General features: G+C 45.0%; 53 protein-coding genes (1 of these 53 running past the window's edge). 38 read left to right on the top strand and 15 right to left on the bottom strand.

Going from position 1 to position 57671, the window contains the following annotated elements:
• Window positions 1-122: 122 nt before the first annotated feature.
• Window positions 123-587 carry a hypothetical protein gene (locus tag QQL66_RS12575; protein WP_284381837.1) on the bottom strand — a complete coding sequence of 155 codons (465 nt, stop codon included), beginning with the start codon at window positions 585-587 and terminating at the stop codon, window positions 123-125.
• Window positions 588-987: 400 nt separating this feature from the next.
• Window positions 988-2163: a BaiN/RdsA family NAD(P)/FAD-dependent oxidoreductase gene (locus QQL66_RS12580; RefSeq protein WP_284381838.1), complete on the bottom strand. Its 1176-nt coding sequence runs from the start codon at window positions 2161-2163 to the stop codon at window positions 988-990.
• A 222-nt stretch (window positions 2164-2385) separates the two neighbouring features.
• On the opposite strand from QQL66_RS12580, the gene QQL66_RS12585 reads away from it, so the two are divergent.
• A complete protein-coding gene (locus QQL66_RS12585; protein WP_284381840.1) occupies window positions 2386-2661 on the top strand; it encodes a hypothetical protein in 276 nt (91 codons plus the stop codon).
• Window positions 2662-2680: 19 nt separating this feature from the next.
• On the opposite strand, the gene QQL66_RS12590 is transcribed toward QQL66_RS12585, so the two are convergent.
• The 4 genes from QQL66_RS12590 to QQL66_RS12605 all read right to left on the bottom strand — a co-directional run bounded on the left by QQL66_RS12590 (window position 2681) and on the right by QQL66_RS12605 (window position 7167).
• Window positions 2681-3571 (bottom strand): Dyp-type peroxidase, encoded by an 891-nt coding sequence (locus tag QQL66_RS12590; protein ID WP_284381841.1) that lies wholly within the window; start codon window positions 3569-3571, stop codon window positions 2681-2683.
• A 9-nt stretch (window positions 3572-3580) separates the two neighbouring features.
• The gene (locus QQL66_RS12595) at window positions 3581-5170 is read right to left on the bottom strand and encodes a sensor histidine kinase (protein WP_284381842.1); all 1590 of its coding nucleotides are present in this window, start codon (window positions 5168-5170) and stop codon (window positions 3581-3583) included.
• Between the two features lie 51 nt (window positions 5171-5221).
• Window positions 5222-6064: an ABC transporter substrate-binding protein gene (locus QQL66_RS12600; RefSeq protein ID WP_284381843.1), complete on the bottom strand. Its 843-nt coding sequence runs from the start codon at window positions 6062-6064 to the stop codon at window positions 5222-5224.
• A gap of 203 nt (window positions 6065-6267) precedes the next feature.
• Window positions 6268-7167 carry an alpha/beta hydrolase gene (locus tag QQL66_RS12605; protein WP_284381844.1) on the bottom strand — a complete coding sequence of 300 codons (900 nt, stop codon included), beginning with the start codon at window positions 7165-7167 and terminating at the stop codon, window positions 6268-6270.
• A 478-nt stretch (window positions 7168-7645) separates the two neighbouring features.
• Here QQL66_RS12605 and QQL66_RS12610 point away from each other — a divergent pair, with 478 nt between their 5' ends.
• The 4 genes from QQL66_RS12610 (at window position 7646) to QQL66_RS12625 (ending at window position 12920) form a co-directional block, all read left to right on the top strand.
• Window positions 7646-8995: a diguanylate cyclase gene (locus QQL66_RS12610; protein WP_284381845.1), complete on the top strand. Its 1350-nt coding sequence runs from the start codon at window positions 7646-7648 to the stop codon at window positions 8993-8995.
• A 116-nt stretch (window positions 8996-9111) separates the two neighbouring features.
• On the top strand, window positions 9112-11115 hold the full coding sequence (locus tag QQL66_RS12615; RefSeq protein WP_284381846.1) for a vWA domain-containing protein: 2004 nt from the start codon (window positions 9112-9114) through the stop codon (window positions 11113-11115).
• Between the two features lie 157 nt (window positions 11116-11272).
• Window positions 11273-11935 carry a sigma-70 family RNA polymerase sigma factor gene (locus tag QQL66_RS12620; protein ID WP_284381847.1) on the top strand — a complete coding sequence of 221 codons (663 nt, stop codon included), beginning with the start codon at window positions 11273-11275 and terminating at the stop codon, window positions 11933-11935.
• Window positions 11928-12920, top strand: a complete 993-nt coding sequence (locus QQL66_RS12625) for a hypothetical protein (protein ID WP_284381848.1) — start codon at window positions 11928-11930, stop codon at window positions 12918-12920. The genes QQL66_RS12620 and QQL66_RS12625 overlap by 8 nt, the downstream gene beginning before the upstream one ends.
• A gap of 107 nt (window positions 12921-13027) precedes the next feature.
• On the opposite strand, the gene can is transcribed toward QQL66_RS12625, so the two are convergent.
• Window positions 13028-13684 (bottom strand): carbonate dehydratase, encoded by a 657-nt coding sequence (gene can, locus QQL66_RS12630; RefSeq protein WP_284381849.1) that lies wholly within the window; start codon window positions 13682-13684, stop codon window positions 13028-13030.
• 202 nt (window positions 13685-13886) lie between these two features.
• Entirely contained in the window at window positions 13887-14312 is a 426-nt protein-coding gene (locus tag QQL66_RS12635; protein WP_284381850.1) for a YkvA family protein, read from the bottom strand.
• 74 nt (window positions 14313-14386) lie between these two features.
• On the opposite strand from QQL66_RS12635, the gene QQL66_RS12640 reads away from it, so the two are divergent.
• On the top strand, window positions 14387-15061 hold the full coding sequence (locus tag QQL66_RS12640) for a response regulator (RefSeq protein ID WP_284381851.1): 675 nt from the start codon (window positions 14387-14389) through the stop codon (window positions 15059-15061).
• Window positions 15062-15209: 148 nt separating this feature from the next.
• Here the strand turns inward: QQL66_RS12640 and QQL66_RS12645 are convergent, their stop codons facing one another.
• The 4 genes from QQL66_RS12645 to QQL66_RS12660 form a co-directional block, all read right to left on the bottom strand.
• Complete coding sequence (locus QQL66_RS12645) at window positions 15210-16601, bottom strand: sensor histidine kinase (RefSeq protein ID WP_284381852.1); 1392 nt, start codon at window positions 16599-16601, stop codon at window positions 15210-15212.
• Window positions 16602-16821: 220 nt separating this feature from the next.
• Window positions 16822-17913, bottom strand: coding sequence for a lipase secretion chaperone (locus QQL66_RS12650; protein WP_284381853.1), 1092 nt, complete (start codon window positions 17911-17913; stop codon window positions 16822-16824).
• Between the two features lie 162 nt (window positions 17914-18075).
• Complete coding sequence (locus QQL66_RS12655; protein WP_284381854.1) at window positions 18076-19023, bottom strand: esterase/lipase family protein; 948 nt, start codon at window positions 19021-19023, stop codon at window positions 18076-18078.
• Window positions 19024-19269: 246 nt separating this feature from the next.
• A complete protein-coding gene (locus QQL66_RS12660; protein ID WP_284381855.1) occupies window positions 19270-20274 on the bottom strand; it encodes an AraC family transcriptional regulator in 1005 nt (334 codons plus the stop codon).
• Between the two features lie 161 nt (window positions 20275-20435).
• Here QQL66_RS12660 and QQL66_RS12665 point away from each other — a divergent pair, with 161 nt between their 5' ends.
• The 6 genes from QQL66_RS12665 (at window position 20436) to QQL66_RS12690 (ending at window position 26864) form a co-directional block, all read left to right on the top strand.
• Complete coding sequence (locus QQL66_RS12665) at window positions 20436-22013, top strand: flavin-containing monooxygenase (RefSeq protein WP_284381856.1); 1578 nt, start codon at window positions 20436-20438, stop codon at window positions 22011-22013.
• A gap of 21 nt (window positions 22014-22034) precedes the next feature.
• Window positions 22035-22976 carry an alpha/beta fold hydrolase gene (locus QQL66_RS12670; protein WP_284381858.1) on the top strand — a complete coding sequence of 314 codons (942 nt, stop codon included), beginning with the start codon at window positions 22035-22037 and terminating at the stop codon, window positions 22974-22976.
• A gap of 106 nt (window positions 22977-23082) precedes the next feature.
• Window positions 23083-23910, top strand: a complete 828-nt coding sequence (locus QQL66_RS12675; protein WP_284381861.1) for an SDR family NAD(P)-dependent oxidoreductase — start codon at window positions 23083-23085, stop codon at window positions 23908-23910.
• Window positions 23911-24201: 291 nt separating this feature from the next.
• Entirely contained in the window at window positions 24202-24780 is a 579-nt protein-coding gene (locus QQL66_RS12680; RefSeq protein ID WP_284381862.1) for a PepSY domain-containing protein, read from the top strand.
• A gap of 55 nt (window positions 24781-24835) precedes the next feature.
• Window positions 24836-25519 carry a response regulator transcription factor gene (locus QQL66_RS12685; RefSeq protein ID WP_284381864.1) on the top strand — a complete coding sequence of 228 codons (684 nt, stop codon included), beginning with the start codon at window positions 24836-24838 and terminating at the stop codon, window positions 25517-25519.
• A gap of 46 nt (window positions 25520-25565) precedes the next feature.
• Entirely contained in the window at window positions 25566-26864 is a 1299-nt protein-coding gene (locus QQL66_RS12690; protein ID WP_284381865.1) for a sensor histidine kinase, read from the top strand.
• Window positions 26865-26943: 79 nt separating this feature from the next.
• On the opposite strand, the gene QQL66_RS12695 is transcribed toward QQL66_RS12690, so the two are convergent.
• Window positions 26944-27693 carry an inositol monophosphatase family protein gene (locus QQL66_RS12695; RefSeq protein WP_284381866.1) on the bottom strand — a complete coding sequence of 250 codons (750 nt, stop codon included), beginning with the start codon at window positions 27691-27693 and terminating at the stop codon, window positions 26944-26946.
• Between the two features lie 308 nt (window positions 27694-28001).
• On the opposite strand from QQL66_RS12695, the gene trmJ reads away from it, so the two are divergent.
• From trmJ to QQL66_RS12765, 14 genes are all read left to right on the top strand, one after another.
• The gene (gene trmJ / locus QQL66_RS12700) at window positions 28002-28778 is read left to right on the top strand and encodes a tRNA (cytosine(32)/uridine(32)-2'-O)-methyltransferase TrmJ (protein ID WP_284381868.1); all 777 of its coding nucleotides are present in this window, start codon (window positions 28002-28004) and stop codon (window positions 28776-28778) included.
• Window positions 28779-28998: 220 nt separating this feature from the next.
• Window positions 28999-29826, top strand: a complete 828-nt coding sequence (cysE, locus tag QQL66_RS12705) for a serine O-acetyltransferase (RefSeq protein ID WP_284381869.1) — start codon at window positions 28999-29001, stop codon at window positions 29824-29826.
• Window positions 29827-30096: 270 nt separating this feature from the next.
• Complete coding sequence (gene iscR / locus QQL66_RS12710; RefSeq protein ID WP_284381870.1) at window positions 30097-30573, top strand: Fe-S cluster assembly transcriptional regulator IscR; 477 nt, start codon at window positions 30097-30099, stop codon at window positions 30571-30573.
• A gap of 91 nt (window positions 30574-30664) precedes the next feature.
• Window positions 30665-31828: an IscS subfamily cysteine desulfurase gene (locus tag QQL66_RS12715; protein ID WP_284381871.1), complete on the top strand. Its 1164-nt coding sequence runs from the start codon at window positions 30665-30667 to the stop codon at window positions 31826-31828.
• A gap of 122 nt (window positions 31829-31950) precedes the next feature.
• Window positions 31951-33387, top strand: coding sequence for a Fe-S cluster assembly protein SufB (sufB, locus tag QQL66_RS12720; protein ID WP_284381872.1), 1437 nt, complete (start codon window positions 31951-31953; stop codon window positions 33385-33387).
• Window positions 33388-33428: 41 nt separating this feature from the next.
• Window positions 33429-34169 (top strand): Fe-S cluster assembly ATPase SufC, encoded by a 741-nt coding sequence (gene sufC, locus QQL66_RS12725; RefSeq protein ID WP_431356916.1) that lies wholly within the window; start codon window positions 33429-33431, stop codon window positions 34167-34169.
• Between the two features lie 3 nt (window positions 34170-34172).
• A complete protein-coding gene (sufD, locus tag QQL66_RS12730; RefSeq protein ID WP_284381874.1) occupies window positions 34173-35546 on the top strand; it encodes a Fe-S cluster assembly protein SufD in 1374 nt (457 codons plus the stop codon).
• The gene (locus tag QQL66_RS12735; RefSeq protein WP_284381875.1) at window positions 35543-36805 is read left to right on the top strand and encodes an aminotransferase class V-fold PLP-dependent enzyme; all 1263 of its coding nucleotides are present in this window, start codon (window positions 35543-35545) and stop codon (window positions 36803-36805) included. The genes sufD and QQL66_RS12735 overlap by 4 nt, the downstream gene beginning before the upstream one ends.
• A 64-nt stretch (window positions 36806-36869) precedes the next feature.
• Complete coding sequence (locus QQL66_RS12740) at window positions 36870-37223, top strand: HesB/IscA family protein (RefSeq protein ID WP_284381876.1); 354 nt, start codon at window positions 36870-36872, stop codon at window positions 37221-37223.
• 71 nt (window positions 37224-37294) lie between these two features.
• Window positions 37295-37828 carry a putative Fe-S cluster assembly protein SufT gene (gene sufT / locus QQL66_RS12745; protein WP_284381877.1) on the top strand — a complete coding sequence of 178 codons (534 nt, stop codon included), beginning with the start codon at window positions 37295-37297 and terminating at the stop codon, window positions 37826-37828.
• Window positions 37829-37996: 168 nt separating this feature from the next.
• Window positions 37997-38422: a SufE family protein gene (locus QQL66_RS12750; protein WP_284381878.1), complete on the top strand. Its 426-nt coding sequence runs from the start codon at window positions 37997-37999 to the stop codon at window positions 38420-38422.
• Between the two features lie 158 nt (window positions 38423-38580).
• Window positions 38581-39120 carry an Hsp20/alpha crystallin family protein gene (locus QQL66_RS12755; RefSeq protein ID WP_284381879.1) on the top strand — a complete coding sequence of 180 codons (540 nt, stop codon included), beginning with the start codon at window positions 38581-38583 and terminating at the stop codon, window positions 39118-39120.
• A 146-nt stretch (window positions 39121-39266) separates the two neighbouring features.
• A complete protein-coding gene (locus QQL66_RS12760; protein ID WP_284381880.1) occupies window positions 39267-40073 on the top strand; it encodes a mechanosensitive ion channel family protein in 807 nt (268 codons plus the stop codon).
• Window positions 40074-40382: 309 nt separating this feature from the next.
• Window positions 40383-40826, top strand: coding sequence for a chemotaxis protein CheW (locus tag QQL66_RS12765; protein ID WP_284381881.1), 444 nt, complete (start codon window positions 40383-40385; stop codon window positions 40824-40826).
• A 72-nt stretch (window positions 40827-40898) separates the two neighbouring features.
• On the opposite strand, the gene QQL66_RS12770 is transcribed toward QQL66_RS12765, so the two are convergent.
• On the bottom strand, window positions 40899-42704 hold the full coding sequence (locus QQL66_RS12770) for a flagellinolysin (protein ID WP_284381883.1): 1806 nt from the start codon (window positions 42702-42704) through the stop codon (window positions 40899-40901).
• 181 nt (window positions 42705-42885) lie between these two features.
• Between QQL66_RS12770 and ndk the strand changes: the two genes are divergently transcribed.
• From ndk to QQL66_RS12820, 10 genes are all read left to right on the top strand, one after another.
• A complete protein-coding gene (gene ndk / locus QQL66_RS12775) occupies window positions 42886-43311 on the top strand; it encodes a nucleoside-diphosphate kinase (protein ID WP_284381886.1) in 426 nt (141 codons plus the stop codon).
• 147 nt (window positions 43312-43458) lie between these two features.
• Window positions 43459-44616 (top strand): dual-specificity RNA methyltransferase RlmN, encoded by a 1158-nt coding sequence (rlmN, locus tag QQL66_RS12780; RefSeq protein ID WP_284381888.1) that lies wholly within the window; start codon window positions 43459-43461, stop codon window positions 44614-44616.
• A 116-nt stretch (window positions 44617-44732) separates the two neighbouring features.
• Window positions 44733-45548, top strand: coding sequence for a type IV pilus biogenesis/stability protein PilW (pilW, locus tag QQL66_RS12785; RefSeq protein ID WP_284381890.1), 816 nt, complete (start codon window positions 44733-44735; stop codon window positions 45546-45548).
• Between the two features lie 18 nt (window positions 45549-45566).
• Complete coding sequence (locus tag QQL66_RS12790) at window positions 45567-46484, top strand: RodZ domain-containing protein (RefSeq protein WP_284381891.1); 918 nt, start codon at window positions 45567-45569, stop codon at window positions 46482-46484.
• A 46-nt stretch (window positions 46485-46530) separates the two neighbouring features.
• Window positions 46531-47649, top strand: coding sequence for a flavodoxin-dependent (E)-4-hydroxy-3-methylbut-2-enyl-diphosphate synthase (gene ispG, locus QQL66_RS12795; RefSeq protein ID WP_284381893.1), 1119 nt, complete (start codon window positions 46531-46533; stop codon window positions 47647-47649).
• A gap of 119 nt (window positions 47650-47768) precedes the next feature.
• Window positions 47769-49013 carry a histidine--tRNA ligase gene (gene hisS / locus QQL66_RS12800; protein WP_431356917.1) on the top strand — a complete coding sequence of 415 codons (1245 nt, stop codon included), beginning with the start codon at window positions 47769-47771 and terminating at the stop codon, window positions 49011-49013.
• An 84-nt stretch (window positions 49014-49097) separates the two neighbouring features.
• The gene (locus tag QQL66_RS12805; protein ID WP_284381896.1) at window positions 49098-49772 is read left to right on the top strand and encodes a YfgM family protein; all 675 of its coding nucleotides are present in this window, start codon (window positions 49098-49100) and stop codon (window positions 49770-49772) included.
• Entirely contained in the window at window positions 49772-50935 is a 1164-nt protein-coding gene (bamB, locus tag QQL66_RS12810; protein ID WP_284381897.1) for an outer membrane protein assembly factor BamB, read from the top strand. Before QQL66_RS12805 ends, bamB begins: the two co-directional genes overlap by 1 nt.
• 12 nt (window positions 50936-50947) lie before the next feature.
• Window positions 50948-52399 carry a ribosome biogenesis GTPase Der gene (gene der, locus QQL66_RS12815; RefSeq protein WP_284381898.1) on the top strand — a complete coding sequence of 484 codons (1452 nt, stop codon included), beginning with the start codon at window positions 50948-50950 and terminating at the stop codon, window positions 52397-52399.
• Between the two features lie 150 nt (window positions 52400-52549).
• The gene (locus QQL66_RS12820) at window positions 52550-53575 is read left to right on the top strand and encodes an AraC family transcriptional regulator (protein ID WP_284381899.1); all 1026 of its coding nucleotides are present in this window, start codon (window positions 52550-52552) and stop codon (window positions 53573-53575) included.
• 57 nt (window positions 53576-53632) lie between these two features.
• Here the strand turns inward: QQL66_RS12820 and xseA are convergent, their stop codons facing one another.
• Window positions 53633-54955 carry an exodeoxyribonuclease VII large subunit gene (gene xseA / locus QQL66_RS12825; RefSeq protein WP_284381900.1) on the bottom strand — a complete coding sequence of 441 codons (1323 nt, stop codon included), beginning with the start codon at window positions 54953-54955 and terminating at the stop codon, window positions 53633-53635.
• A 156-nt stretch (window positions 54956-55111) separates the two neighbouring features.
• Between xseA and guaB the strand changes: the two genes are divergently transcribed.
• Both guaB and guaA read left to right on the top strand, forming a co-directional pair.
• Window positions 55112-56584 (top strand): IMP dehydrogenase, encoded by a 1473-nt coding sequence (gene guaB / locus QQL66_RS12830; protein ID WP_284381901.1) that lies wholly within the window; start codon window positions 55112-55114, stop codon window positions 56582-56584.
• A 140-nt stretch (window positions 56585-56724) separates the two neighbouring features.
• Window positions 56725-57671: the 5' portion of a glutamine-hydrolyzing GMP synthase gene (gene guaA / locus QQL66_RS12835; protein WP_284381903.1), read on the top strand. It continues 631 nt past the right edge of the window; 947 of the gene's 1578 nt are visible here — the first part of the coding sequence; its start codon is at window positions 56725-56727; the stop codon falls past the right edge of the window.

A 57671-nucleotide genomic window follows, 5' to 3' on the forward strand; every position in this document is an offset into this window, starting at 1 on the left:
GTAATGAAAGAATCGGCAGTGGTGCCAATAAGAGGAAACAGAACAGATTATTAAGAATCGAGCTCTGACCTTGGAGGGGCCTTCAGGTTTTTGCGCCTTGACAACCCCCGGTCATATAGATGTTATGCTTTTGATTTTAATACAGTTATTGACTTTAATATACTTTCTCTATTTTTAGCAGACTTTATCCATTTAGGTAGTCTACTTGCTAAAGATGAATTGCTCCAACCCCATTTTTCATCTTTTGATCTTTCTCGTAAATGTGCCGAAACATAGTCGTTGAGAAAGTTTAAATGCTCTTTGTTGAATGCCCAAAGGGAATTACCATTACATTCAGTTCTCAACCAAAGATCAAAACCAAACACTCCATCTGTAGGATTATCAGAATACCAATTGAACTGTTTATGATTTGCTTTTTTTAACTCATTAAAACCACACTGGAAACAAGTAGCCTTATATTCACTTTCATTAGCCGGAATAATTGCTGCTTTAGATTTACACTTCGGACAAACAACCAAAATTGGGTCTTCTTTAGTAGGAACACCCAATAAAATATTTTCGCTTTTATCTGCCGAAAATCTAGTCATAGTAAATTCTTCTTAGCATAACAGCGAATTCTGCGTCCCTATGGACGCAGATCAGTTTTTCCCAAAATGCGTCCCGACCTCTGACACATATATCGTTAAAACAATAACTTAATACATGTTAACAAGTATTTTAACCCCAAATTGCGTCTGCAGAATGTATTTCTTGAATTCCTAAAATGCGTCTTTAAATTTAGAGTCTTCATAATTAACAGAAACTTAGGGTTCAAGGTATCCCAAAAAGCGTTTCAAAGACGGATATCAGCCAGGCATTTCTGTCTCAGCAATGAGGCAATTCTAATGACGTTTAGAACGATCTAGAGTTTTAGCGGATGGCTGCAATGTCGTAGAAGTAGATTTTTATCTCATGTAAAAGAGCAGCGGCTAAGCTGAGGTTATTCTCTTACAACGACTGTCCACAGCAGTACCCACTTGCCCAGGCCCACTGGAAGTTAAAGCCACCTAAATGCCCGGTTACGTCGAGCACTTCGCCAATAAAGTACAGGCCTTTTACTTTCTTGGCTTCAAAGGTTTTGGAGCTGACTTCGTCGGTGTCGACGCCACCTAATGTCACTTCGGCGGTCCGGTAGCCTTCCGTACCGGATGGCGTCACTTCCCAGCTTTCTAACTGTTTTGCAATCTCGGCTAATTGAGGTTCGTTGTAGGTTTTTAATGCTCGGGATTCGAACCAGTCCTGGCACATCAGTGCCGCTACTTTTTTGGTGAATTTCTCTGCCAGCAAAGTTTTGAGTTCGGTATTCGGGCGTTCGGTTTTAGCTTCTTGAAGCCAATCCAGTGCACTGTCGTTTGGCAGCAAATTTATGGTAATTCGGTCACCCGGTTTCCAGTAGGAGGAGATCTGAAGCATGGCCGGGCCGCTAAGGCCGCGATGGGTGAACAGGAAGGCTTCTTTAAAGGATTGGCCGTTGCAGCTGACCACGCAGTCGATGGCTGTGCCTGAGAGTTCGGTACACCAGTTTTTGAGTTGGTCGGTAATGGTAAAAGGAACCAAACCTGCCGATGTGTCTAGAACCTTGAGGCCAAACTGACGGGCGATGTCATAGCCCAAACCCGTAGCGCCTAGGGTGGGGATGGAAAGGCCACCGGTAGCAATGACCAGTGACTCACACTGGAAGGTGAGGCCATTTACGATCAGTTCAAATTGATCTTCAACTTTCTCTATGGCTTCAACGGAATGGTTTAGCAGGATGTTCACGCCCGCTTGTTCGCATTCGGTTAATAACATGCCCAAAATGTCGGAGGATTTGTTATCACAAAAGAGTTGCCCGAGGGTTTTCTCATGATAAGGAATGCCATGTTTATCGACCATCGCCATGAAATCCCACTGGGTGTAACGTGATAACGCCGACTTACAAAAGTGCTCGTTTTGAGAAAGGTAGTTGTCGGGCTCGGTAAATATATTAGTGAAATTGCAGCGACCACCCCCGGACATCAATATCTTTTTGCCTGCCTTGTTTGCATGATCCAGAACTGTAACTTGTTTGCCGTTCTGAGCCGCAGAAATGGCACACATAAGGCCAGCTGCACCGGCGCCGATAATGATGACTTGTGAATGCATAGTAAAAGAATGGTCCAAAAAATTGAATGGTGTAGGGCGGTCGGGTGTGGCGTTTGACGCGCGATTTTATCAAAAAAATCAGGATATGAGGATGGGGCGTTTTATTTTCTGATATGCGTCGTACTAAATAGAATGGAATTAACTAAGTGCGGTACGTAAAACTTGAAAAATCCATACAAAGTCCTAGGTTATTAAGTAGACACTTAATATGTGAGAGGCAAAATGTCTACGCCAACCCGTGAGCAATTATCGATAGCGTTAGAGACCGCAGCAAAGATGAGGGAGCAAGGAGAAGATCCTCATTTTATGGCTAAGAGCTTACTGAGTTTAAACTATCGTTTCACAGAGCTTGAGCATGTGTACGAAGCTTTGGAGCACTTTCTGAACTCCGGTCAGGCCGCAGAGGCGCATTCTGCGTTGATCAAGGCGGTTGAACACTTCCGTGAAGTAGAACTGCGTTCGAAAGGAGAAGGTCAACCGGCCAAGTTCGGTTTATAGCGCAACAGGCACGTCAATGTTATTTCAATAGTGTATCCATCTGGACTTGTGACGGCGCATAGAAGTAACTGCCTGATATTGGGTCTGAGTATTTCATCAGGTGATCAGAAAGCCCGTCGTCGGTACAGCCAACCATTCGTTCCAGCTGAATCTGAATACGTTTTTGATGACAAGCGAAGCAGAGGAACATCAGCCCTTTATCTGTGGCATTTCCATAGGGTGCACTTCTGCGGTAAATCTTCATGGCTTCGCCATCCAGTTTTACATCGGTGCGGCTGACGTGTGAATCAGCCGGCATGTCGTCACCTTCCAATTCAATATTTTCGACTTTGGTTCGCCCGACAATTTTTTCCTGATCGGTGACGGGCAGAGAAAGAAACTGCTCCAACTTATGTCGCCATTTTTGGGTAAATACAATCGCGCCGTTGTGGTTTTCTGAATCGTCTTGAATGCAGGCAACGGGCAGTCGTGCATCCTCTTTAGGGTTAGCGGTGCCATCTTCAAAACCGATGAGATCTTTACTGTCGTGATAGGTGAAGGCCGGTTGATCCAGTGTGAGTTTGGCGAGACCCGTTAAGGAGGTTTGGATCTTTAATACCTGATCATAGACATCGCTGTTGTCGATGCCGTGCAGCCAGAACAGTAAGTCCGCTTGAGTTGACGGCATTTGATGTTCCGGCCCTGAAAGCGTGTGCATTGGTGAGAGTGACAGAGTCGCTGTTGCAGGAAGCAGTTGATTTGCCAGCTCAGGCCCAAAGGCAATTAATTGGTGAACACCCGATGCACTTCCAATGGATTTGAGCGTCTTGATCACGTGTTCAGTTGAAGTGCTTTCAAGCAGTTGATATTCCAAAAAGTAAAAGAATCGAGAATTCTGGCCATCTAAAATGGCGGATTGTGGTCTGGTCATTCAGCTGTCCTAAGCAATGGCTTTGATGTCAGTAATGGGGTCTACGGACATCGGAAATTCGATATTGATGTCAATGCCCTGATTGGCGTCAGAGGTTAGGTGTAATTTCCCTCTAAGTATTCCTGTCACAATATTATGCACAATATGCATACCCAAACCACTGCCGCCCTGGCCCATACGCGTGGTGAAAAAGGGTTCGAATACACGGTTTTGAAGATCCAGCGGAATGCCTTTTCCGTCGTCCTGGTAGTTTAAGTAAATGCAGTGGTTCTGCGCTTTTGCCCAAATATAGATATTACCCTGCTGCAGACCATCAAAACCATGAATCAATGAATTGTTGATCAGGTTGGTAATGACCTGACCTAACGGCCCGGGGTAACTGTCAATTTCAATGTCGGGCTCAACCTCTAAATGAATTTTATGCTGTGTTTTCTTCAGTGTAGGTGACAAGGTCGCCAGCACTTCTTCGAGCGTAATTTTTAAATTGAACTTACGTTTACGTTCGCTGGACTGATCCACGGCCACCTGTTTAAAACTGTGAATTAATTCAGAGGCAATGCGGATGTTGTCGACGATCAGGGTTGAGCCTAATTGGATTTCATCGAGAAAAATGGTCAGTTGTTGTTTGGTGATGGAACCTTCTTCCATCGCTTTTTGAATTTCTCCGGCTCGATCGCCAAGGCAACTGGACCCCGTTAAGGCAACGCCGATAGGCGTATTGAGCTCATGAGATACGCCTGCCACCAAGCTCCCTAGTGATGATAACTTTTCTGCAGTGGACAGCTGCATCATCGCTTGTTTTAGCTCTAGGTTTTTCTTCTCCAAGCTGTCCAACATCTCATTGAACGCAATGGCAAAGACATCAAAATCTTGTCGTTTCGAATGATCATCCGACACAACCATTCTTAAATCTTTTTTACCTTGTGCAATGGCTGAGGCGGTATCGATGGCTGACTCTAGCGGAATCAGGAAGCGGATTCGGAAATACCAGATTAAACTCCCTAGTAGTAATGAGCCACCAATAATCGAGCTGAGCAAGAGGACGATGATGCCATTTCGGATATCCGTGTTGAGTAGGGTGATTTCACGTTGGCTGTATTCGTTAATTTGGTCGGAGAATACTTTGAGATCAGCCAGGATCAAATCTTCAATAGTGGTATAGCGATCCGCAACCAGATGGGCATTGGTATTGGTATCCGAGTAGGCTTCAATTGCCGCTCTGTAGTCTTTACTACTGGAATGAATACTGCCAAGCAACTTGTCATAGTTGGTTTTCAGTTCAGGCGACTTTTCTGCCGCTTGCTTGATCTTTGAAAGGGAAAGATAGACTTGTCGTTCATGTTGGAAAAATGATTCCAGATATAAGTAATAGGCTGAGGGGTCGTGACCACGAATAAACAGGTTCTTAAGCGCAAAGGATTGTTTTAGCAGAGATAACTCAATGAGATGAACGGCTTCTTCATTTTTCGTAGCTTGGGCACGTAACTCGTTGGCTTGTTGCATGTTATTAAGGAAAAAGACGAGCAGGCATACTTGAAGTGCAATCACGGCAAGAAAGCTAACAACCAGATAGCTGATGAGTCTTGTGTTTAACTTCATAGGCGAGTCATCCTAATACCTAACCTATACGCACTTTTCGTTGTTTAGCCGTTATCGACTGGAGATGCTTTCGAAGGGCATTTGATTCTCTATCTTGAATTCAGAAATGACCTGTCGTCCTCTGTCGGAAAGAAACCAATCCAGGAAATCACTGGATTCCTTAATGTTGATATGATGTCGTTCTGAGTTAATTAGAATCACGGAATAAACGTTAATTAAATCCGGGTCATCCGTGTACAGTTCCGCCAACGTTGATGACGCCTTATGAGCCAGCCAGGTGCCTTTGTCTACCAGAGTATATGCACCCACTTTACTTGCGTAGGCCAACGTTTTCTTCATATTCTGACCGGCTTCGTAGTACCAACTGGCGCCCACAGGAAAGAGAGCATGTTTGTTCCAGAGATAAACTTCTTTCTTGTGAGTGCCGGATTGATCTCCACGGGAAACAAATGTGGCTTTACCACTGGTGAATTTCAAAAAAACAGAGGAGAGGTTCTTAGCCCCTTTGATTTGAACCGGATCATCTTGTGGCCCGACCAATAAAAAATTGTTCTTCATCACCGGATAACGGCCGATTCCCCAGCCTTCGCGAACAAACTTCCTCTCAGCTGCGGGGGCATGTACTAATAACACATCCACCTCACCTAATTTTCCAAGTCGTAATGCTTGGCCAGTGGCGGTGACTTTGTGATCAATTTTGGTTTGGATGTCGTTTTCTATTTTCGGGAGTAGGTAGTCCAGTAGTCCGGAGTTATGAAGCGTGGTCGTGGTCGCTAAACGCAGTGTTTCCGCATGGCATTGCACTGTTGGCAGCGAGATCATTACTGCATTAAAACAGGAAATAAAAAGCAGCGATAGGTATTTGGTTATTGCTAATTCTTTGAATTGATACATTTTTTTATAGTAGTGGCATGGGTTGATTCGAGTTGTCGGCTAGTCGATGACCTTCGAAGAGTATAGACCAGCATTCATAAACGTGTGCTTGAACGTCAGAAACAGGATACTAAATAGTATTAGTTTGCTGAGGCACGAAGCGAGCTGCAGGGCCGAATCCCCGTATTCATTTGAGTATTTGATGCTGACTTATGAGCGATCTATCAGTCGTTCGGGCAAATGTAATTGGCTAATTGTTGAATCGCTTCATTCGACTCAGACAGCAAGCCCGCCTGGAAATGCCAGACGTGCCACATCTCTTCCCATATTTCGAGAACGACTGAAACGCCCTGAGCTTCGGCTCTCTGAGCCAGGCGCATCGCATCGTCCAATAAAATTTCATCCTCACCCACCTGAATGTAGATTGGAGGTAAGCCTTCAAGATTCGCGAAAATAGGTGAACACAAAGGGGAGTCCGACGGCAAGTCGATGGCGTAGTTATTGATCATGGTTTCCAGCCAATCTTTACGAATCATCGGGTCTCGATGCGCTTTTGATTTTACTGTTTCACCGGAGAGGGTGAGATCGGTCCAGGGAGAGATTAAGCCAAGTGCAGAAGGTTGTGGGATGTGTTGATCCTTGAGCGATAACGCCGTTGCTAATGCTAACCCTCCACCGGCAGAGTCGCCGGCGATGACAATATCATCCGCTTGGTGACCATGTTCCAGAAGCCATTGATAGGCGTCCACGGCATCTGTTAATGCGGCAGGAAATGGAAATTCAGGGGCCAGTTTATAATCCAGTAACAGAACGGTTGCCCCAGAGGCTTTAGCCAGATGAGCCACCAAATTACGGTGTGACTTGGTGGAACCGATATTGTAGGCACCACCATGAAGGTACAGGATCACGGTATTGGATGCTTTGGAGTGAACGTTACTGATCCATTCGGCAGGAATGTCCCGGATTTCAACCGGAGATATCTTTGTTCCAGAAGGGAGAAGATTAAGCTGAAGGCTTAAGTCCATTACCCGGCGTTGTACGCCGATGGATGTTGTTGGGTTGAGTAAGGGCTTGATACTTTTCTCAAGTGTTCTCTTAACGAGTTTGGCACGAAAACTTAACATGACAGCGTCCTTCTACATCCCTAAACGTGGAACCTTTCGATCACAGTTAACTGGTCAATTTTTATTATTGTCAATTTCGCTACGATGATGCGCCATTTATGGGAAAATTAAAATCCCATCTTTGAGGAATGTTTTTGATTTGTCTCGTATTAGGCGGAAGATGACATAAACGTCGCATTCTATGGCTGTTTTTCACGGCTTCGGGCTCAGAAAGCTTGGCTCTAATTTGTCATTTCGACTACTTAAATCCTGATTCATTCACCTTCGCATTCCGCTACAGTCCTACATTTCTTTGAAATCAGACGCTTTTTTCTATACTGGGTCAAAGAGCCACCTAGAGATTTATCTCACACTAATTCGACGCGTTTGACTCTGAAGTAAGGAGAGCGACTGAATGATAACCTGGCGAGAGAAACTCGCAGTGCTGTTCATAAGTTCTTGTAGTCTGCTCATAGGCGCTTTCACTCATGCGCATTCAATGAGGTTTACCGAGGAAGAAGTTCAGTGGATACAACAACACAAACAGGTCACTTTATGTGTTGATCCCGATTGGCTTCCTTTTGAAAGCATTTCATCCGATGGTCGGCATATTGGCATCGCAGCGGATTATTTTGATCTGTTCAGCCGAGTGACCGGGCTTACCTTCTCTTTAGTCGTAACAGACTCCTGGGTTCAATCCGATCAATTTCTCAGAGAAGGTCGTTGTCAGATTCTTAGTCTGCTCAATCACAGTCAGGAGCGATCCAGTTACCTCAATTTTACCGAACCTTATATTTCGTCTCCGGTGGTGATTGTGACTCGTGATAATGAAGGCTACATGGATGGATTGAAAGCGCTTGCCAAGAAGAATCTCTCGCTGGTGGATGGTTATGTGTATGAAGAGTTAATTGAACGTGATCATCCTTACATTCAAATCGTGAAATATCAGTCGTCTGATCAGACGTTGGAAGCCGTTTCTAAAGGCGATGTCTTCGCTACCATCGGTTCGCTATTTATTATCACAGAACGTATTCAGCGGTTGGGCTTGTCCAACCTTAAAATCGTTGGGCCAGCCAACTATCGGAATGATCTAAGAGTGGGGGTTAAAAAGGATGAGCCCATTCTACTGTCCATTATGAATAAAGCAGTGGAGGCCATCGAGCCAAAAGATGACGCAGAGATTGTCAGTCGTTGGGTGAAGGTGAAATATGAACTCGGCCAGGATTACGATCTTGCCGCACAAATCGCACTCATCTCCTTTATCATTTTAATATTGCTGGGTTATCGATCTGTCACTTTATCCCGGTACAACAGAAAGCTCAGTGACGCATATGACCTGTTGGAACGACGTACTGAAGAGCTGGATCGTTTATCACATACCGATGCGCTGACATCGATTCCCAATCGATTGCGCTTAGATGAAGCCATTACCTTTGAGGTGAATCGGTTTAAACGTTACCGAACCGATTTATCTTTGATCAGTCTCGATATTGATAACTTCAAACGTGTGAATGATCAGCATGGTCACCCGGTGGGGGATCGGCTTTTGATTGATATTGCCCGACTAATCAGTGGGCAACTAAGATCCACCGACGTGTTCGGTCGATGGGGCGGCGAGGAATTCCTGATTTTGTGCCCGGCCACCGCCAAAGAAGAAGCCATCATTATTGCTGAGAAGTTACGGCTCAGTATTCAGAATACCCATTTTGCCCCTGTTGGACAGGTAACGGTGAGTTTTGGTGTAACCAGTATTGAAGAAGGGGATGGTGAGAAAGAGTTGGTATCACGAGCTGATAAGCAGTTGTATCGGGCTAAAAATGAAGGCCGAAATCGTGTCTGCCATGATTAATTTTTCTGACTGAGAAATTTTTTAAAAAAATTTAACCCCTTTTTTCATCAGCTCCGTTTGTAGTCAGTAGAAGCGTGTTTTGAACAAGCAATCTATTGAATACAACGGAGCACAGTATGACCATTTACAATCCAAATACAGAGAAAGCCCTAACAGTAAAACATAAGCCGTTACCCTGGACGATTTCCTTGATCATGCTGGGCAGCTTAACGATGGGTAGTCTGACAATTGGCAGCATGTCCGGGTGTGCATTGAATGAAGCCCCTGAAAGTGGCAACGGCACATCCGCATCTCAAACAACGCGTGATGATCTAGACAGCACTCAACCCTCACTCACTGTTGAGGCCGAAGATGTTGAGGCCGGAGATGTTGAAACCGACGAAACCGATCGCTCTGTAGCTCAGGTTGAGTATCAACAGGAACGTCTTGAACGGGCCATGGAATCCAAGCCGGTAGCACCTAAAGTGAAAGTCGCGCGGCAGAAGGCCGAAAAGTTGTCCGGTGATATGGCTGTGAGTCAAGGTTATCAAGGGGCTGCGCCATCCGCCTATCCTGCTGCTACGATGTCGACTGCAACTACGATGTCGATTGCAGCGATGCCAAACGCGTCCATGAGTACCATGCCTGCCCCCGGTTTTGTGCCACCGGATCTTCCTGAATCTTACCCTGGAATGATGGACGAAGAGGATCTGCAAAATGAAAATTACGCCGACCTTGAAATCAACAGCATCAAATCGGTGGCCGAACAACCTGTGTCGACCTTCAGTATTGACGTCGATACCGGCAGCTACAGCAACGTGCGCCGCATCCTGAACCAGGGTGTTCTCCCTCCTAAGAATGCGGTTCGGGTGGAGGAGATGGTTAACTACTTTGACTATCACTACCCTCAGCCAGATCAGTCTAAGGCACCGTTTAGTGTGAATACTGAATTGGCAAAAGCGCCCTGGTCTGACGACCATTTATTGTTAAGGGTCGGGCTGCAAGGCTTTGAACCGGCCAAGGAGCATCGACCTCAAGCGAACCTGGTTTTCCTTTTGGATGTATCGGGTTCTATGAGTTCACCAGACAAACTGCCTTTGCTGAAAAAATCCCTTTTGATGTTAACCAACCAACTGACCGATAAAGACAAAGTCTCGATTGTGGTTTACGCCGGTGCTTCGGGAGTGGTGCTTGAACCGACCGCCGGTAATGAAAAATTTAAGATCGAACAGGCATTGCAACAACTGCAAGCCGGTGGCTCAACCAACGGTCAGCAAGGCATTCAATTGGCATACCGTTTGGCTGAGCAGTCGTTTGTGAAAGACGGAATTAATCGGGTATTGCTGGCGACTGATGGTGATTTCAATGTTGGAATGAGTGATGTGGAAGCACTTAAGGGATTGATTGAACGTAAACGTAAAAACGGAATTTCGTTGACCACCTTAGGCTTTGGTCGAGGCAACTACAACGATCACCTTATGGAGCAATTAGCGGACGTTGGTAACGGCAATTATGCCTACATTGATACGCTGCACGAAGCCCGAAAAGTGCTGGTGGAAGAACTGAGTTCGACGCTGATGACCATAGCCAAAGACGTGAAAATTCAAGTGGAGTTTAATCCTCAATGGGTGGCTGAATATCGTTTGATCGGTTATGAAAACCGTATGTTGGCGCGTGAAGATTTTAACAATGACAAGGTCGATTCCGGTGAGATTGGCGCAGGCCATAAGGTTACGGCGATTTATGAGTTGGCCTTGGTGGATTCTCAAGGTCAGCGTCTGGAGCCTTTACGTTATCAATCAAACGATATGAGAAACGATACCAAGGTCAAAAACTCTCCTGAACTGGCGTTTTTAAAACTTCGTTATAAACAACCCAGCGAAGATAAGAGTCATTTGATTGAACAGCCGATTGTTCTGAATAAAGAGGTCAATGCCTTCGCATCGGCAAGTCAGGATTTCCGTTTTGCCGCCGTGGTCGCTGGCTTTGGTCAAAAGCTTCGCAATAATAAATATCTGCAAGGGTTTGAATATCAGGATATGATCAATTTTGCTCAGAAGGCCAAAGGCGATGATCCATTTGGTTATCGCAATGAGTTTATCCAGCTGGTGCGACTTGCTGATTCCCTTTCGAATGAGTGATTGAGGTAATCTGCCTAAATACCATCGGGGGATGAAGCTCATCCCCTGATGGATGAAGCACTTTTAGATAGCAGGTGTGCAGATGACTCTGCTTGTGGATAACCTGCCGGATTAAATAGCATTAACGAGAACGATGATTTTAGAGGTTCCTTAACGCATGGATGTGAATGAATCGCCTGAACCCGAGTGGGGAGCGGATGTGAATTCCAAACAGGATGAGACTAGTGATGAGCAGTTGATGATTGCCTATCAACAAGGCGATTTGAAGGCTTTTGAACGTTTGTACGAACGTCACAAGGGCAGCCTCTATCGTTACTTCTGTCGTCAGATTCAGGATGTATCGTTGGCGCAGGATCTCTATCAGGAGTTGTGGAGCCGAATCATCAAATCCTCTGAGCGCTATCAAGTTACGGCCAAATGGACCACTTGGGTATACACCGTGGCTCATAACCTGGTGATTGATCATGTCAGAGCCGCTAGGCCTGTCGAGTCATGGGAAGAAAACGGGGAGCCAGAGCATCCACAGGAAAATACGCATCAAGCCTCTTCAACTTCGTCCTTAGGGCGACCGGAACAAGAAGAGATGAATCGTCAATTATCCGAGCAACTGAAAGGGTGCATCAGGAAGTTGCCTCAGGCTCAGCAAGAAGTATTTCTGTTGAATGAAGAAACTGACCTATCTTTGGCGATGATTGCCGATGTGGTAGCTATTTCACTTGAAGCGGCTAAGAGTCGATTGCGTTACGCCCGAGCTCAATTGAAACAATGCCTGGCGGACTATTGGGCGGCGATGACTGCATCGGGAGGGGATCATGACTAAACGTAAACCTCTTTCTAAAGACGACATTGATTTGTCTGCCTTGTATCAGCAAGGCGCTAATGAATTACCCCCGGAGCATTTGGATCAGGCTGTGCTTTCTTTGGCGAATGAAATACTGGCGAAGGATATGCAGGCGAAGGAAGGTCAAGTGAACGAGACTCCAGCTTCGCCTGAGACCGAAGGCCCGTTAAAAGTGAAGATTTCACCTTGGCGTCGTTGGCAATGGCCGCTCTCTGCGGCGGCAGTGGTCGTTATCTCCAGCTCAATCATCCTGGATTTACATCAACAGCAAAAATTGGACGTTGAGTTTGCTCCAGCTCCGTCTCCTTCCATTATCCAAGAGTATCGGGAGATGCCTTCTGATGATCTTCCGATGGAGGAAAAAAGCGGGACGGGTTATAGCATTGAATCGTTCCAGGCCGAACCTATTCAGGCCGAACCTATTCAGGTCGAACCTATTCAGGCCGAACCTAGCCAGTTTCAATCCAGACAAATAGATGAAGTACAAATGAATGCGATAGATTCATTTGAGATGGATTCTGCTGGAAGTGAGATGGCGGAAGAGACTCAAATCATAGAGTCTGTAGAATCGGAATCAGTAAAACCAGCCATGAAGTTGAAGTCTTCTGAGGGGGTTCTTCCTGCTGTTCCTGCGATGCGTCTTCCTGCCATTGAACCTTCGTCTATATCTGAACAAGAGCTGCCAGCCTTGCAGGATCAGCAACCCGCTGCGGTTCAAATGATGGATGTGGATCGTAAAGAAGAGACACCGTCTCTTCAGCGTCAAAAGAAACAACAACGTGATTTGAAAACGAAACCTGAAATTCCGTCGCCTCAAGCTTGGTTAGCGAGTATTGATAGCTTGATTGAGAATGGAAAACTCAGCGAGGCTGAGCAAGAGTTGCTGGAATTCCGTAAACACTATCCTGAGGTTGAATTGCCTGCGCGGCTTAAAGCTTTGCTGGGTGAAGAATCTCAGCAATAAAGCCCCAAAGGTTAGGGCTGTGAACTGAACTTATCCACATAAAAAGACCAACCGGTTAGTGCGGGTTGGTCTTTAGTTTGTTCAGAGCTTACTTAATCGCAATAAGGTTAGGCTTTGGTGTTAAGTATCTTGGCTAACGCTTTGTCGTAGATATCATTGGAGCCTTCCAGCCCACGAATGGTGATATCAAGGTCATTCACCAACCCATTATCAATGCCGTAGATCCAGCCATGAACGCTGAGGTTTTGACCTCGATCCCAGGCTTCCTGAATAACACTGGTACTGACCACATTCATCACTTGTTCGATGACGTTCAGTTCGCATAGGCGGTCACAGGTCACATCGAAGTCTTCAAATTGCTGCATTTCTTTTTGATGTTTTTTGTAGACGTCCTGAATGTGGCGAAGCCAATTATCAATGAGCCCGAATCTTTGTTCCTCAATAGAGGCTCGGACACCACCACAGCCATAGTGACCCGTGACGATAATGTGTTTTACCTTGAGCACGTCGACTGCGTATTGCATCACGGAGAGGCAGTTTAAGTCCGTGTGTACCACCATGTTGGCTACGTTTCGGTGAACGAAAAGATCACCCGGTAGCAAGTTAACGATCTGGTTAGCAGGAACCCGGCTATCAGAGCAACCAATCCATAGGTATTCTGGTGTTTGCTGTTGTTTGAGTCGATCAAAGAATTGAGGGTCTTGCTCTTTAACTGAGGCCGCCCATTGTTTGTTTTTTTCTAGAAGTTCTTTAACTTGAGGCATCTTAATTCCTTCGACTCGCTTGAATCCTTTTGGGATTACGTCTGTTGAGAGGATTGAGCATGGTTGTGCTCTGATCGGTGATTATCTATGAACTCTTTTGCTAACTCAATTGTAAACTCAATGAAAAAGTCTTAGTCACTGCGAAACTTGGTTAGCCGCGATAGAACATGCGTGGCGACTGGCATCAGCATGGCTGGGGAGGTTAGGTGTTTTCCTGAGTCTCTTCCTCGTCGCTAAACCAGCGCTGGGTTTGTTGTTTCGCTTTGGCTTTGTGTAGCGGTTTTATGTGCATGCTGACCGTCGCAATGGCGGCAAGTAGCGTGGTTAAATCATCGGTATAACCGCCAGGGATAAAGTCCGGGATGGCATCAACCGGAACCAGAAAATAGATCAGGGCACCATAGATGACCGTCCTGGCCCAAGCGGGGGTTTGATCATCTCTGGCTGAATAATAGAGTTTGAGCGTGGTTTCTACGGCTTCTTTGCCAATACGCTTTGAGTGTCGTTTTAGCTTTCGCCAAACACTGCGATTGGTTATTGGCTGATTGGCGGTCGGCTGATTGATGGTCGGCTGGTTGTCAGTCATCGTAAGTACCTCACCTTTGAAGCCATTTTTGAACGTAGTCACATGATAATATGCCTGCTCAGTGTACAATTGTAATCCTTGGCAACTGATAATAAAAATAATAGATCGGTGAATATATGAATTCCAAGGCTCATGCTCAACAAGGCCTCAATCTGTTGTTGATTGATGACCATCAGATTTATCTCGATGGCTTGAGTATGTCTTTGTCTTTGATGGAATCGGTAGCGTCTGTTTATCAGGCCACCTGTTTGGAAGAGGCGGAGACTATCCTGGGCACTATAACGCCCGACATTATTTTGTTGGATTTGCATTTCCCCCAAGTGGATGGCTTTCACATCATGTCTCACATTGAAGCGCAGTGCTCCGGTGTGCCGATCATTATTTTATCCGGTTCAAATCAGCCTGATGATGTGCGACAGGCCATGCGTAGAGGTGCCAAAGGGTTTCTAAGTAAATCGGCTAACGGCATTGAAATTCGTGAAGCCATTGCGAAAGTAGCTAATGGTGAGTCGCTTCAGCCGTTGATCAGTGTCGCTGTGGATAACGGTGAGCAAAACTCGTTGCTCAGTCAGGTTCGTATCAGTATTGCCCGAGAACATCGCATTACTCAGCGCCAGGCCGAGGTGTTAGTGTTGTTAGCGGAAGGCATGTCCAATAAGCACATTTGTCGTCGTTTGGAACTGACCGAAGCAACTGTTAAGTTCCACCTGAAAGCATTATTTTTGGCGCTGGATGTTCACAACCGGACGGAATGTGTCTCTGTTGCCCGCCGCTTGAATATTCTCGTTTAAGCGGGGGCGTCATTAGCCGGTATTTCAACCTATGGCTATTTCATTTATCTGATTTTGATTAATCTCATTTGTATTAATTGCATTAGCATTAATTTCAATAGCATTAATTCTATTTGATTTGATTTGAATGGCCCGGTCGATACAGTGGCTATCCAATACTGATTAATGCGTCTTCCTTGGCCAGCAAAACAGGTTCCGGAATCACAGGAATGGCTAGCTGAAAGCGGGTGCCTTGGCCAAGTTTGGAATGCACTGAAAGCTCAATGTCCAGTAAATGAGTCAGCTGTTTTACGATGCTTAACCCCAGTCCCATGCCTCGTTCTCGGTTAGGCGTGACCTGGTAATATTGATCAAAAATGGCATCCAGATGTTCTTCTGAAATCCCGCAGCCATTGTCCTGAATTTCAATCAGCACATGTTTGTTTTTCTTATGACTGTTAAGGGTTAATTGCGTGGCGGATGAATGCTGAATGACATTGCTGATAAGGTTTCGGATAACCCGTTCAAGCAGTAGTACATCGGTTTTAATGATTGCATCGGTTTGTTTCACGGTATTGGTTTGCAAGCCAGCGGCATCTAATTGTGGAGACATGCTGTGCAGTACCGACTGAATCAGTTCGGGAACGGCGACCGCTTCTGAGTAAATTTCTACTTCACCCATTTCGAGACGGCTGTATTCCAGTAATGAGTCCAGTAATCGATTCAACATGTCCACGGAGGCTGTAAGGCGTTGTGTCATTTGTTTTTGCGAATCGTCTTCAACCACTTGATGCAATGCTTCAGAAATTAGATTGATGGCATTAATGGGTTGTCTCAAATCGTGGCCAGCAGCGGCCAGAAACTGAGTTTTTGCTTCTTTATCGGCGATGGCTTGTTGTTCACTCAGTTTGATCAGTTGATGCTTAAGGTAGCTTGTTCTTAGGGTATGTTCGTGTAGGTAACTCCCAACAGTACCGATGGCGCACATTGATGCCAGAAAAAAGAGTTCTGGCAGCAGGTTTTCTGTGTGTCCCACAAGAATTTCCATAATACCGAAGGTCCACCACATCCCCCAGGTTGATAACAGAACCAATTTAAAGGGCAGGCCAAGCAAGAAGAAGCCAAATAGAATCACCGAGTAAAGCCCTTCATAGGGAAGGTCATAGCCTTCCAGTTGAGAACCACCGATGATTGAGATGACCCCTAGACCCATTAATACGTAGCAGGCAAAGGTGGCATGAATCACATAACCCGTTTTCTGATCTTTGTTGAATAGCCCCAACGCAAGAATGGCCACCGGTACTAACATTCCTGCTCGAATCAGAATGGTAAATTGCCAGATGTGATCCGGCAGAAACAGAAAGTCGACCCAGGCGTAAAGCGATAACAGCACCATGCTGAATAGGCTGACATAAAAGACGCGACGCTGAATCAGGTTAGCAAGATAAGATTGGAACTCGGTTTCCAGATCTGGCGAAAATTTAAGACGACGAAAGCCCCGTAGCAATTGATGCTGAATACGTTTGGACTGTTCATGCGGTGATGAAGATAGGGTGTTCATAGAGGTTATCTGGTTGTGCCGACATTATCGGTCTTTTGTTATTGTTATTTCGCCAATTTTATCAAGATCTCACCGGAATACCCACACAGCGCTTCATTCTTCTGATAAACGTGAGAATGCCTTCACTGTTCTTGGGTGACGCTTCTCCTAAAAAGTAAGTGAGTACTTATTGTCTTTGATGGTTATGGTGTTTCCCATCTTCGGGTTCAGTCTCATCTTTTTAGAGTTTCTCCAGGTTATCTCTGGTTTTCGCGATTAAGCGGTCGTGACCTTCGAAGAACTGATTTCTCAAGTCCTGTTTGACCGATTCCAGGGTTTCTTGTGACAGCTCGGATTCATCGTATTGGTTTAAGGCTTCGCGATAGGTGATGTAGGTTTGATCAAAGGCCTGTTGTTGATCGAAGTCTGCCAGCGACTGCTCAACAATGTCTTCAGAATAGTATTCTCTCAGATGTGCTTCATAGGCATCTCGGTTGCCTGATTCATATAGGCTCTCTGCTTGAACAGCCACTGCTTGTGACGTGGCAATTTGGTCCATGCTGGTACGAATGGTCTCAGGTAATGCTTCTTCCAATAGAATCAATGACTGTGTTTTTTCTTCCATTGTCAGGGTGTCGTCCAGTTGTACTTTCATAGTGTTGAGTGTGTATTGGGCAAAGGCATTTTCTTCCGAATAGAACGCATGATTAAGTTCGTTTGACAGGTATTGTTGTCGAAGCTGCTGCAGTTCATTCAGGCTTTGTTCGAGGATTTGATATTGAAATTCCGGAGTCTGCTGTGCGTGTTTATCGAGTGGACGATTCAGTACTTCAATGGCCGCCGCTTTATAGGTCAGGTAGTCTTCCAGCGCATTAATGGCTTGTGTTTTGGCCGGTTCCGGTAAGCTTGCATTGATCAGGGCTTTGATCTCGGAAATAGCGGTTTCCGGACTAACTTCGCCAATTGTGTTAAGAAAATAGTCGAATGTGTCGCGAACGTTCAGATTAAGAACTAACTGGTTGTTTCCGTCGGTGGACAGTATTCCGTCAATTTCAGTGCCGTTCAGCGAGGGCGCCAGTCGGACAAAAGCCGGACGAGGCTGATCCGGATGTGCTTTGTAATGTTCTGATGGAGAAGAGGGCAAATCCTTAATGTTTAATTGCTGAACTTTTTTGATCGGAGATGTTTTGTGTTCATCAGTCTGTACTGTCGGCGTAGTAGCGTCCAGGGGAAAGATATCGTTCCCCGAGTTTTTTAACAACGACGGTAGTGTTGCAATTCCCACCAATACGCCAATGAGGGTCGTTGTGATGATCAGATATAGTTTCTTCATGATGATTGGTCTTCAAACTCGTTCTATGACGTAACACAAGTACTTTCGATACCATTGCTCTTGATAAGGCAGCTCTCAACAACAGAAATCTGGGCAAGTGTGCTCAGCACAAAAGTACTTGTGTAGGTTGACTCATTGTTGGTGCCAAGTTGGCACCCGTTATTACAGCCCGTTGTTTTTCAGACGATTGGCTTGAGCTCGATATTGGCTGACCGGGTCATGCCAAAGAGATCGAATGCCAAGAGTGTGGTTCACTGCATCCATGTGGTTCATGTCGTAATGAGTACCAATGACTTTCCCCATTTTGGAAGAGCAGATATCAACCAATCCATCGCTGGTGGATACGTCCTGACCAACAAATGCTAAGCCCAGTACTGCTTGAGCAGGATCGAGAATATCTAACACATTCGTGAAGCTGGATTTACCTGACCACGAATACAGTTTCACCGGGTTACCATTCACTGTGACGTTTTCTGAACCTGAACCACAGTAGTTATTAGTATCAACGCCCCAGCCGTGGGTTTCGTTAAGCTCATTGGTTCCTGGTGTGGTTAAAGTCCAAAGTGCATTAATAGCATTTTGTTGATTATTTGCACCTGAAAGCCAGTTAACAATGGTGCCAAACGCGTTAGCTAAAGCAGCTGCGCCACCTTCAATGGCTCCACTTGCCGGAATTACACCACGAATAACGTCCGCAACTTTTGAACCTTTATTCACACCGTCGATAGACGTGATGGAGGCAATTTTGTTGGGTTTTAAGGTCAGTGCCACGCGGGAAGTGGGTGCCCCTTGGCTGTGGCCCATCAGGTTAACTTTACCGCCTTGAGCATTGGCCCAGGGAACAATCTGGTTCGCCAGTTGAGCGCCTCGAACTTCGCTGGATTCAAACGCCGACACACTTGCCACATGGACAGTCGCGCCGCTGCGCTTTAGGTTGTATGGAATGGTATGAAAGTAACCAACGATACCGGCGACACTGTCAAACCCTGCAATCCCGTGTACCAGAACGATCGGGTATTTTGTTTCTGTATAGCCTGCTTCTGCCATCGGTGCAGCTAACGCCGCGACTGAAATGGCCGCAGTTAGCGACTTCTTGAGTAAGTGTTTCATTGTATTTACCTCAGTTATTTTTATTTTAATTAGGTGTTAGAGGTACCAGCTGGAACATTAAATATTGTCGAAACGCGCTTATTATTGTTTTTATGTGACTGATTCAGTGTAGAGGGTTGTTGTTCAAAAAAGGATCGCCCATATGGGTAGGCTATTAAGGAGAGGCAGGTAACGGGTCATGGTGATGACTTTTTGTGACTGGTTCTTTGTGATTGTCTTTTTGTAAATCACTCTTTTTGTAAATCACTAATTTGATCGCCGGAAGTGCGAGGGGGATCTACCCGACCAGCGAGTGAAGGCGTGGTTGAAGGATGCAGGCTCTGAGTAGCCTAGACGGTCTGCAATGGCTTCAATCGGGAGTTGTGTTTTCGACAGAAATGTTTTGGCTTTGGTGAAGCGGATTTGATTTAAAAGTTGCTGGAAGCTCGAATCTTCGTCTTTTAAATGACGGCGTAAACTGCGCGGGGAAATGCCAAACAGGGTTGCTACTTCTTCCAGCTTAGGGAATTGATATTCAAACAGTTCCAGATAGGCGAGTACCTGATCTGCCAGATTGGACGAGGTTTGTGCGCGTTCCAGCAGAAGCGCATCGCATTGCGATTTATACAAGTTGAATGCGAGTGGGTTGGCTTGTGGAAAGGTTTGACCCAAGTTGACGTTACTGATTTCCAGATGGCTGTAGGGGGCGTCGAAAATCACAGGGCAATCAAAAAACGCCTCATACTCTTTTGCAAGGCCATTATCAGAATGAGGAATCCAAACGGCTTTTAATTCCACTGTTTCATTAATGATTTTGAGAATATCGAGGAGTAGTTGGTACGTACCTGCAATATCCCGGTCAATCAGGAAATCTCTGACAGAGTCGGGTAGCGGCGAGACAAAAATATTCAGACCGCTCTGGTTAGGTGACAAGTCTAACTCGATAGTACCGTATAGGTAGGTCAGATCTTGGTACTGAACTCCCATCCGACACGCTTCATAGGCATTAGGGGCTGTCATTAACATCAGCGTGAACGGGCCATAGCCCACCAGACTGAATTTTTGTCCCAGTTTAAGGCCACACATGGGGTCATCAATCTTAGGCACCAGTTCATGCAAGATTTTCAGCTCTGTCGCTCGATCGATTAATCCGAAAGGATCGAGATGATCCATCGAAAAACCATACTTTTTAAGGATGTCTGAACAATCCAATCCCATATCATTCAAGTTGTGAATGGCAGAAACCAGGCTAATAAGGGATCGTGTCGACATAAGTGTAGTTGGCCTAAATTATCAATTTTTGGTCATTCTTAATTCTGTTCATCCAAGATTAAGGCAAACTATACTTTTGAGCAATGACTCATGTTTAACGGAAGTTAAACGCAAACATAAGAAGAATAATCATTAACCATTGAGGTAAATGTGGAGGGAGTATGTCCTATCAACACACGCCGACTGAAATGTCCGGTGAACAAGTACAAGTAGCCATTATTGGTACAGGTTTCTCTGGCTTATGTATGGCCATTAAACTGTTAGAAGCGGGTATCACTAACTTTGTTCTGCTTGAAAAGAAGGATCAAATCGGTGGCACTTGGCGAGATAACACCTATCCCGGCTGTGCTTGTGATGTCCAATCGCATTTGTATTCCTATTCATTTGAAGGGAACCCTGAATGGTCAAAGGTGTTCTCGGGCTGGAAAGAAATTCAGGATTACACGCTTGGTTGTGCCGAAAAATACGGTTTAAACAAATACGTTCGTACCAATTTTGAAGTGAAGTCGGCCGTTTTTGATGAGACTCAAGGGGTCTGGACGCTGACCAGTGTCGATGGTCATCAGGTGAAAACCCAAACCTTTGTAATGGGCACCGGACCTTTGCATGTACCGGCAATACCTAATCTGCCAGGTTTGGATTCTTTTAAAGGGGAAGTATTTCATTCCGCAGAGTGGAATCACGACTTCAACATGAAAGGGAAGAAAGTCGCTTCCATTGGTACCGGCGGATCGGCCATTCAGTATGTTCCTGAAATTGCACCAGAGGTCGATCAGTTGTATGTCTATCAACGCACACCAGCCTGGGTTTTACCGAGAAATGAGCGCGCTTATACCGGTGTCGAGAAGTGGATGTTCCGCAACGTGCCTGGCGCTCGAAAAATGTATCGAAGCATGTTGTATTGGATGAATGAGTCGAGACTCTTACCCATTCTGCACCCCAAAATGGCGAATCTACTGTCCAAGCTGGCGAAGCTCCATATTCGAAAATACATAAAAGACCCTGAACTTCGAGAGAAGCTGACACCGAATTACACCATCGGTTGTAAGCGCATTCTGATTTCTAATAGGTACTTACCTACCTTCAACCGATCTAATGTGGAACTGGTGACTGATGGCATTCAGTCAATTGGTGAAGATCACATTGTGACGCGTGATGGAAAGAAAAGAGAAGTAGACGCCATCATTCTAGGGACGGGGTTTCATGCGGACCCGAGAAATTATATGAAAAACTTCACCATTCAAGGTAAGGATGGCATGAAGTTGTTGGATGCCTGGAAAGAGGGGGCGGAAGCGTATTTTGGTATTACGGTTAAAGGCTTTCCGAATATGTTTCAACTGGTTGGCCCGAACACTGGCTTGGGTCATAACTCAGTAATTTTTATGATCGAATCTCAAGTGCATTACGTGATTGAATGCCTTAAGAAAATGAAAGCCAAAAACGCACAAACCCTGGAAGTAAAACCGGATGTACAAGCTGGCTTTAATGAGTGGGTACAGGCGGGGCTGAAAAATACCGTGTGGTCTTCCGGGTGTGCGAGTTGGTATCTGCAAGACGATGGTAAGAACTTCACCATCTGGCCGGGATCAACTTGGAGCTATCGCCTCAAAACCCGTAACGTACCTGATCAGAGTTTCTACTGGAAAGCTTTGTCAGAGCTGCCATCAAAAGCGACTGCACAGGCTAGCGATCAGCTCAGTGTTTCGGATCAAACGGCTCCATTAGCCGCCACTAAATAATAAATAGGAAGAACAAGTTAGATGAAAAAGCTAGTTATTGGATTACTGACGGTAGCCGTATTGTTAACCGGATATATGGTTCTAGGGTCCATCTATAAATACGAACTGTACGACATGGCCATGACGGCGGAGAAGTCGCGTGCGGACTTGGTGGAAAAGGAAGTGGATATCAATGGTATTAAGGTCAGCTATTTGGAAGGGCCGAAACCGGAAGGTAAGCCTACCATGCTGTTGATTCACGGATTTGCTGCGAACAAAGAAAACTGGATTCGTTTTGCTGGAAACCTTAATGAGGACTATCACATCGTTGCTGTGGATTTGTTAGGGCATGGCAAAAGCACTAAGAACCCTGCATTGCGTCATGACCTGGATGATCAGGTTCAATACTTAATCAACTTCCTGAATGCCAAACAACTCACCAAAGTGCATCTGGTGGGTAACTCTATGGGTGGCGCTATTTCATCACTCTTTGCCGCTACGCATCCTGAGCGCACATTAAGTGTGAGCTTGGTGAACCCTGCGGGTGTGTTTGATCATCGCAGTGTTCTTCAGGATTATCTGGATCGCGGTGAAAACCCTCTGGTTGTGAAAAAAGTTGAAGACATCTACACCTTGCTGGACTTTGCGATGGAAGAAAAACCTTTCGTTCCTTGGCCTATTCCTGTGGTGGTCGCCGAGCGCTCAATGGCGAATCAAGCGCTGAATGAGCAAATCTTCGAACATTTGAAGACCGATCAACACAGCTATAACTTCAAGGATGAACTGACCAAGATTCAGGCTCCGGCGTTGATCATGTGGGGTGAGCAGGATCGTGTTATCAACTATAAAAACTCTGAAATCTTTGATCAGCTGATTCCAACATCACGTACTTTGATTTATCCCCATATTGGGCATGTGCCAATGATTGAGATTCCTGAGCAGTCGGCGTCAGACATTGATGCATTTATCAAAGGTAATGCTTGATACGATCAGTCCGTAAAAACAAACCCATATAATTATAAAAATACATCTTTGGTATGAGCCTTTCTGTTGTAGGCAGGCTCATACTTAGTGGCTCAGGAGAAGAATATTGAAAAGCCTAAAAAATAAGGTGGCGGTAATTACCGGTGCGGGCTCAGGTATCGGACGAGCGTTGGCGCTACAGATGGCAAAAGAGGGATGTCAGTTGGCTCTCTCTGATGTGAATGAAGTCGGGCTCAAAGAAACCCAATCTCTGGTGGAGCAACAAAGTAATAGCTCGGTAAAGGTGAAGACTTACTCACTGGACGTTGCTGATAAAAATGCGGTTTTCCAACATGCCGATGATGTTGAGAAAGAGTTTGGGCAAGTTAATCTGGTGTTTAATAACGCCGGGGTAGCATTATCCGCCAAGCTGGTGGAAGTCGATATGGCCGACTTCGAATGGTTAATGAATATCGACTTTTGGGGCGTGGTTTACGGTACACAGGCATTTTTGCCTAAGTTAATTGCCTCTGGTGATGGTCATATCATTAACATTTCCAGCGTGTTTGGCATCATCAGTGTACCGAAACAAGGCACCTATAACGCAGCGAAGTTTGCTGTTCGAGGGTATACCGAAGCCTTACGACAAGAGCTGATCTTGGATAATCTTCCGGTGCAGGTGAGTTGTGTTCACCCTGGGGGTATTCAAACCGAGATTGCCCGTAATGCGCGTATTGGTGAGAGTGAATGTCGGGAATCAACCGATTCCACCTTTGATAAACTGGCTAAAACGTCGCCTAAAAGAGCGGCTGAAATCATTATCAGTGGTGTGAAATCGAATAAAGCACGAATTCTGGTGGGGCCAGATGCTCATGTGATCCATATGTTGGCGCGTGTGTTAGGTGCTCGTTACCAATCGCTTACTCAGCTTTGGGCGAAGAAAATGATTTATTAATGGATTGATGCGCTTTCTATTTATTAAGCGTGGGCAATCGAAACATGCATAACGATCGAAACATGCATAACGATCGAAACATGCATGGATAACGTCTCTGATCCAACGAAGTAATTACTAGAGTCCTTTCGTTGAATTTATACTCCGCCTTGTGCGGAGTTTTTTTTGTCTGCTTTAATGGCTTCCATCTTTTATCCATGATTATTAATTTTATTTAATCTATCATCCATCACGCGGTTAATAGACGATTTATAGACTGGCCTTGTCATTAAGAACTTAGGAAGCGCACAAATGAATATGTTGATGAAAAAGGTCTCTGTCTACGCTGTTTCAGTTTCTACCATGTTGGGGTTTATTGCTGTCTCAACACCTGTGTCGGCGGATGGTGAAGCCGAGTTACTTCAAATGAAACGTACACCGGTGAGTGTTGAACCGGCCCTTATTGCCATTAATGATGCATTTCCGGGTTTGATTTATGAGTTGGAACTGGATGAACACCGAGGGCAATTGGTATACGACGCCGAAGTGGTGAATCTTAAGGATGGAACACTTTATGAAGTGATGTACCGTCCGGTGAGTGGCAATGTCGAGCTGAAAGAAACAGAGAATATTTCGCTACTCGGGTTTAATCGCTTTAATAAAGCTGAGCTGCATGCTCTGGAGTTGATGGAGCAGCACAAGTACTCCCTGATTGATCAATTGGCTAAGGTGAAGGCCAACTATCCTGGCGCGATAAGAGAAGTAGAGTTAGAGAGTGACAAAGGGGTCAGCTATTACAAAATTAAGCTGATATCTCCGGAAGGTGTTCGAAGGAAAGTGATTCTAGATACTGAAAACGGAGAAATGATTCCGGTAATGGATCATGACTGACTCGGTTTCTCCGCTTAGGTATCAGTCACAACCAGTAAATAATGAGATTAGGAACGTGAAAATACTGATTGTCGAAGATGACAGAACAACTCGTGACTTCCTGCAACAAGCCTTAACGGAGCAGGGGTATTTGGCAGAAGTTGCTGAAGATGGCCAGGACGGTTTATTTCAGGCAATGGAGCTGAATTTTGATCTCATTATTCTTGATCGTATGTTACCAAAAATGGACGGTTTGACTGTGTTGCAAGCTTTGCGCTCCAGTGGTCGTTCAGTGCCAGTGCTTATTTTAAGTGCCTTGGACAGTGTGGATGAACGTGTTAAAGGGTTGAAGCAAGGGGGAGATGACTATTTAGTCAAACCCTTTGCGTTGGCTGAGTTGTTGGCTCGGGTGGAGATTCTGATTCGACGCACCGAGTCCGCATCGCTGACTCAACAAGTAACAGAGTTGGTGATGAAAAACCTCAAACTGGATTTATTGTCCCACAAACTGTTTGTGCATCAGCAAGAGATTGAACTGCAACCTAAAGAGTTTCAGCTGCTGAAGTATTTGTTAGAGCATCCTGGTCAGGTGGTTACCCGGACAATGTTGTTCGAAGCGGTCTGGAATTATCAGTTTGACCCACAAACCAATGTGATTGATGTACACGTGGCGAGGCTTCGTAAAAAGTTAGCTGCCACTGGTTGCCTGGTTGAGATTGAGACGGTGAGAGGGGTGGGCTATCGTCTTTCCTCTGACTAAGCATACGGTTCGTCGCCTTCGGAATAATTCAATTTGGCGACTAACTATGCTCTACACCTTTATCACCACCTTGTTGGTCACGGCGGTGATGTCGGGTGTCTATTACTTTAGTGTCGGGCAGGTGGTTCGAGCACAAGAACGTAATTTTAGCGAAGCGGTGTTACAGCACCGATTGCTGTCTAAACAGTTGACGCTTGAGGAATATAAAATTCAGTTCACTCCTGAGTTTCAGTTGTCGGATACCCTTAGTTTTAGTTTCCAGTGGGGAGCAAACCCTTCCGAGATTGTTGGTCGCTTGTCTTTGATTCCCAGAGAAGTCGCCTCTTGCCCGCAAGTCTCCCAATTTCCTGTCTATCAGGCTCGTTATGGTGCAATAGAGATTCTAACTGGCTGTACCATTCCTGCTCATGATGGGCGAGTCTTAATCGCACAAAACCGCCAAGGCTTGGATCGTTGGCAAATGCTGTTTAAGAAAGCCAGCCTTTTCACCTTATGTGCGACTGTCTTGTTTGGCAGTATTTGTGGTTGGTGGTTCTCACGTAAGCTCATCCGTAAAGTGACTTTGTTTAATTATACGGTCTCGAAAGTTGAGCAAGGGGACATGACGGCACGAGTTCCGGAGCGTGACAATGGTGATGAATTTGATGAGATGGCTCAGCACATTAACCGGATGCTGAATCAATTGGAATCTACCTTCGAAACCATTCGTGGCACTACTGATGCCATCGCTCATGATCTTAGAACACCATTAAATCGGATGCGTTTGAAGTTGGAACGCTTAGTGTGTCTACCGGAGGGTGAGATCAAGGCAGATGAATTGGCTGATGTGTTGGCCGAGCTGGATACCGTCTTGTCGACCTTTAACTCGATGCTTGAATTAACCAGGCTAGAGCACGGTATTCTGAGTATGGATCATGAAGAAATTAATCTCAGATCTGTAGTGGAGGATGCGCTGGAATTGATCGAACCTTTTGTGGATGATCAGGGTCAGTCGATGACATCTCAACTAAATGATGTCTATCTTCATGGTGATCGTAATCTGCTCTTCCGAGCGATCTACAACCTTTTGGATAATGCTGTGAAATACTCAGGTTCTGAGGCTCAGATCGGAGTAACCTTAACTGATCAACAGTTAGTGATTGCTGACTCAGGGCCGGGCATTGCGCCGGATCAAATTGAGAAAGCATTTCAGCGATTGGGGCGTTTGGATTCCAGTCGCAGCCAGAAAGGCTATGGTTTAGGGTTGTCGATAGTTAAAGCGATTTTAAAACAGCAGGGTATGAAGATAGAGTTGAAGGATAACCAGCCAGGGTTAAAGGTTGTGATTTATCTTTCAAGGAAATAAGTAGAGATTAGAATAAAAAAACGGGCTGAAATGGCCCGCTTTTTTATTGCTGTTTGTTCTGCCGTAAATGCTGTTGAACTTAGCTTTTCAACGACTGAACAACTTGCTTGAAGATACGTGGACTTGCCACAAAAGTATCTTCACCAGGGCGTGGTGCACCCTTGGAATCACCAACCAATGCGCCGGCTTCTTTAGCAATCAGAATTGCAGCGTCCAACTTGGTTCTTGATCCTTTCACGATTGCCGCTTCAGTTTTGCCAGAAGCCGCATAGGCAATTGATAACAGTGGGCTGTCGATGTCACACAGCTGATAGCCTGTTGCGCTTAGCTTCTGAGCAGTTTCAAAGTTTGCGCTGTTTAGGAAGTTTCCTGATACCACTTTACCAGCAACTGAGAAGTTGTCAGAGAAACGGATACGGCGATCATTGCTCTGAGCACCACGACCTTTTGATGCAGTAAACTCTTCTTGTGTTGCTGGATTAATAATAACGGCGTGTTCAGCAACATCGCGGAAGTAGTAGGTCACAGCAAGTGCGTAACTTGGAATTTGTCGGATGTATTGACTTTGAGAGTCTAGAATTTGGATTTCCCAGCGGGATTGAGCGGCACTGTCACCAATCGCATCAAACTGACCCACGATGTAATGTTCTGGGTAGCTTTTAGCAAGTAGGCGAATAATCTGTTGTTCTGCATTGCGAAGATAGCTTGGCAGAATGGATGCAAGTGGTTTTCCTTCACGAATTTCGGAATCAAGACGATCCTGTCCAGACACAAGAGATTCAGCTGCGCGACGAGCCGCGCGCAGGGCATTATTCAGGTATGGGTGCATTGCGTATTCACCTGGTTGGTTAACAGTACTTTTAAAAGAGCGGAGTATTTAAACTCGGGACCCGGCAATATTTTGAGAGAGGAAAAGACTTACAGAAACTCCTGAGCTCTCGTTTCGTACATTGCCTGATCAAAATTTGGGCGCATTATATCAGAAGCGTTAAAAAGGTCTAGCGACTTTCGAGTAAAGGTTTTTATTCGAATGTATCTGTGGATTTGTTACACTGTCCGGCTTCTTTTACGTTGCATATTAGTTTTTAGTTACACGCAAGCAACGAGTCACATGCAAGCAATAAGGGGTTTAGCGTCATGACCGAACAAGATAAAGAGATAACGGCTTTGAGCTTTGATCTGCTATCAAATGTTCGTGTGGTGATGGTCAATACAACGCTTCCTGGCAACATTGGTTCTGCGGCAAGAGCAATGAAAACCATGGGTTTATCTGATTTGGTATTGGTTGATCCGAAAAAACCGATCAATGACGAGGCTGTGGCGCGTTCTTCTGGCGCAACCGATATTCTGGAAGCCGCGAGACAAGTTGCAACGCTGGATGAGGCTGTAGAGGATTGTAGCCTGGTGATCGGTACCAGTGCTCGTTCCAGAAGCATTCCTTGGCCATTGTTAAATCCTCGTCAATGTGCAGAACGAACTATTCTGACATCGAAACGTCAAAAAGTTGCAATAGTATTTGGTCGTGAGGATCGAGGATTAACGAATGAGGAACTGGCAAAGTGTCAGGCTCATGTTCATATCCCGACAAATCCGGATTACAGCTCGTTAAATATTGCATCGGCCATTCAGGTAATTTGTTACGAACTAAGAATGGCTGTGGAATCTGAAGTAAACCCGTCACCCGAATTTTGGGGGGTGGATTGGGATAAAGAATTGGCTTCGGCGCAAGAGATTGATGGCTTTATCAATCACCTGGAAACGGTAATGGTGGAATCAGAGTTTCTTGATCCTGAAAACCCAAGATATGTAATGACTCGGTTAAGACGTTTATTTAACCGAAGCTTACCTGATAAGGTAGAAATTAATGTATTGAGAGGTATCCTTTCCTCGATTTCGAGAAAAATGAAATCATAGAAATGGATAGCCCTGATGAGTGTTGATACGAAAGTATGTGTACACTTAGATAAGAGGTTGTGATTCATGAATATGAATCCGAACTAACTTCATTAAATGGTTATGTAGATATGCGCTTTATTAAACGACAGTTAATGATCAAGGAACGATGTTGTTGCTCTTAATTGATTTGAGAACCCGATTGAGTTTCCGTTAATTTAGATAAACAACAGAGAACATTATGTTTAAACGTTTAAAAGAAGATATCCGCAGCGTATTTGATCGTGATCCGGCCGCGCGTAATTCCTTTGAGATTCTGACTAACTATCCTGGCGTACATGCCATTTTGATGCATAGAGCGGCTCATGCTTTGTGGAAAAAAGACTTAAAACTGGCGGCGCGCAGCTTGTCGAGTTTCAGTCGTTTTGTCACAGGTATTGAGATTCACCCTGGTGCGACCATTGGTCGTCGTTTCTTTATTGATCATGGCATGGGCGTTGTGATTGGTGAGACGGCTGAGATTGGTGATGATGTAACTTTGTACCACGGTGTGACCTTAGGGGGGACGACGTGGAATAAAGGGAAACGTCATCCAACCTTGGAAGACGGAGTGGTTGTTGGCGCGGGTGCTAAGGTGCTTGGTCCGATTACGGTGCATAAAGGTGCCAAAATAGGGTCTAACTCGGTGGTCACCAAGGAAGTGCCTGAAGGCGCAACGGCAATCGGTATTCCTGGTCGTATCATCCGTAAGCAAGATGAAACAACGGATGAGGCAGAGCGTCAGCGTCGAGCAATGGCCGAGCGTATTGGATTTGTGGCTTATGGTGAAACTCAAAATGTGAATGACCCAATCGCCCAGTCAATTCGTGGTTTGTTAGATCATATTCTGGCTGTGGATCATAAGCTGGAGTCTATGTGCCAAGCACTTGAGAAACTTGATAGCAATTACCATGACGAAGCATTGCCTGAGTTGAACCCGGATGATTTTGCTGGTGTCACCAGTGATGACCGTCCGTCTGATGTGGTTGCTGAATTGTTATCTGAAGAGAATCGTAATAGTAACGATTAGTTATCTTTCTAAGGCGCTGAGTTCTTCAGCGCCTCATATCTGCCCTTTATCCCGTTTGTGTGTTGATTTCTGCTTGGCTAGTGACAATCGTGTTCTACGGCTGTACAATGCCGCGCATTCCTATTATGGCTGGATTCCCAGCAATTCTAAGCTTCATTCATTTCTTTTTGTCTAATAACCTAGTGTTTTGGTATGTCTTTTACTTGACTTAAATAGTCGGGTATTTATAATGATAGTCACTCTCGTGAACTGTAAATAGAGGTTGGTTCAATGCGTTTGACAACCAAAGGTCGTTATGCAGTAACGGCGATGCTTGATTTAGCACTTCATGCCGAAAAAGGTCCTATCAGTCTGGCTGACATTTCTCAACGTCAGGGCATTTCTCTTTCTTATCTTGAACAGCTTTTTGCCAAGCTTCGTCGAAGTGGCTTGGTAAATAGTGTGCGTGGTCCTGGTGGTGGTTACCGATTAAGTCGTGATGGTTCTGAGATCTTTGTGGCTCAAGTAATTGATGCCGTTAGTGAGACCGTAGATACCACTCGTTGTGGTGGCACTGGTGGTTGTCAGGATGGTGATCTCTGCCTGACTCATTATTTGTGGCAAGACCTCAGTGAACAGATTCATGAGTTTTTAAGTGGAATTTCACTGGCACAATTAGTGGCAAAAACTGAAGTGAGAGAAGTGGCTCAAAGACAAGATTTAAAACAGCGCCAAGGTATGCTGGATAACATTATTACGTCCATGTAAGCCATTGCGTTAAATTCTCTTTGATCATTTTAATGGGGTGCAGTAGTCACTGTGTCTAAGACCATTTTTCTTGTACAGGGTGTTTAGGTAAATGCGTACACCTATATATTTAGATTATGCAGCAACAGCTCCGGTCGATCCTCGGGTTGCTGAAAAAATGTATGATTGCCTGACGTTGGAAGGCAATTTCGGTAATCCTGCGTCTCGTTCTCATAAGTATGGTTGGTTGGCTGAAGAAGCTGTTGAGATCGCTCGCGGTCAGGTGGCGGATTTAATTAACGCCGATCCCAGAGAAATCGTTATTACCTCGGGTGCAACCGAATCGGATAACCTGGCATTGAAAGGTGCTGCTCATTACTTATCTTCCGAACAAGGTGGCGCCAAAGGTAAACATCTTATTACTTCTGCTTATGAGCACAAGGCTGTGTTGGATAGCTGTAAAGCGCTGGAAGCTGAAGGTTTTGAGATTACCTACATTAAGCCTACGTCTGACGGCTTGATTTCTGTAGAAGATATAAGCGCAGCTATTCGACCTGATACGCTGCTAGTTTCCGTTATGCATGTTAACAATGAGTTGGGCACAATTAATGATATTGCGGCCATTGGCCAGCTCTGTCGTTCGCGCTCTGTTTTGTTTCACGTAGATGCAGCTCAAAGCGTGGGTAAGATCCCTGTTGATGTGAAATCCATGAATGTGGATTTGATGTCGATTTCTGCTCATAAGCTCTATGGTCCAAAGGGTATCGGATGTTTATTTGTTCGTAGGGACCCTTCTGTTAAAATTCTCGCCCAAATTCATGGCGGTGGTCATGAACGTGGTATGCGCTCAGGTACTTTGGCTACCCATCAGATTGTAGGTATGGGTGAAGCGGCAGCCATCGCTTCGCGAGAACTGACTCAAGAAATGGAATACCTTACTGGATTACGAAATAAGCTCTGGCATGGTTTTCAGGCTTTAGATTGTGTGTCTGTTAATGGCACCTTAGATCGTCATATCCCAGGTATTTTGAATGTAAGTTTTTCCGGCGTGGATGGGGAAACCTTGTTGATGTCTTTGCATGACATCGCTGTAAGTACAGGCTCTGCGTGTACCTCAGCCACTGTTGAACCTTCTTATGTTCTGAAAACGTTAGGCCTGAACGATGAACTGGCTCATGCCTCGATTCGTTTTTCAATTGGTCGGTTTACCACAGAAGAAGAAATTGATTACACCGTTAACAAGGTTGTTGAGGTGGTGAGTCGCCTTAAAAGCTAAGGCGATTCAAAACGGGTCAGACATATAGGCCCACAGGAATATAAATTATTAATACTGATTGCTTTTAGGCGGTAGTTGAAAGCGACGCTTGATTAGGAATCCCTGCTGAGGGGAGTAGTTTGATGACTGAAGAAATTAACGAGTTAATCAAAAGTGAATACGAAGCTGGCTTTGTGACGGACATTGAGTCTGAGACATTGCCACCGGGTATCAATGAAGATGTTATTCGTTTTATCTCTAAGAAGAAAAACGAACCTGAGTGGTTGCTGGAATGGCGCCTGAAGGCTTTCAATGTATGGCAGGAGATGGATGAGCCTAAATGGGCCCATGTTCATTATCCTGAAATCGATTTCCAGGCGGTATCCTATTATTCTGCGCCGAAAAGCATGGATGACAAACCTAAGAGCCTGGATGAAGTTGATCCTGAATTGCTTCGCACCTATGAAAAGCTGGGTATTCCTCTTCATGAACAAGAGATCCTGGCCGGTGTTGCTGTGGATGTGGTATTTGATTCTGTTTCTGTTGCCACCACATTCCGTGAAAAGCTAAAAGAAGCCGGTGTGATTTTCATGCCAATCAGTGAAGCGGTGCATGAGCATCCTGAACTGGTTCAGAAATATCTTGGTAGTGTCGTTCCTCAGAAAGATAACTACTATGCCGCGTTAAACAGTGCGGTATTTAGTGACGGTTCATTCGTTTACATTCCTAAGGGCGTGCGTTGTCCGATGGAGTTGTCCACATACTTCCGCATTAACGAACAAAATACAGGTCAGTTTGAACGTACCCTAATTGTTGCGGATGAGGGAAGTCACGTCAGTTATTTGGAAGGCTGTACCGCACCGATGCGTGACGAAAACCAATTGCACGCAGCGGTGGTTGAGCTGGTTGCGCTGGATAACGCTGAAATTAAGTACTCTACCGTTCAGAACTGGTATCCGGGTGATGCTGAAGGTAAAGGTGGTATTTATAACTTCGTGACCAAGCGTGGTGTTTGTCATACCAATGCTAAGATTTCCTGGACTCAGGTAGAGACAGGTTCTGCAGTAACCTGGAAATACCCAAGCTGTGTATTGAAAGGCGATAACAGTATTGGTGAATTCTATTCCGTTGCTTTGACTAACAACTACCAGCAAGCGGATACGGGAACCAAGATGATTCACTTGGGCAAGAACACCAAGTCGACCATCATCTCAAAAGGTATTTCAGCCGGTAAAAGCCAGAACGCCTATCGTGGCTTGGTTCGTATGAACCCGGGTGCAGAAGGTGCTCGTAATTACACCCAATGTGATTCCTTATTGATTGGTGATAAGTGTGGTGCTCACACCTTCCCATACATCGAAAGTAAACACCCAAGCGCCGTTGTAGAGCATGAGGCGACGACATCTAAAGTGAGTGATGATCAGTTGTTCTTGTGTCAACAGCGTGGCATTGACGTCGAAAAAGCCGTTTCCATGATCGTGAACGGTTTTTGTAAAGAAGTATTCAAAGAGCTACCTATGGAATTCGCGGTTGAAGCAGGCAAGTTGCTTGAAGTCAGCCTAGAAGGTTCCGTAGGTTAATCTGGTTTGATGAAGAGATAGAGAGAATATTAATGTTAAGCATTAACGATTTGCAGGCAAAAGTAGAAGACAAAGACATTCTTAAAGGTCTGAATCTGGACATCAAACCAGGCGAAGTTCACGCGATTATGGGCCCGAACGGTGCTGGTAAGAGTACGTTGGGTAATGTGCTTTCTGGTCGTGAAGGCTATGAAGTGACGGGTGGTTCTGTTCAGTTTAAAGGTAAAGACCTGTTAGACATGGAACCAGAAGAGCGTGCTCGTGAAGGTTTGTTCCTTGCGTTCCAATATCCGGTTGAAATTCCGGGTGTATCGAATCTTGAGTTTTTGAAAGCATCTGTGGATGCGGTTCGTGAGCATCGTGGTCAAGAACCAATGGACTCTGTGAGCTTCATGAAGTTGGCTCGTGAGAAATGTAAAGCGGTAAATCTTGATCAGAACTTCCTTAAGCGCGGTGTGAACGAAGGTTTCTCCGGCGGTGAGAAGAAGCGTAATGAAATCATGCAGATGATGTTGCTTGAGCCGTCGGTTTGTATTCTTGATGAAACCGATTCAGGTTTGGACATCGACGCGTTGCAGGTGGTGGCTGACGGTGTGAATTCTCAGCGTAGCCCGGATCGTTCTTTCATCGTTGTAACTCACTATCAGCGTTTGCTTGATTACATTGTGCCTGACTATGTACACGTTTTGGCGGGCGGTAAGATTGTGAAGTCTGGTGGCAAAGAACTTGCGCTAGAGCTTGAAGAGAAAGGCTACAGCTGGATTGACGAAGAGGTCGCGTAAGTCATGACAGAAGCGGTAAATCAAACATTTGACTATGCAGCGCAAGCCGCTCAGTTTGCTGAGCAAACGTCTGCGCCTGCATGGCTGGATTCTTTAAAAGCTGAAGGTGTTAAAGCCTTTGGTGAATATGCCTGGCCAACTCGTAAAACAGAACATTGGAAATACACCAATTTGTCGGCGTTGACGAAAGCGAACTTTGCTCAAGCAGCGCCTGCAAATTCAGCCGACCTTTCTGAGGCAGTAGCAAAACCGTTATTCGATATTGAAGGCTTGGATGCGGCTCAATTGGTATTCATCAACGGTTCTTTCAGCAGTCATTTGTCGACTGGCATCGAAGAACTGAAGGCTCTGGATTCTGTTGAAGTGGTTCGTTTTTCAGAAGCTAATGAAGAGCAGCAGCAATCAATTACCTCTCATCTTGGATCGATTACTCTGAACGATCAGCATATGTTCAGTGCTTTGAATGCGGGTCAACTTGAAGATGGTGTGTTTGTTCGTTTTCTTAAAAATAAGAAAACAGACAAGGCGATTCAGGTTGTTCATTTGACGACCGCGCAAGATCAAGCGTTTTCAGTGAATGCCCGTTTGTTGGTTGTTTCTGAAACCGGTTCGCAAGGTGTTGTTGTTGAAAGCTTTGTATCGGATGACGAAAGTCAGTCTGCTTTGGTGAACAGTTTGACCGAGTGTAAGCTGGAGGATAACGCTAAGTTATTCCATTATCGCTTACAACTGGAGCAAGAAGACATCATTCACGTTGGCGGTATGCACGTTGCGCAGCAAGCTTCAAGTCAACTTGAAAGCTTTCATGTGGGGCTTGGCGGTAAAGTTAAGCGCGTAGATATCGTGGTGAATCATGAAGGTCCAGGTGCGCACTGTGATCTGAAGGGGGTTTATCTTCCTCAGAATAATCAGCATATCGATTATCACACCTGCATTGAGCACAAGGTTCCTCACTGTACAACGGATGAAGTATTCCGAGGCATCATTGCAGATCAAGCCAAGGCCGTATTTAACGGAAGAATTCATATTCATCCAGATGCACAGAAGACCTTGGCTGAATTAAATAACCGTAATTTGTTGCTATCGAACAAAGCGGAAATCAATACCAAGCCTGAGTTGGAAATTTACGCCGATGACGTGCGTTGTGCTCATGGTGCAACCATTGCTCAGTTGGATGAGAAGGCGATGAGCTACATGTTGTCTCGTGGTATTTCTCGTCAGGAAGCGGAAGTGATGTTGAGCTTCGGATTCATTAACGAGTTGTTGGATGATCTTGCTCATCACCCGATTCAGGAAAAATTACGCCCAATCCTTGCGCAATTATTCGATAAAGAGCGGTTTGGTAAAGATAAGTCATTAACAAGGCATATCGTATGACGACTGGTGTTGCAGAAGTAGTTGCTGAAGGCGCTTCAAAAGCGTTGGATTTGGAAACTATCCGTAAGGATTTTCCAATTTTAGATCAGCTGGTGAATGGTCATCCATTGGTGTATCTGGATAATGCAGCCACCACGCAGAAACCGAAAGCTGTGATGGATGCGCTGTCTAAGTACTATTCGAACGATAACTCCAATGTGCATCGCGGTGCACATGAGTTGAGCGATCGAGCGACTCAGGCATTCGAAGATGCTCGTGTTGTTGTTCAGAAATTCCTTAATGCTGAGGCCTCTGAAGAAATCATCTGGACGCGTGGTACAACCGAAAGCATTAACTTAGTTGCTCAGACCTTCGGTCTGGCCAATGTTAAAGCTGGAAATAATGTGATTATTTCAGCGATGGAGCATCACTCTAATATTGTGCCTTGGCAGATGTTGTGTGAGCGTACCGGAGCTGAGCTGCGAGTTATCCCTGTGAATGATCAGGGTGAATTACAGTTTGATGAGTTCTTGAAATTGTTGGATGCAGAAACTGCGTTAGTATCTGTAGTTCACGTATCGAACGCATTAGGTAGCATTAACCCAGTCAAGGAAATCATCGATGCAGCGCATCAGCAAAATGCCAAAGTATTGATTGATGGCGCTCAGGCTGTGGCGCATTGGGCTGTAGATGTTCAAGCGTTGGATTGCGATTTTTACGCGTTCTCAGGTCACAAGCTGTTTGGTCCAACTGGCATTGGCGTACTTTATGGTAAGAAAGCCCTGTTAGATGCAATGCCTCCGTATCAGTTCGGCGGCGAGATGATCGAGCAAGTGAGCTTCTCTGGCACCACTTTCAACAAGTTGCCGTATAAATACGAAGCTGGTACTCCAAACATTGCGGGTGCGATTGGTCTTGCCGCAGCGATCAAGTATTTGGAAGCCTTGGATCGTTCTGCGTTAGCAGCACACGAAGATGCACTTCTGGAGCACGCCAAGAAACGTGCAGCAGAAATTCCTGAAATTCAGCTAGTGGGCACTGCTGAGAAAAAAGCGAGTGTGTTGAGCTTCTTGATTAAAGGTGCACACCCACACGATGTGGGAACTTTGTTGGATCAGCAAGGGGTTGCGGTTCGTACCGGGCATCACTGTGCTATGCCGATTATGGATCAGTATTGCATTCCTGGAACGGTACGTGCGTCCTTTACCTTCTATAACACCATAGAAGAAGTTGATGCGCTGTTTGATGCCATCAATAAAGTGAAGATGTTTTTGTTATAAGCAACCTGAGGGTTGCGCTTGATTTGCTGTGTCTAATCAAGATTTAAATCAGAGATAAATATACATGACGGTTGAATCTTTTAACCCAGAAGATGCGGTATTAACAATTACAGACGCTGCGGCCAAGCATTTAGCGGGGCAAATTCAGCGAACTAAATCGGCAGGCATTCGTTTGGCTGTGAATGAAAGTGGCTGCTCCGGCTTTATGTATGAGTTAAATCTTACTTCAGACGTTCCGGAAGGCGATAAGGTGTTCAATCTGGCCGAAGGTGTCACCTTGTATGTGGCTGTGGATGCATTACCAATGGTGCAGGGCACCGAGATTGATTACCACACAGAAGGCTTGAACAGTACCATCAAGTTCAACAATCCAAACGCTAAGGCGCTTTGTGGTTGTGGTGAAAGCTTTACCGTTTAATGGCTGTTTTTAAATAGTCGGTTTCTGAGTGAGTGTAAGTTTCTGAATAGTAAGCACAGGTAGTAGGGTGTATGGAACGTAGAATGGTTGCCACTGTCCGTGATTGTCCAGCAAGACTGGTTCCGGCGGGCACAAAAATCAGTATTCCTTCGGGAACGTTTGTAACCATCACGCAAGCGCTCGGTGGAAACTATACGGTGACAGTTAATGGCAACATGGCTCGTGTTGATGGTACCGATGCTGATGCGCTCGGTTTGATTGCGGAAGAGCTGGAATTTTCTAATGTCTCTGACAACGTGATTCATGAAGATCATGTATGGCAAGCGTTAAAGACAGTGTTTGACCCTGAGATTCCTGTGAACTTGGTTGATTTGGGTTTGATTTATAACGTCTCTATCAATCAGGGCGAGAAAAAAGTTGTGATTGATATGACACTGACAGCACCTGGGTGCGGTATGGGCCCTGTGTTGGTAAGCGATGTTAAGTATCGAGTGGGCAAAGTTCCTAACGTAGATGACGTTGCGGTTGAGCTTGTTTTCGATCCTCCATGGCACAGAGACATGATGAGTGAAGAAGCGCAGCTCGAAACAGGTATGTTCTTTTAGTCTTAGTCAACTCAGCGTCTCGGTTGAGAACTCATTGAATGCAGAACGCTTTGAGATGGGTTGGGAATTAAGGGAGTAACACCCGGTGTTTTCCGGTACTCCCCTTGATAAACCGGGGAATAAAAGGTTAAATGCGCGCTCTGTGTAACGATTGATCAGGTTGTTTGTATGTCGAATCCATTTGGAACTGAAATTACCCCGGAAGAAATTGTAGATACGCTTGGCTTCTTTGATAGTTGGGAAGACAGATATCGCTACATTATTGATCTGGGTAAGCAGCTTCCTGAGATGGATGATGCTAAAAAGACAGACGACCGAATTGTTAAGGGCTGTCAGTCTCAGGTTTGGATTGATCACTGGTTGGAAGGCGATAAAATCATGTTGAGTGTTGATAGTGATGCTCATATTGTTCGTGGCCTTTTAGCCGTAGTTATGAGTGCCTATAACGGAAAAACTCCACAGCAAGTCCTGGATTTTGATATCGAGGCTTTCTTTAATGAGCTTGATTTAATCAAGCATCTTTCTCCTACGCGCGGCAACGGTTTGCGCTCAATGGTTCAGAAAATTCGTGAGTTGGCGACTACGCTAAGCTAACAAAAGCCCCTTTGTTCTCTATATTGACTTAGCTCAAAAAATGATCATTTAAGGTCGGGCGTTGGATTGAATTCTGTCGGTATTGAACCAATATCTATATCGACAGGAACACTCTCTGTTCCGCTTTCTTGAGTTAGTTAACTACATGGGGGTGGGTTATGGACCTTAAAAAACTTTCTCCTGCTAACTGGTTTAAAAATGAGCAGGAAGAGAAAAGTATTTCTTCTCAAACTGCATCATATAATCCTGTAACGCAGATGCATCAGGAAATGGATCGCATCTTTGATCAAGCCTTCAGAGGCTTTGGTTTTCCAACCTCTCGTTTATTATCTCAGCGCTGGCCTGAGTTAGGTGCTGATTTGGCGCAGGTGCTGAGACCTAACCTTGATATCAAGGAGGGGGATGACCATTTTATCGTCTCTGTTGAAATGCCGGGTGTTGAAAAGTCAGACGTGAACATTGAATTGAATGGTCACGACTTGATTATCAGTGGTGAGAAAAAGCAGGAAGAGACGAAAGAAAACGAAGGGTATCATTGTGTTGAAAGAAGTTATGGAAGTTTTCGTCGACTGCTTCACCTTCCTGAGTCTGCTGATCCGGAAACACTGAAAGCCAGTTTTGAAAACGGTGTGTTGTCGCTAAATGTGTCAAAAAGGATTGGCGAGCAGAATACCGGTCGAAAGATTGAGTTGGAGTAATAGATGGCGTAACTCATATTCCTTAAATAAAAAACGCCGGGCTTGTTCCCGGCATTTTTTATTTAAAAATTTTTTAGATACGATCTCGAAAAAATTACCTAAAATTAGATGTTTAATAAAATACAGAAATAGGGGAAGACTTGTAAATGGAGAATTTTTTCAGTGAGGTGGTACAGCCTTGGTCATACAAGCTGTTGATTGCCGTCGTTGTTTTTATTGTTGGTCGTATTCTGGTTAAAGTTGTGATGAGTATGGTGCGAGGCATCATGACTCGTGCAAAGACTGACGAAATCTTGGTGAACTTTGTTTCTTCAATTTTGAATATGCTGCTCATGCTGGTTGTGGTGGTTGTGTCATTGGATCAGCTGGGTGTGGATACAACTTCCTTGGTAGCCTTGGTTGGTGCAGCTGGTTTGGCTGTAGGTCTGGCGTTGAAAGATTCGCTTCAGAACTTTGCTGCAGGTGTGATGCTGGTGTTATTCAGACCGTTTAAAACAGGAGACTTTGTTGAGATCGCAGGAGTTTCTGGTGTGGTTGAAAAAATTACCATCTTCTCAACCTTGATTCGTACGGGAGATAACAAAGAAGTAATCGTTCCTAACGGCTCCATCTATTCCGGTACGATTATTAACTACTCGGCTAGAGACACACGTCGTATCGACTTGGTGGTTGGTGTGGACTATTCCAGTGACGTTCGTGAAGTTAAGCGTGTGTTAGAGGATATTTTGAATTCGCATCCCTTGGTGCTGAAAGATCCGGAACCTGTAGTGGCACTCGTGGAATTAGGCGATAGCAGTGTTAACTTCAACTTTAGACCTTGGGTTAAGACCGATGATTACTGGTCAGTGCGTGCAGAGTTATTAGAGCAGGTGAAACTGACGTTGGATGAACAGGGGATAGGCATTCCTTTTCCACAAATGGATGTTCATTTGTTTAAAGAGGCGGCTCAGTAACGGTTTTACCCATCTTTAACGTTTATTTCCATTTTTCTTGCGAATTTGAACTGTAGGATGGTTATTGAAATCTGGGAACCCCAAGTTTCCTACCCTTCGTTTTCTCAGGGCGATTTTATCGCCCTGAGCTTTTTTGCTTTTCTCTGTCCCTGCTTTTTAGTCTCAATATGCTAGTATTTATGCTAATGTTTTTAGTATTTTGTACGCTATAGCTATTAGTAATGTAAAAAACAGACGTGTTAAAACACATACTAGTCATTAAACGTAGCGATCAAAATTACCCGAAATTAATGAAAGGCACCGTACCAAATGAAGTGGATTACATTTTGTGTTGAAGACGAGGATTATTGTCATCAAGTCAGTTCAGTGAAAGAGGTACTTCGTTATGAAGAGCCTGTTCCTGTACCTGGTGCGCCGGATTTTGTGGCAGGGATCATTAATGTCCGTGGTGAAGTGATGGTAGTTTTGGATACCCGAATTATTATGGGATTGCCACCTTTTCAGATGACGGATGCCAGTCGAATCATTTGTCTGGAGTTACCAGAAGGTAATTTTGGGCTGCTTGTGGATTCTGTTTCAGAAATGATTGATTTTGAAGATTCGCAGCTTGACCAAGGTGCACAGCCAACCATTACTGGTTCGTCGATGATGATCAAGGGTACATACAAAGATGAGAAAGGGCTTAAGATTGCGATTGATGTGGATACTTTTGTTGCCAACTACATCGAAGAGCGTCAGGCGGCGTTAGCTTAATCAGACCCTTGTGAAGAAAAGAGCCGCGTGAGGCTCTTTTTTTATGTCTGAATTTATGGTGTTTGGAAGTTGTTAGCCCAGTAGTTGGAGTACCTGTTGTGGCCTGCTATTGGCTTGAGCGAGAACACTGAAGCCGGCCTGTTGTAGCACGGTGAGGCGGGAAAGCCTTGCGGTTTCGGCTGCATAGTCTGTATCCATTATTCTGGATCTGGCGCTCGTCAGGTTTTCTTTTTCGATTAACAGATAATTAATTCGAGCTTCGAGGCGATTTTGAGTGGCACCGAAATTGGCTCGTATGAAAGAGACTCGTTCAAGCGCCTCGTCGGCCCGAAGGATTACATCCAGAGGGTCTTTGCTGACACTTAGGCCGTCGAGTCCCAGCGCGGTAGTATTTGCACCGTACAGTCTGATTTCAAGACGATCAGATCTGGTCGCCCCCAGTTGAATGTTAATGCCTGAGAATGAATTATCATTGCGACTGGCCTTTACTGTAAAACCGGTTGGCCAAATTTCCTGCCAGTGTTCAAGGGGATCACTGTTGTAATCAATAGGGTCTTCAACTGCATCTTCTTGATCAATTGAGGGATTAGCCGGGCTTACATTGGAACCTTGAATTGAACCAGTGTCCGGGTCAGCGAGCTGGATTTGTTCGTCAAGGAAGTCAGCTCCGTTAGTATCAAAGTCTGATAAGAAGGTTGTTTCATCTGTGAAGGCGGCTCCGGTGAATCCGGCGCCGGAAACGTAGCCTCTGAGGCCACCAAGATCGGTGCTGACTTGACTGATGGCGTCATCCAGCGTGATGTTATTCGGATCTGATGACAGAACGGTCATTATGTCTTTTATGCCTTCCCCGCCTGCTGCGACAATTGAGTCGTGTAGATAGCGTACGGCAAGCGTTGCGGAGGAATATTCAGCGCTGCTACCTCCCCAGGTCGCGGGGGCTGTAGTGAATCCCTGAGAAATTAAGGCGGATGAGCTGCCAGCAGCGGCCAGATCTATGGAAATCCGTTCGTCTGCGCCATGAATAAATTCGGCAGCACCTTCTTTGAACCAGGTATTTAGTTCGCCCCAATTAGTGCTTACGGCCATAACCGCATGTGTCATTTCATGAGCAATGATTCGGTCATTATAGAAAGGCTCTGTACCGCCGTTGGGTAAATTGGCGGGCCGGAAATCTTCCATATCGATATAAAGCTCTACGCTTCCACTAACAGCGGGACCTGATGAACCAACCAGAGATTGTACATAAGCTGCTGTACCACCAGGACCGTCACTTTCAGGGTCGCCAGTGTCTGCCAGAAAAATTCCCAGCGTTTGGCCATCTCCGGTAAGGCCATAAAAGTCTGCAATCAGTTGTTCGGAAGATTCAAGCCAACCGGTAGTTAAACCAATCATGACAGCGGTTTTGGTTTCGTCGTCTTGAAGGGAAACAATGCCGTGACTTTGAAGGGGAGGGGCACTGTCATCGAGAAGATTGAGGCCATTAAAACGGGTGTGTTTGGCTGTGAAGTTAATGCTTTCTAATAGATATTCCACTTCGATCTGAAGTGCTTCTCGCTCGAAATCACTGTTGGTGCCGTTTGCAGCCTGAACAGCAAGTTCACGGATTCGTTGAATGTTTTCAGTAATACTTTCTAAGCCACCATCGGCTGTTTGGATGAGAGAAATACCATCGTTTGCGTTTCGAATGGCAGCAGTTGCTTCTCTGATGCCAGATTCCATGCGAGTGGAAATGGCAAGCCCGGCAGCATCGTCTGCAGCGCTATTAATTCGTAAGCCAGAAGAGAGTCTACGGAATACCGTACTCATTTCATTCTCGACACTGTTTAAATGCCGTTGAGTTCTTAAGGCTGCTATATTGGTATTGATTATCTGCATCGATGCTGTGTTTTTATCCCTTGTCAGAGAGTTATCGCCCGTGCTTTAGCAAACTTAAGTGTTTCTGGCTTCTTTGTTGCGATATTTGTTGTCTGTGTGGACTAGTAAATGAAACACTAACTAGCGTATAATCCGCCCGATTTTTTTATACAGCTAAACACACTTTTTGAGGAATAGTTCCATGGCGGTAGAGCGCACACTTTCTATTGTTAAACCAGACGCAGTTGGCAAAAACGTAATCGGTGAAATCCTTTCTCGTTTTGAGAAAGCAGGTCTACAAATCGTTGCTGCTAAAATGCTACAACTGGACGACGAAAAAGCTGGCGGTTTCTACGCTGAGCATAAAGAGCGTCCTTTCTTTAAAGATCTTGTTGAATTCATGACTTCTGGTCCTGTTGTTGTTCAGGTTCTTGAAGGTGAAGGCGCAATCGCTAAAAACCGTGACCTTATGGGTGCTACTAACCCACAAGAAGCTGAAGCTGGTACTATCCGTGCTGATTTCGCTCAGAGCATTGATGCAAATGCTGTACACGGTTCTGATTCAGCAGCGTCTGCTGAGCGTGAAATCGCTTACTTCTTCTCTGCAGAAGAAATCTGCGCTCGCTAAGTTTTAGCGAATGCAACATTAAGCCGAAGCCTGGTTGCTTCGGCTTTGTGCTTTCTAGATAATGGTCAACTAATTTCAAAGCACAACTTATTTTTCTCTTACAATTCGATTTATAGACCGTAAATCCTGGACTAAAGGTGAGTCATCATGAGTTCTGCAACTCCTGTTCAAAATACAGCCTCTCAAGTTATTACTACTGATAATCAATCTTCTGTTGAAAAAGTGAATCTTCTCGGACTATCCCTGGATAAGATGATTGCCTTTTTTGAAAGTATCGGTGAGAAAAAGTTTAGAGCCGTTCAAGTGATGAAGTGGATTCATCAGTACGGAATCGATAACTTTGATGACATGACGAACGTTGGGAAGGCGCTGAAAGCGAAGTTGCAAAAAGTCTCTGAGATTCGTCCTCCTGAAGTGGTTTATCACAACTTTTCCGATGATGGCACGCGCAAATGGGTTATTCGCGTTGAAGGTGGCAGTTGTGTTGAAACAGTTTTGATTCCAGCTGAAGGCAGAAATACGCTATGTGTTTCTTCTCAGGTCGGTTGTTCTTTGGATTGCAGCTTCTGTTCGACCGGTAAGCAAGGATTCCAGCGTAATCTTAGCGCAGCAGAAGTGATTGGTCAGTTATGGATTGCCTGTAAATCATTTGGCGAACGTGATCCTTCTAATCCGCGCCCTGTGTCTAATGTGGTTATGATGGGAATGGGTGAACCACTGCTTAACTTTGAGAATGTGGTTGACGCAATGTCATTAATGATGGAAGACAATGCTTATGGCTTGTCTAAACGTCGCGTGACTCTAAGTACTTCTGGTGTGGTCCCTGCATTACGTGAGTTGGGTGATCGAACAGACGTCTCTTTGGCTATTTCATTGCATGCGCCGAATGATGAATTGCGTAATGAATTGGTCCCGATTAATAAGAAATATCCAATCTCAATGTTGTTGGATGCTTGTCAGGAGTACCTCGACAAGTGTGACGACAAGCGAGGAATTACCATCGAATACACCATGATGGATGGAGTTAACGATACATTGATGCATGCTAAACAGTTGGCTAAAGTGTTGCGTCGTATTTCATGTAAGATAAACCTGATTCCGTTTAATCCGTTCCCGAATTCTGGCTATCAACGCTCCAAGCCAGAGGCTGTGAGTCAGTTCCATAGTTATTTGAATTCAGTCGGGATTGTGACAACGGTTCGATCAACTCGTGGTGATGATATTGATGCAGCCTGTGGTCAGTTGGTAGGTCAGGTTGAGGATAGAACTCGACGTAGTGCGAAATACGCAGAGGCAGCTCAATAGTCTTGGAAGTCGAATTAAATGGCCTTCATGGCTTATTTTGACTAGCAAGTGCGGTCGTCTAGCATTTAAACTGTACAGCATTGTTTGGGTTACTGATAAAGGAACGAATCAAGAAGATGAATTTGAAGGTAAACAGTCGTACTTTAATTTTGGGGTTGATGCTTGGTCTGATTACTTTGTTTTCAGGGTGTACGGTTGTTGAAACTCATAGTCGTTTTACTGAAAAGAAGGATCTGGAGAAAAATTTAGACTTCAGGGTAAAAGCCGCATTTCTTCATCTCCAGCGTGGTCATACCGAACCGGCTAAGTTAAAAGCAACGGAAGTGCTCGAGATTCGTCCGAATCATGCGCCAGCACTTGCGGCACTTGCACTTGCTTTAGAAAAAGAAGGTGAGCCGGGTGAAGCTGAAAAATACTATAAACAATCGATTAAATCTGATCCCAAATACACTCGTGGTAAAGAATTGTATGGTGTCTTTTTATTCTCGTCCGGGCGTTTTGAAGAAGCATTAAGCCAATTTGAAAAGGTTGTTGATGATAAGCTTTATGAAAATCTGGCGGCAGCGAATTTGAATTTGGGATTGTGTGCCTTGCGATTAAAGAAAATTGAGCGAGCTGAGTCTGCGTTCGAGAAATCTGTGGTTATCAATCCAAAACAAACAAAACCATACGTTCATTTAGCGCGAATTAACTATGACAGGCAGGATTATCGCTTTGCGACTCGCTATTTCAGGAATTATGAGAAGAACTTAGGGTCTGTAAATAACTATACACCGCGTACGTTGGCTTTAGGTTATCGCATTCAGAAAGGTGCAAATCGTAACGAATTGGCAACAAGATATGTTCAGCTCCTGGAGAAGTTGTATCCAAACTCTCAGGAATATGCAGAGATCTTAAAGCTTAACGCCTTTCAAAATTCCGGAAGCCTATAAAAATAAGGACAGTGAAAAATGACGGATCAATCAACTCACGAAGTTGGTCATAAAAGTACTTTACCTGTAGGTAAAATATTGGCATCCGCGAGAACCGAACAGGGCATGACTACGGATATGGTGGCTGCTCGTTTATGTTTAACTGAAAATTACATTAAGGCTTTGGAAGCTGGTAATTTTGAAGTGTTGCCTGGTGACACGTTTATCCGTGGCTATTTGAGAAATTATGCCGATATTGTTGGTTTGAATGGCGAAGAGTTGGTGCGCCTTTATATTGACCAGCAAGATATTGCTAGACAGCACGCGGAAGCTCAAAACTCGGAAAAAAATACTTCTCACGGAAATAGTAAACTTGTTTTGATTGCTATTGTGATTATCGCGTTGGTAGCAGTAGTAGTTGTGAGTCTCGAAGATGGCGAAGAACCTGCTCCTCAAGTACCTTCTTCGATTGAAAGTAGCGATGAAGCGTTATCTGAATCAGGTGTTGAATCTACTGCTACCGCAGATGAGATAGTTGCCGAAGAATCAAGCGCGACTGAGCAGGATCTTGAAGTGAACGAAGCGGTCGAGGAAACATCTCAAGAAATAGAAGCCATTGAGTCTGTTAATGATGAACCTGCGACTGAGACGGAAGTAAGCGTGAGTGCAGCAGACGATGAAGTGTCTGTTGAAAGTGAATCCCTACCTGCGTTAGCTACTGAAGCCTTGTCTTTTACTTTTAATGGTGACTGTTGGTATCAGGTTGTTGATGCAACCGGTGCAAAGCTTGCAGAGCGCTCAAAATCTGCGGGAGAGACCTCTGTGGTTGAGGGTGTTCCTCCATTCACGGTTACCTTGGGTGATACCACGGTGGTTGATGTGATGTATGAAGGTGAGAAGGTTGATTTAACCGCTTACTACGCAAGAAAGTCTGCCCGTTTTCAGGTGGGTGAGTAACTTACCGATTTACGAATAGAAATTTGAAATACAAAGTTGTTGAAGAATGAATAAAAGCCCTGAATCTCCAATTAAACGTCGTAAATCCCGTCAGGTGATGGTGGGGAACGTGCCGGTGGGTGGTGATGCGCCGATCGCAGTTCAAAGCATGACTAATACAGAGACCACCGATGTTGCGGCAACTGTGGCTCAGATTCGATCATTGGAAGACGCTGGAGCAGACATTGTCCGAGTTTCTGTGCCAAGCATGGAAGCGGCAGATGCCTTTGCTGAAATTCGACGCCAAGTGAATGTCCCTTTGGTCTCTGACATTCACTTTGATTACAAAATTGCACTTCGTGTGATGGAGTTGGGGGTTGATTGTTTACGTATCAATCCGGGGAATATTGGTCGTGCCGACCGTGTTCGCCAAGTGGTGGATTGCGCCAAGGATAAAAATATCCCAATTCGTATTGGGGTGAATGCAGGTTCTCTGGAAAAAGATCTTCAGCAGAAGTACGGTGAACCAACCGCTGATGCGTTGGTAGAGTCAGCATTCCGCCATATTGATATTCTGGATAAACTGGATTTCCAGAATTACAAAGTGAGCCTTAAAGCATCCGAAGTCTTCATGACCGTCGATGCTTATCGAAAAATTGCTGGGCAGATTGAACAGCCGTTGCATTTGGGGATCACAGAAGCAGGTGGCTTCCGTAACGGAACGGTTAAATCAGCCGTAGGTTTGGGTATCTTGCTGATGGATGGTATAGGCGATACCATTCGCGTTTCTTTGGCATCTGACCCTGTTAATGAAATTAAAGTGGGTTACGACATTCTTAAATCGTTGAAATTAAGAACGCGTGGCATCAACTTCATTGCATGTCCTAGCTGCTCTCGTCAGACCTATGATGTTATTAATACCATGAATGAGCTGGAAACACGCTTGGAAGATATCGTTGTTCCTATGGATGTGGCTGTTATTGGTTGTATCGTAAACGGGCCGGGTGAAGCAAAAGAAGCGGATGTGGGGCTGACCGGTGGTGCAACTGCTAACCGTGTTTATATCGATGGCAAACCGCACGAACGCTTGCAAAACGAGACTCTGGTTGATGACTTAGAGCGTATGATCAGAGAAAAAGCGGCATCAAAACAGAAAGAATTAGAAGATGTGATCGCGAAAGTTTGATTCGCTGGTCCATCTATTTAGTTATTTGTATTAAATTTTGAAGGTAATGTCTGGCAAGGTGATTGACACCTTTTCAGTTGAGAGAGGTTCCTTTGGCACGTATTAAAGCCATTCGCGGAATGAATGACATTCTGCCAGATCAGACCCCAGTGTGGATGTATCTAGAAGACACCATTAAGTCTGTTTTAAATGCATACGGTTATCAGCAAATTCGTATGCCAATTGTTGAGCAAACGGATTTATTTAAACGCTCTATCGGTGAAGTTACTGACATTGTCGAAAAGGAAATGTATACCTTTGACGACCGAAATGGAGAGAGCTTGACTTTGCGTCCTGAAGGCACTGCGTGTTGTGTGCGTGCCGCTGAAGAGCATGGTTTACTTTACAATCAAACTCAGCGTTTGTGGTATACCGGTCCGATGTTTCGTTATGAGAAACCTCAAAAAGGCCGTTATCGTCAGTTTCATCAAGTAGGTGTAGAAACCTTTGGCATGAATGGCCCGGACATTGATGCTGAAGTTATTCTGTTGAGTGCCCGTCTATGGAAAGAACTGGGTATTCTAGATGAGCTGGAACTTCAAATTAATACCTTAGCGTCGAATGAAGCGCGAGCTGAATACAAAACAGCTTTGGTGGCTTATCTGAAAAATCATTTCGATAAGTTGGATGCTGACAGTCAACGTCGTCTAGAAACGAATCCGTTGCGTGTGCTTGATAGTAAATCTCCTGAGACTCAGGAAGTACTTAAAGGTGCGCCGAGTTTGATGGATCATATTGATGAAGAGTCTAAGCTGCACTTTGAAGAATTGCTTGCTCGTTTGGATAAAGCTGGCATTCAGTATGTTCTGAATCCAACGCTTGTTCGTGGCTTGGACTATTACTGCAAAACTGTTTTTGAGTGGGTAACTACCTCGTTAGGTGCTCAAGGTACTGTGTGTGCTGGCGGTCGTTATGATGGCTTAGTTGAACAGTTAGGTGGACGTGCGACGCCGGCTGTTGGTTTTGCTATGGGTGTTGAACGTTTGGTTTTGTTGCTTGAAACCTTAAACGTGATTCCGGCTTCAGTAACTGAAACCTTGGATGTCTACATCACAAGTATGGGTGAAGATGCATCAATGGTAGCTATGACCCTTGCTGAACAGCTTCGTAACGAAGAGAAGAGCTTACGCGTTCAGTTGCATTGCGGTGGTGGAAGTTTCAAGAGTCAAATGAAGAAAGCAGGTAACAGTGGCGCTAAATTTGCGATTATCCTGGGCGATCAGGAAGTAGAACAGCAAGTAGCTGCGGTTAAAAATCTGCAGGAAGGAGAACAATCAAATGTTGCCTTCAATGAACTGGCTCAGTTTTTAAAAGATAATCTATAAGCACGGCTGACGTGCTTATTGGTAAACAGACAATAAGAAAAGACACTCTCTGAGAGAGACTTAAGGAATCTAGGAGAAAATTAAGTGGATTACGATCAGTTCGAACATGATACCGAAGAGAAGATCAAACGTTGGTGGGATGAAAACGGTAAGAGCTTGATTGGTGCAGTTGTTGTCGGTGTGGCGGCTGTGTTTGGTTGGGATCAATTCCAAAAGAACAGCCAGGCGGAGGCCGAAGCGGTTTCTGCTCAGTTCCAAACGCTTTTGGAAGAGCAGCTTTCATTACCTGATAACGCCTCTGAAGATGAACGTGGCAAGGTATTTGAATTGGCGACAAAGTTGCGTGAAGAAAATACGGGCTCTGCATATTCGGTGTATTCCGACCTAATCATGGCTAAGCTTGCGGTAGAGACCAAAGACTTTGCGCTTGCAGAATCGCACTTAAAAGCAGCTCATGCGACTGCTCCAACGGTAGAGCTAAAAGCTTTGGCTAACTTACGTCTGGCTCAGGTTTTATATGCTCAAGAGAAAGACGACGAAGCATTGGCTTTGTTGCCTGAGTCAATGGAAGGCGCCTTTGCAGCACGCTCTCTTGAATTACGTGCTGACATCCTTTTGGCGAAAGGGCAGCGTGAAGATGCTCGTAATGCGTATGATAAAGCGATTGCTCAAGCCGGTATGACGGGCATGCCAGTTGATCTTTTGGAATTAAAGCGCAATGACCTTAATGAAGTGATTCCAGCTGAGACGGTTAATTAATGAAGCTAGTATTTAAGCGTGTTGCTGTACTTGCTCTAATTACGTTAGGTCTTTCCGGTTGTAGCTCTAATGATGAAAATGAAGCTACGCAACCTGCTGAACTTGTGGATTTTGCGCCTGTTGTAAGTGCAGATGAAGTTTGGACTCGATGGGCCGGTGATGGTGCAGGTACTGATTCCTGGTTAAGGTTAAAGCCGGGAATAGATGGGGATTCCATTTTTGTCTGTGATGCTGACGGTGATTGCTATGCTTATGACCGCCACACAGGTGACAGCCTTTGGAGTGTCGATCTGGATGTGCCTGTTTCTGGTGGAGTTGGTGCCGGTGCAGGCTATCTGGCGGTTGGTACGTTAGACGGATTATTGATTGTCTTAAATAGCCAGGACGGGTCTGAAGTATTCAGAACACAATTGACCAGCGAAGTGCTGTCCAGCCCTGCTATTGAAGGTAATTTGTTGGTGGTACAGGCACAGAATGGCCACGTCTTTGGTTTTGATCTAACGACTAAAGAAATGAAATGGCAATACGATGCGTCTTTACCTCTGCTAAGCCTGAGAGGCACTGCTGACCCTGTTATTTCTGATTCCGTGACTTATGCGGCGTTTGCCAATGGTAAAGTGGTGGCGTTGGATAATGAAACAGGCGCCAGTCGTTGGGAGAGACGAGTCTCTGTCCCGAGTGGAAAGTCAGATCTTGAAAAGTTGTCGGATATCGATGGAACGCCAATCGTTAAGCAGGACACCATGTATGCGGTTGGCTTTAATGGCTTTATTCGCGCGATTGATCTCTATTCCGGGCGAGTTCGTTGGCAGAAAGAATTTTCATCCTGGGTTGGGCCAGCCTTTGGTTTTGGTCAAGTTTATCTGGCCTTAGATGATGGTCAGTTGGTTGCTTTGGATGATAGATCCAGTTCTGTAAATTGGAAACTGGAAGACCTTAAAAATCGTCGTCTTACACGTCCTGTCACGCTAGGTAATTACCTGGTGGTGGGGGATTTTGAAGGCTACTTGCACTTTATTTCACAACTATCAGGGACGTTCGCCGAGCGAATCAGAATTGATAGAGATGGGTTGTTATCTCCTCCAGTCGTGGTTGGCGATACTCTTTATATCTACTCCAGTGACGGAACGCTGGCTGCTGTACAAATTCGGAACGAATCCTGATCGGAGAAGATAATGGATCCAGTGATTGCCCTTGTTGGGCGTCCAAATGTGGGTAAATCTACCCTGTTTAATCGATTGACCAAATCTCGTGATGCTTTGGTTGCTGACTTTGCGGGTTTAACTCGTGATCGTAAATACGGTCAGGGCAGACTTGGTGATCGCCGCTATATGGTGATTGATACCGGCGGTATTGCTGGTGACGAAGAGGGCATCGATCAGGAAATGGCCAAGCAATCGCTGCTTGCGATTGAAGAGGCAGATATTGTTCTGTTTCTTGTAGATGGAAAAGCCGGTTTGACGGTGGGCGATGAGGAGATGGTTAAATATCTTCGAAGCTCTGACAAGCAGGCGTGGCTTGTGGTCAATAAAACCGATGGTATCGATCCTGAAACGGCAATGGCTGATTTCTATGGGTTGGGACTGACGGCTGAACCTTTTCCAATTGCAGCCTCTCAGAATCGGGGTATTAAATCCTTAATGGATGAAGTATTCGATTACTGGGATAGCTATTGCAGAGGGCTGGTTGCTAAAGGTGAACTAGAAAGCTATGAGCCTGGCGTTAGTGTTAAGCCGGATTCTCGCGGTATCAAAATTGGTGTAGTAGGGCGCCCGAATGTGGGTAAATCCACTTTGGTAAACCGCTTGCTGGGTGAAGAGCGTGTCGTTGTATACGATATGCCAGGAACTACCCGGGACTCTGTGTATATTCCTTACGAGCGATACGGTAAAGAATATACCTTGATTGATACGGCGGGTGTCAGACGTAGAAAGAACGTTAAAGAGACCGTTGAGAAATTCTCGATTATTAAAACCATGCAGGCCATTGAAGATGCCAATGTAGTGGTTTTGGTGATCGATGCCCAGGAAGGTCTGGTAGAACAAGATCTTCATTTGTTGGGCTATGTGCTTGAAGCAGGTCGGGCATTCACTATTGCGATCAATAAGTGGGATGGTTTGAGTGAAGACAAGAAAGCACACATTAAGAAAGAAATTGAGCGTCGATTAGTATTTACTAACTACGCTGATATTCACTTTATCTCAGCGTTGCATGGTAGCAACGTCGGTAACTTATACGGCTCGATTGAGATCGCGTATGAAGCAGCAATGGGCAAGTGGACGACCAACTATTTGACCCAGATTTTGGAAGATGCTGTGAAGGTACATACACCGCCTGTGGTTCGTGGTCATAGAATCAAGTTGAGATACGCCCACCAAGGGGGATCGAATCCTCCTCGAATCGTAATTCATGGGAATCAGACAACGGCGTTACCAAATTCTTATCAGCGTTATCTGGAAAATACCTTTAGACGTGTATTGAATATTGTCGGTACTCCGATGGCCTTTGAATTTAGAACGGGCGATAACCCGTTTGCAAATAAAAGGGACACGCGTACGCCGAACCAGAAGCGTAAAGATCCGAATAGGGTGAAGCCGGTCAAGAAAAAATCAGTTAAAAGGAAGTAAACTGGCGCTTATTCACAAGGCCAGTTGCATGTAATCAAAATATGATGTGCGACTGGTTAGACAAAAGTATCCGCACACTACTATAACTTACAATGGATACTTATATTTGCACTGCCGGGGACAGCCTAGAGATATTTAGTGGGGTATGAAATGCAGCCTACCGTGTCCACGCAGGCGCTTGCACCTGTATTTATTCGTTTGGCACGTCAATACGATATCCCTATGGAAGAAATCTTCCGTGGGGCAGGATTGGATCCATATAAAGTTGCTCAACCAGATAGCTACATTACACAAGACGATGTTATAGCGCTATTTGGTAGTATGCATCGCCTATCAGGAGACCCAGTATTTGGTCTTCATGTGGGTGAGCACTTGAGCTATGAAGAGCTCGATATTGTTGGTTCATTAATCGCGACCAGTCAGACTGGCCGAGATGCGATCGCTCGATTCAACGAGTACAAAAATCTTTGGCTTCCATTTATCGATATCACTATCGTTGAGGAAGCTCAGGACGTTGCTCGTATTCTGTTTGAAACTGATGAAATTGACACTCGTCGCCATGTTTATTTTGCGGAAGGTATGTTCGCAGGGGTTCTGACATTGGCAGAGTGGTTGATGGGACGACCATTAACTGTGATTGAAGTCCGTTTCCGTCATGCTCAGCCTGAGTATGTTGAAGAATACGCTCGTGTCTTTGATGCTCCTATTTTATTCAACCAAGAACGTGATGAAATTATTGTTGAAAGTGATTTGCTGGATGTACCTCTAGCGGGACATTTTCCTGTATTCCACGACAACTTGATTGAAATGGCGAACTCTAAACTTCGCCAGATGCCACATCATAATGTGTTGGTGAACAAGGTTGAGAAGTTTTTGGACGATAACTTGGGGAATGCACCTGCCAGTATGGAAGATGCGGCCAGCAAGTTTAATATGAGTTCCAGAACATTACAGCGAAAGCTGAAGAAGCAGGATACCTCGTTCGCTGTTCTTCGTGACAAGGTGCGTCAGCGAAAGGCCATTCGTTACATTCAGGAAGGTGATCTCGAAATGGATCAAATTGCTGATAAGCTTGGTTTTGCTGAAACCTCCAGCTTTTACCATGCGTTTAAACGTTGGTTGGGCTGCTCTCCTGGTGAGTACCGCAAGTCGATTCATCCTAACGCGGTTTCCTGATTTTATTCGTCCTAAAGTAGCTAATGTTTTACTTTCCCCAAGCGTTTCTCTTGGGGGTTAATCAACGTTAGTTACTTTGGCGTCGAAGCTTCCTTTTCTTAACTGAATCTTTACGGTTTCTCCTGTCGATACCTGGGTGCTGTCCTGTATCACCTGTCCATCATGGCTGGCGATGGCATAGCCTCGTTCCAAGGTATTCAGCGGACTGACCAGTTGCAGGGATTTAATCAGTGACTGAAATGTATTTCGCTTGTTGGACAGTTGCTGAGCAATTGCTCGTTGTAATCGAAGATCCAGAGAGGCCAATGACTGTTTGTGATTATTCAGTTGCTGTTGGGGGTGGTGTCTGAGGACGCGACTTTCTAACAACCTTGTTTCATGTTGTAGTATGTGAATTCGCTGTTTGATCGCTTGCTTAAGGCGCAACGTCAATTCATCCAGCTTCTGAGAATCCTTTTCCAGTTTTTGTTTCGGGCTTTGAAGTTTGCTTCTGTGAATTGCCAAGGCATGATGCATAACCTTGAGTTTTTGGCGAATGGCAAACTCGAGACGTTTTTGCTGATTGGCAAAACGGACCTTCCATTCATGTTGATCCGGGGTTGCAATTTCAGCTGCTGCAGAAGGCGTCGCTGCCCGAACATCGGCCACAAAATCGGCGATAGTGAAATCAATTTCATGCCCTACCGCTGAAATAATGGGAATAGGGCAGTGGAATATCATTCGCGCCAGTTGTTCATCATTAAAACACCATAAGTCTTCGATAGGACCGCCGCCACGACCAATGATCAATACATCGCACTTATTTTGGGATATGGCAGATTGCAGTGCAGACATGATGTACAGTGGTGCATCAGTTCCCTGTACTTGGGTTGGATAGATGGTAATGTTGGCCAGTGGGAAGCGTCTTTGAGTGACATGTAGAATGTCCTGAATCGCAGCTCCCGTAGGCGATGTAATAATACCTATCTCTGTAGCGAACTTGGGAATGGCTTTTTTGTACTCAGCGGAAAATAGCCCTTCCTGCTCCAGTTTATGTTTCAGTCGTTCATAGGCGGCCAACAGTGCTCCGGCACCATCGTGTTCCATGCTGTTTGCAACCAACTGAAAATCACCGCGAGCCTCATAGAGGGTCACCCTGGCTTTGATCTTAACCTTGTCACCATTTTTAGGGGGACGAATGACCGCTCGGTTTTGACCCCGGAACATGGCACATTTAACCTGAGCTTTGTCGTCTTTCAGTGTGAAATACCAATGACCTGAGGCAGCGGCCACAAAACCCGAAATTTCTCCGGTGACTTCAACCGATAAAAAGTGGGTTTCCAGAAGATCTTTGGTGTGTTTATTGAGTTCTGAAACTGAAAGAGGACGATTAAACAGCATGAAGAATGGCTGATCTCAGTGGCTAAAATGAAGGATTAGAAAATATTATCAGTTTTATCTTCGAATTTGGATATGATTCTTTAAGCAATTTGTTTACCAGACCGAATTACGAGGATATAATATGCGCGCATAATTCATTAGCTTCAGGAATAAATTATGCTGCGTATCGCTCAAGATGCCTTGACCTTTGATGACGTTCTTCTCGTCCCACGTTATTCCGAAATACTTCCTAAAGATGTAAGCCTAAAAACGCGTATTACACGCGGAATTGAGCTGAATCTTCCACTTGTATCCGCTGCAATGGATACGGTAACCGAATCTCGTCTAGCTATTGCTATGGCTCAAGAGGGTGGTTTAGGGATTATTCACAAAAACCTTACCATTGAACAGCAAGCGGCAGAAGTTCGTGCTGTTAAGAAGTTCGAAAGTGGTATCGTAAAAGATCCTATTACTGTTTCAAGCAATACCACTATTCGTGAGTTGATTGAAATTACTCGTCGTAACAACATTTCTGGTGTTCCTGTTGTTGATGGCGATGAGCTTGTTGGTATCGTTACCAGCCGTGATGTGCGTTTTGAATTGAATCTGGATGCGACAGTCGATTCAGTAATGACGCCAAAAGATAAACTGATTACTGTTAAAGAAGGCACCAGTGCCGGACGTGTTCGTGAGCAGTTGCACATCAACCGCATTGAGAAAGTGCTGGTTGTGAATGATGCAGGTAAGCTAGTTGGTTTGATGACGGTTAAAGATATCGCCAAGTCAAATGCCTTCCCTAATGCATGTAAAGATGATCAAGGTCGTCTTCGTGTTGGTGCTGCGGTAGGAACTGGTCCTGAAACACCTGATCGTGTTGCAGCTTTGGTTGAAGCTGGTGTAGACGTTATCGTTGTGGATACGGCACACGGACACTCAAAAGGTGTAATTGATCGCGTAGCCTGGGTGAAACAAAACTTCCCGGAAGTACAGGTTATTGGTGGCAACATCGCAACTGGTGAAGCGGCGAAAGCATTGGCTGACGCAGGTGCTGACGGTGTGAAAGTGGGTATTGGCCCTGGTTCTATTTGTACTACACGTATTGTTGCGGGTGTTGGTGTGCCTCAAATCTCTGCGATTGCGAATGTAGCGGCAGCTTTGGAAGGTACCGGTGTACCGTTGATTGCTGATGGTGGTGTTCGTTTCTCAGGTGACTTGGCTAAGGCGATTGTTGCTGGTGCAAGCGTGGTTATGGCCGGTAGTTTGTTGGCTGGTACTGATGAAGCACCAGGTGAAGTTGAACTTTACCAAGGCCGTGCTTACAAGTCTTACCGTGGCATGGGTTCACTGGGCGCTATGGGTCAAAGCCAGGGCTCAAGTGATCGTTATTTCCAGGACGCTAAAGAAGGCGTAGAAAAATTGGTTCCGGAAGGTATTGAAGGGCGTATCGCGTGTAAAGGTCCTTTAGCAAATACAGTTCATCAGTTGATGGGCGGTTTGCGTTCTTCTATGGGCTACACTGGATGTCAAACCATTGATGCAATGCGTAAAGAGCCTGAGTTTGTTCGCATTACCAACGCTGGTATGAACGAATCTCATGTTCATGACGTTCATATTACTAAGGAAGCACCGAACTACCGTGTGGGTGGCTAGGTTCTGAACTTATCGATACGGATAATGGGGCATCAGCCCCATTATTTAATTGGGTGTCACTAACGTTTTAATCGTTTGTTTTGCGTGAAAGTGTTCGCCCAGATTAGGTTTCTTCTCTTATTTTTAAGGAAATAATTTCCATGACTCAAGATATCCATGCTCAACGAATTTTGATTCTTGATTTTGGTAGTCAATATACACAGCTTATTGCTCGTCGTGTTCGTGAAATCGGTGTGTATTCCGAAATTCATGCGTTTGACATGACTGAGCAAGATATTCGTGACTTTAATCCGAAAGGAATCATTTTGGCGGGTGGTCCAGAGTCTGTGACGGAAGGTCAGTCTCCACGAGCACCTGAAGTTGTATTCAATCTGGGTGTGCCTGTTCTTGGTATCTGTTATGGCATGCAGACTATGGCAGAGCAATTAGGCGGTAAGGTTGAGTCGTCTAATATTCGTGAGTTTGGATACGCTCAAGTAAAAGTGGAAGGTGAAAGTTCACTGCTTCACGACATTCGTGATCATTTAAATGATGCCGGCGAATCTTTGCTCGACGTATGGATGAGTCATGGTGATAAAGTTGTGTCCATGCCAGAAGGTTTCCAGTTGATGGCATCAACGGATTCTTGCCCGATTGCTGGTATGTACAACGAAGAAAAGCGTTTCTTTGGTGTTCAGTTCCACCCGGAAGTAACTCATACATTACAGGGTGGTCGTATTCTTGAGCATTTCGTACTTGAGTTGAGTGGGTGTGAAAAGCTTTGGACGCCTGCCAATATCATCGAAGATCAGATTGCCAAAGTTAAAGAGCAAGTGGGCGACGGTGAAGTCTTGCTAGGTCTGTCTGGTGGTGTTGATTCCTCTGTGGTTGCTGCGTTGTTGCACAAAGCCATTGGTGATCAGTTGACCTGTGTGTTCGTGGATAACGGTCTGCTTCGTAAGAACGAAGGTGATCAGGTTATGGACATGTTTGCGAAAAACATGGGTGTTCGCGTTATTCGTGCGGATGCTGAAGAGCGTTTTCTATCCAAGTTGGAAGGCGTAGCTGATCCAGAAGCTAAGCGTAAGATCATTGGTAATACCTTTAT

The organism is Litoribrevibacter albus (genome assembly GCF_030159995.1).
Lineage (GTDB): Bacteria > Pseudomonadota > Gammaproteobacteria > Pseudomonadales > Litoribrevibacteraceae > Litoribrevibacter > Litoribrevibacter albus.

Excerpts from the sequence above, each read along its gene's own strand:
- QQL66_RS12695 (WP_284381866.1), bottom strand. The coding sequence starts at position 27,693 with ATGCACCCATACCTGAATAATGCCCTGCGCGCGGCTCGTCGCGCAGCT.
- QQL66_RS12610 (WP_284381845.1), top strand. The coding sequence starts at position 7,646 with ATGAGGTTTACCGAGGAAGAAGTTCAGTGGATACAACAACACAAACAG.
- QQL66_RS12605 (WP_284381844.1), bottom strand. The coding sequence starts at position 7,167 with ATGTTAAGTTTTCGTGCCAAACTCGTTAAGAGAACACTTGAGAAAAGT.
- QQL66_RS12645 (WP_284381852.1), bottom strand. The coding sequence starts at position 16,601 with ATGAACACCCTATCTTCATCACCGCATGAACAGTCCAAACGTATTCAG.
- QQL66_RS12740 (WP_284381876.1), top strand. The coding sequence starts at position 36,870 with ATGACGGTTGAATCTTTTAACCCAGAAGATGCGGTATTAACAATTACA.
- rlmN (WP_284381888.1), top strand. The coding sequence starts at position 43,459 with ATGAGTTCTGCAACTCCTGTTCAAAATACAGCCTCTCAAGTTATTACT.
- xseA (WP_284381900.1), bottom strand. The coding sequence starts at position 54,955 with ATGCTGTTTAATCGTCCTCTTTCAGTTTCAGAACTCAATAAACACACC.
- QQL66_RS12680 (WP_284381862.1), top strand. The coding sequence starts at position 24,202 with ATGAATATGTTGATGAAAAAGGTCTCTGTCTACGCTGTTTCAGTTTCT.
- bamB (WP_284381897.1), top strand. The coding sequence starts at position 49,772 with ATGAAGCTAGTATTTAAGCGTGTTGCTGTACTTGCTCTAATTACGTTA.
- QQL66_RS12620 (WP_284381847.1), top strand. The coding sequence starts at position 11,273 with ATGGATGTGAATGAATCGCCTGAACCCGAGTGGGGAGCGGATGTGAAT.
- pilW (WP_284381890.1), top strand. The coding sequence starts at position 44,733 with ATGAATTTGAAGGTAAACAGTCGTACTTTAATTTTGGGGTTGATGCTT.
- hisS (WP_431356917.1), top strand. The coding sequence starts at position 47,769 with ATGAATGACATTCTGCCAGATCAGACCCCAGTGTGGATGTATCTAGAA.
- QQL66_RS12755 (WP_284381879.1), top strand. The coding sequence starts at position 38,581 with ATGGACCTTAAAAAACTTTCTCCTGCTAACTGGTTTAAAAATGAGCAG.
- guaB (WP_284381901.1), top strand. The coding sequence starts at position 55,112 with ATGCTGCGTATCGCTCAAGATGCCTTGACCTTTGATGACGTTCTTCTC.
- QQL66_RS12640 (WP_284381851.1), top strand. The coding sequence starts at position 14,387 with ATGAATTCCAAGGCTCATGCTCAACAAGGCCTCAATCTGTTGTTGATT.
- QQL66_RS12590 (WP_284381841.1), bottom strand. The coding sequence starts at position 3,571 with ATGACCAGACCACAATCCGCCATTTTAGATGGCCAGAATTCTCGATTC.
- QQL66_RS12615 (WP_284381846.1), top strand. The coding sequence starts at position 9,112 with ATGACCATTTACAATCCAAATACAGAGAAAGCCCTAACAGTAAAACAT.
- QQL66_RS12715 (WP_284381871.1), top strand. The coding sequence starts at position 30,665 with ATGCGTACACCTATATATTTAGATTATGCAGCAACAGCTCCGGTCGAT.
- QQL66_RS12580 (WP_284381838.1), bottom strand. The coding sequence starts at position 2,163 with ATGCATTCACAAGTCATCATTATCGGCGCCGGTGCAGCTGGCCTTATG.
- sufT (WP_284381877.1), top strand. The coding sequence starts at position 37,295 with ATGGAACGTAGAATGGTTGCCACTGTCCGTGATTGTCCAGCAAGACTG.
- QQL66_RS12790 (WP_284381891.1), top strand. The coding sequence starts at position 45,567 with ATGACGGATCAATCAACTCACGAAGTTGGTCATAAAAGTACTTTACCT.
- QQL66_RS12735 (WP_284381875.1), top strand. The coding sequence starts at position 35,543 with ATGACGACTGGTGTTGCAGAAGTAGTTGCTGAAGGCGCTTCAAAAGCG.
- QQL66_RS12670 (WP_284381858.1), top strand. The coding sequence starts at position 22,035 with ATGAAAAAGCTAGTTATTGGATTACTGACGGTAGCCGTATTGTTAACC.
- QQL66_RS12770 (WP_284381883.1), bottom strand. The coding sequence starts at position 42,704 with ATGCAGATAATCAATACCAATATAGCAGCCTTAAGAACTCAACGGCAT.
- iscR (WP_284381870.1), top strand. The coding sequence starts at position 30,097 with ATGCGTTTGACAACCAAAGGTCGTTATGCAGTAACGGCGATGCTTGAT.
- QQL66_RS12650 (WP_284381853.1), bottom strand. The coding sequence starts at position 17,913 with ATGAAGAAACTATATCTGATCATCACAACGACCCTCATTGGCGTATTG.
- QQL66_RS12690 (WP_284381865.1), top strand. The coding sequence starts at position 25,566 with ATGCTCTACACCTTTATCACCACCTTGTTGGTCACGGCGGTGATGTCG.
- QQL66_RS12665 (WP_284381856.1), top strand. The coding sequence starts at position 20,436 with ATGTCCTATCAACACACGCCGACTGAAATGTCCGGTGAACAAGTACAA.
- QQL66_RS12600 (WP_284381843.1), bottom strand. The coding sequence starts at position 6,064 with ATGTATCAATTCAAAGAATTAGCAATAACCAAATACCTATCGCTGCTT.
- can (WP_284381849.1), bottom strand. The coding sequence starts at position 13,684 with ATGCCTCAAGTTAAAGAACTTCTAGAAAAAAACAAACAATGGGCGGCC.
- QQL66_RS12585 (WP_284381840.1), top strand. The coding sequence starts at position 2,386 with ATGTCTACGCCAACCCGTGAGCAATTATCGATAGCGTTAGAGACCGCA.
- QQL66_RS12750 (WP_284381878.1), top strand. The coding sequence starts at position 37,997 with ATGTCGAATCCATTTGGAACTGAAATTACCCCGGAAGAAATTGTAGAT.
- QQL66_RS12625 (WP_284381848.1), top strand. The coding sequence starts at position 11,928 with ATGACTAAACGTAAACCTCTTTCTAAAGACGACATTGATTTGTCTGCC.
- sufD (WP_284381874.1), top strand. The coding sequence starts at position 34,173 with ATGACAGAAGCGGTAAATCAAACATTTGACTATGCAGCGCAAGCCGCT.
- QQL66_RS12655 (WP_284381854.1), bottom strand. The coding sequence starts at position 19,023 with ATGAAACACTTACTCAAGAAGTCGCTAACTGCGGCCATTTCAGTCGCG.
- sufB (WP_284381872.1), top strand. The coding sequence starts at position 31,951 with ATGACTGAAGAAATTAACGAGTTAATCAAAAGTGAATACGAAGCTGGC.
- QQL66_RS12660 (WP_284381855.1), bottom strand. The coding sequence starts at position 20,274 with ATGTCGACACGATCCCTTATTAGCCTGGTTTCTGCCATTCACAACTTG.
- QQL66_RS12820 (WP_284381899.1), top strand. The coding sequence starts at position 52,550 with ATGCAGCCTACCGTGTCCACGCAGGCGCTTGCACCTGTATTTATTCGT.
- cysE (WP_284381869.1), top strand. The coding sequence starts at position 28,999 with ATGTTTAAACGTTTAAAAGAAGATATCCGCAGCGTATTTGATCGTGAT.
- QQL66_RS12765 (WP_284381881.1), top strand. The coding sequence starts at position 40,383 with ATGAAGTGGATTACATTTTGTGTTGAAGACGAGGATTATTGTCATCAA.
- QQL66_RS12575 (WP_284381837.1), bottom strand. The coding sequence starts at position 587 with ATGACTAGATTTTCGGCAGATAAAAGCGAAAATATTTTATTGGGTGTT.
- QQL66_RS12595 (WP_284381842.1), bottom strand. The coding sequence starts at position 5,170 with ATGAAGTTAAACACAAGACTCATCAGCTATCTGGTTGTTAGCTTTCTT.
- ispG (WP_284381893.1), top strand. The coding sequence starts at position 46,531 with ATGAATAAAAGCCCTGAATCTCCAATTAAACGTCGTAAATCCCGTCAG.
- trmJ (WP_284381868.1), top strand. The coding sequence starts at position 28,002 with ATGACCGAACAAGATAAAGAGATAACGGCTTTGAGCTTTGATCTGCTA.
- ndk (WP_284381886.1), top strand. The coding sequence starts at position 42,886 with ATGGCGGTAGAGCGCACACTTTCTATTGTTAAACCAGACGCAGTTGGC.
- der (WP_284381898.1), top strand. The coding sequence starts at position 50,948 with ATGGATCCAGTGATTGCCCTTGTTGGGCGTCCAAATGTGGGTAAATCT.
- QQL66_RS12760 (WP_284381880.1), top strand. The coding sequence starts at position 39,267 with ATGGAGAATTTTTTCAGTGAGGTGGTACAGCCTTGGTCATACAAGCTG.